This window comes from Lysinibacillus sp. 54212, from assembly GCF_036662795.1.
Classification (GTDB): Bacteria; Bacillota; Bacilli; order Bacillales_A; family Planococcaceae; genus Lysinibacillus_B.
This window is the reverse complement of the sequence record NZ_JBAFWZ010000007.1, coordinates 115,343-156,011: the sequence shown is the minus strand read 5'-3', so window position 1 is coordinate 156,011 and position 40,669 is coordinate 115,343. Positions and strand designations below refer to the sequence as shown.

Here is a 40,669-nt window from a genome sequence, read left to right as displayed (position 1 = left end):
TCTTACTATAGGTGTTCCTTGATTTCTATAAAATCTTTACTTATGTCCCAGCCTCACACGTTTATTCTTCGTCCATTGTTTGTAATTCTTTTTCAATACCTTCTGCAAATAGACCATATACATAACGCTCAGCATCAAACGGCTGTAAATCATCCATTTTTTCACCAAGACCTACATATTTCACTGGAATGTGTAGCTTATTTCGAATCGCTAATACGATACCACCCTTTGCTGTACCGTCAAGCTTCGTTAATACAATACCTGTTACATTTGTAGCCTCTTTAAACATTTGCGCCTGAACAAGTGCATTTTGACCCGTCGTTGCATCTAATGCAAGCAGAACTTCGTGTGGTGCATCGGGTACTTCACGAGAAATCACACGATGAACCTTTTCAAGCTCGTTCATTAAATTAACTTTATTTTGAAGGCGTCCAGCTGTATCACAAATTAATACATCTACCCCACGGTTTTTAGCCGCTCGAATCGCATCATACATAACAGCTGCAGGATCTGAGCCTTCTGCCTGCTTAATAACCTCACAGCCTACACGATCTCCCCATACTTGAAGCTGATCAATGGCACCTGCTCGGAACGTATCTCCAGCAGCTAATAACACAGATTTCCCTTCCGTTTTAAGTCGATGAGCTAATTTACCGATTGTTGTTGTTTTCCCAACACCATTAACACCAACAAATAAAATAACCGTTAGATCACCCTTAGGTTGAATGTTTAAATCAGTTAAGTTTTCTTCGCCAGATTCATAAATTTCAACTAGCTTTTCTGAGATAATTGATTGAATACCATTTGTATCTTTAATATTTTTACGCTGTACTTCAAAGCGTAATTTATCCATTAATTCCATTACTGTTTCAAAGCCAACATCGGCCTGTAATAATACATCCTCTAGTTCCTCGAAGAAATCCTCATCCACTTTGCGATATCGAGCAACTAAATCATTTACTTTAGAAGTAAATGAATCACGAGTTTTCGCTAAGCCCATTTTAAACTTTTGTGTAATTGACCAAGCAGAAGGTTTTTGCTCCTCAGGCTGGCTTTCAATAACTTCCTCTACTGCGTCTACTCTCTCTTGTTCTACATTAGGAACCTCAACAACAGTCTCAGTGCTTTCTTCTTCAGTAACGTTTGTTTGAGTTTCTTCTACAGGGGAGATCATCTCGCTAGTAGCATCTAATGCAGACCCATCTTCCTTTTCGTCTTTGTCAATCTCTAACTCCTGCTCCTGTTGTAACTTTTCATCCTCATTACTACCTATTAATTTTTCTTTTAAGCGTTTAAAAAAGCTCATGTTTTACACTCCTTCGCCAACCATTTGGACATCCTCTTCTAGCTTTACAGACACAAGCTTGGAAACACCCGATTCCTGCATTGTAATACCATATAATACATCTGCACCTTCCATCGTTCCTTTACGATGTGTAATAACGATGAACTGCGTATGCTGACTAAATTTCTTTAAATATTGACTGTAGCGTACAACATTAGATTCATCTAAAGCAGCTTCTACTTCATCAAGTATACAGAACGGTACTGGACGCGTATTTAAGATTGCAAATAACAGTGCAATCGCTGTTAATGCACGTTCTCCACCCGAAAGAAGACTTAATGTTTGTAGCTTTTTACCTGGAGGCTGTGCAACAATTTCAATTCCTGTTTCAAGTAAATTTTGCGGATCAATCAATACTAAATCCGCCTGTCCTCCACCAAATAGTTCACGGAAAACCGCTTTAAATTGTGTACGTATACTTGAGAACGTTTCGCTAAAGCGAGCTGTCATTTCCTCGTCCATTTCTTTAATTGCCTCATGCAATGTTTCCTTTGCGGCAAGTAAATCACTGCGCTGCTCTGTTAAAAATTCATGGCGCTCTTGCACACGTTCAAACTCATCGATAGCAGTTAAATTTACAGGTCCTAGCTCTTCAATTGATTGCTTCAACAGCTTTACTTTACGGCGCACTTGCTCAACATCCGCAATGTCTGTTGCAATAGCTTGGGCTTCTTCAATTTCTAACTCGTACTGCTCTGCTAATTGTAAGGATAAATTATTTTGGTGGAATTCTAATCGACTCCGTTTAATATTTAATGCATTAATCGCTTCAACAAACCCTTTATGAATACGCTGCTTCTCATTCAGTTTTTCTTCAACAGTAGTCACTTGCTGCTGTAATGCTTCTTTATTCTCGCGTTGTTGTTGAATAGTGTCGGTTAAATTTTGACGTTTTGTTGACCATTCAATTTCTGCTCGTTGAATTTCCTCTAACGTATGACCATTTGATCCCTTATCAGACTGAAGCCACTCGATTTCCTGGGAAATTTTTTCGATTGTTTCATTTACTTTTGCTAAATTTATTGCAATATCAGCCGTTGCTACTTGGATTTGTGTTAACTGTTCCTGCACAACAGCTTGCTCAGAACGTTTCTGTGCCAATTGTTCACGTAGAACATCCTTTTGTGTGTCCCCTTGCGCCTTCGCCAACGTTAATTGTTCAACATGTTCATTTATTTTTTTAAGCTCATGAGTAAGCTCCTGCAAACGTCCCACTACCTGTTCTTTTTGCTCGGCTAGCGTAACACCACGAGTAGACATAGATGATTGTTCTGACGATGCGATTGTGACATTTGCTTGTAAACTTTTTTCTGTCATTTCAAGTTCTAACAGCGTAGCACGATGGTTTTGCTCTTGAACGCGCAATTCATCCCCTTGCAGCTTAATTTCGTCGAGCTCATTTCTTAAACTAGCAATTCGTTCTTTTTCCGATGCTACTGTTTTTTCAGCCTCTTCAATGGATTTTTCCATTTGTGCTATTTTTGCCGTTAATGTATCAAGCTCTGCTTTTCTAGTAAATAAGGATGACTGTTGCTTATTAGCTCCTCCAGTTAGTGAACCACCCGCATTTACAATATCTCCTTCAAGTGTGACAACTCTGTATTTAAAACCAACAAGACGAGCAATCTGGCTTGCCCCTTGTAGGTTAGATGCTACAAGGACATTCCCTAATAAATTTTCAATAATAGTACGATTGGATTCTTCATATGTAACGAGCTCATAGGCTACATTTACAAACGCTGGATGCTCCATAGCTTGGGACAGCTGAGCTGGCAATACCTTGCGCGATTTCATAACTGTTTTCGGTAAAAATGTAGCACGACCAGCGCGCTTTAATTTTAACCAACCTATTGCTTGCTGCGCATGCTGTTCATTTACCGTCACAATATGTTGAGAGGCTGCACCTAATGCTGTTTCAATCGCTTGAGAATACTCACCTTTCACTTGAATAAGCTCCGCGACCGCTCCTTCAATACCCGCTAATTCACCTTTATCTCGAGCAAGAAGTACCTCTTTAACCCCTTGAAAGAAACCTGAAAAATCCGACTCAAGCTCCGCTAATGTTTCTTTACGCGCTTTTAACTGTTGATGGTGCTGATAAGCTTTATATAACATAGCTTGCTTTTCATCAAATTTAGATGTCGCCTGCTTTAGCCCTAGCTCAATAATCTCAAATTGCGCAAGTTGATCTTGTATTTTCTGTTGAGCATTGTGTAATAGTTTTGCTGCATCATTCTTTTGCGCAACGATGCTAGCAAGCTCCTTTTGCATTTCAGACGAACGATCTGTTATTCGTTCTGCTGTTTCCTGCTGTTGCACGAGCTGCTGTTCGATATGCTTTAACTCATTTTTTACGGTTGCTTCTTCATTTAATAAATCAATATAACTATTTTTCGAAGCTTCGATTTCCTTTTCAATCTCTGAAGCTGAGCGAGTTAATGCCTGCTCTAGCCTCTTAATCGCCTGTTTTAATTGCCCAAGCTCCTGCTGTTTTTGTAAGAATAATTGATTTTTTTCTGCTTCATTTTCAGCAAGTTGCCCTGCCTCTTGCTTTGCTTCTTGCAATGCTTCACGCTGCTGATTTAAATGTTTTTCTGCATTTGAGCGTTTTTCATTGATCAACGCTCTGCGACCATCCCAACGCTCAACCTCAGCCGTCGCCTCAACTAAGTGAGCTTGTGAAGTATCTAGGCTGGCATCAAGCGCCTTTAAATCATCACGGACTTGACGCATACTATTTTCAAGTGTAGCGATTTCCGCTGCATGGAGCAGCTCCTTCGCTTCTAGGTCAGAGAATTCCGCTTTCATTGTTTGTAATGCTTGTTCACATTCATGGGAGTCGTGGACAATTAATGCTATATCGAAATCTTTCAGCTCAGTAGTCATGCGTAAATAATCTTTAGCTGAGGACGCCTGCATTTTTAATGGTTCAAGTCGGCTATCAAGCTCGTGTAAAATATCTAATACCCGATGTAAGTTTTCATCTGTTTCGACAAGCTTATGCTCAGCCTTTTTTTTACGTTGCTTATATTTTAATACGCCAGCCGCCTCTTCAAAAATAGAGCGACGGTCGTCAGGTCGACTATTTAGTATTTCATCTACTCGACCTTGCGAAATGATCGAGAATGCTTCTTTGCCGAGTCCAGAATCCATAAACAAGTCCGTAATATCCTTCAGGCGACATTGCTGATTATTTAGCAAGTATTCGCTATCACCTGAACGATACACACGTCTCGTCACACTAATTTCAGTGTAAGGGATGCCAACCTGTTCGTCCTCGTTATCTAATACAAGTGTTACTTCAGCGAAATTTAATGGCTTTCGTGAATCACTTCCTGCAAAGATGATATCTTCCATTTTGGCACCACGTAGTGATTTTGCAGATTGTTCGCCTAATACCCAGCGAATAGCGTCTGTAACATTACTCTTTCCACTTCCGTTGGGACCGACTACAGCCGTCACACCGGGGACAAAATCAATACCAATACGCTCTGCAAAAGATTTGAAGCCAATTACTTCAAGGCGCTTTAAGAACATATTAATCCCCTTCCTGTCCCTGTTTCTTTAATATGCTCATCGCACATTGTGCTGCTCGTTGCTCAGCCTCTTTCTTCGATTTCCCATGCCCAATTCCAAGTTCATTGTCATTTAATAAAACTCGCGATACAAATGTACGATTATGGGCTGGACCCTTCTCATCTACAATTTCATAATTCAATATTCCATTGTTGGACTGCTGAACCATTTCTTGTAGCTGACTTTTGAAGTCTATAACATGCGAAAAAGCACCGACTTCCACTTTCGGGAAAACAATTCGCTCTAGAAATGCAACAACAATATCGAGCCCTTGATCTAAGTATAGTGCTCCAACAAAAGATTCAAATACGTCTGCAAGTAAGGCTGGACGCTCTCTCCCACCGGTTAGCTCCTCTCCTTTACCTAAAAGGACATATTGTCCGAAGTTTAATTCATTGGCAAAAATAACTAGTGAGGGCTCACAAACGATCGATGCACGAAGCTTCGTTAGTTCACCCTCACTCATTTGCGGGAATTTTTCAAATAAATACTTCGAAACAGAAAGCTCAAGTACTGCATCTCCTAAAAATTCTAGTCGCTCGTTGTCCGTAAATTGTTTACGACGATGTTCATTCACATAGGATGAATGTGTGAATGCTTGATATAATAAATTTTTGTTGTCAAACTGAATGTTCAGCCCATCTTGTAGCATTTGAAATTGAACGCGTACTCTTTCTGGTAACACGCCAGATTTCTGATTAATTCCTTTTTTTCTTATCGTCATGGACTATCTGCCTTCCTACTAGTTTCTAACGTTTAGTTTACATTGTTCGTATCGTTTGCGCAAAGGGATTCTTACAAATTATCGCTCACAATCGCTTTATTTCATACACATTCCATAATCTATTTTAAAACAACTGAAAAAAGGCAACGTTATCAACGCTACTCGCGTTGAAACGTGCCTCTTTATATTTTAGCTTACTTTACTTTCAATGTATGAAATTGCGTCACCAACTGTCGCAATTTTTTCTGCGTCTTCATCAGAAATTTCCATGTCAAACTCATCTTCAAGTTCCATTACAAGCTCAACAACATCTAATGAATCTGCACCTAAATCGTCACGGAAAGAAGCTTCTACTTTCACTTCGCTTTCGTCAACACCTAAACGGTCAACGACTACTTTCGTTACGCGTTCTAATACTGTAGTCAAATCGGTCACCTCCCCTCAATATAGGAAAACGTAAGAGTCTTACTTAGTCCTTGTCAATCCTAACACTTACACTTATGCTTTTCCATCTTACATCACTAGACCGCCATCAATATGCAGCGTTTGTCCCGTAATATAGTTAGCATTGTCTGACGCTAAAAATACAACTGCTTTTGCAATATCTTCCGGTTGTCCTAGCTTTGCTAATGGAATTTGCTTTAACATTGTTTCTTTTATATCTTCTGGTAAGCCTTCTGTCATTTCTGTCGTAATAAAGCCAGGCGCAATAGCATTAACTAGAATGTTTCGACTCGCAAGCTCTTGCGCAGTTGTTTTCGTTAATCCAATTACCCCCGCCTTAGCTGCAACGTAATTTGCTTGTCCTGGGTTCCCCGCAACACCAACGATTGACGAAATATTGATAATACGCCCAGCGCGTTGCTTCATCATTTGACGAGTGACCGCTTTCGTGCAAAGGAACACACCTTTTAAATTAGTATTAATGACGTCATCCCATTCATTTTCCTTCATACGCATTAATAAATTATCACGAGTAATTCCCGCATTATTTACTAAAATGTCAATCGAACCAAAGACATCGAGTGCTGTTTGCATTAAAGCCTGTACCGAATCCGTATCTGCGACGTTCGCCTGTACAGCAACCGCTTTAGAGCCGAGTGCTTCAATTTCTGCCACTACGTCCTTTGCCTTTTGCTCACTACCACTATAATTCACTATAACATTTGCACCTTGTTGTGCTAGCTCTAAGCAAATTGCGCGACCAATCCCGCGCGAACCGCCAGTCACCACTGCTGTTTTACCTTTTAAACTCATTAAGCCCACTCCTTTGACGCCTCAATAACCGCCTCTAATGACGCCTCATCGTATACACAATAGGTTGCAGCTGAACGGTCAACCTTTTTCACTAGACCACTTAATACTTTACCCGGTCCACATTCGATAAAGACGTTTACACCTTGTGCAATCATTTCACGAACAGACCCTTCCCAATCAACAGGACTGTATACTTGCTCTACTAATTCATGCTCGATTGTCGAAACATCCTTTAACTCTTTCGCCCAAACATTTCCAATAACCGGGATTTGTGGAGCTGACAAGGAAATTTCAGCTATTGCTCCACGTAATTTTTCTGAAGCGGGACGCATTAATTCAGAATGGAATGGCCCACTCACTACTAACGGAATTGCCCGTTTAGCACCCGCTTCCTTTGCAGCAATACTTGCTAACTCTACGCCTTTCGCAGTACCAGAAATAACAATTTGTCCTGGACAGTTTATATTAGCAATTTGAACAACCTCATTATGAGAACTATCATTTGTAACCGCATCTGTTACTTGACGTAATGCCTCAGCCTCTAAACCTAATATAGCTGCCATAGCACCTACACCAGCAGGTACAGCCTCGTCCATAAATAAACCACGTTTGTGTACAATCTGGACAGCCTCGCTAAAAGACATTACTCCTGAAGCGACTAATGCACTATATTCCCCTAATGAATGACCCGCTGTATAGTCCGGTTTTATTCCTGCCTTCATTAGCTTTGAAGCAACCATTACCGCTGTTGTTAACAGGGCTGGTTGAGCATTGTACGTTAATGTTAGCTCCTCTTGCGGGCCTTCTAGCATTAGCTTCGATAATTCAAAGCCAAGCTGCTCATCTGCTTGATTATAAAATGCTTTACTTTCTTCACTATTTACAACAAGCTCTGCACCCATCCCTACTTGTTGTGAGCCTTGTCCCGGAAAAATAAAAGCTATTTTCGTCATCGTTCTGTTCCCCTTTGTTATCTATAATACATTATGCTTTTGAGATCGTTTCTTGAATCGTTGTGCATACATCATGCTCAACCATTGTACGAGCTTGCTTTATCGCACTGTAAATCGCTCTCGCATTTGAAGAACCATGCGCTTTGATTACAGGTGCTTTTAAGCCGAATAAGGCTGCACCACCGTATTCTGTATAGTCCATTTTTGTTTTTAATTCTTTCAAGTCATTTTTTACGAGAACTGCTGCAAGTTTAGACTTTGTTGAAGCCATAAAAGCTCCTTTTAACATTGAAAATAAGGCACCTGCTGTTCCTTCAATGGACTTTAATACCATATTCCCTGTAAAACCATCTGTTACAACAACATCTGCCACACCGTTTAAAAGCTCTCTTGCCTCTACATTCCCTTCAAAGTTTATATGGCCTTCTTGAAGAAGATCGAATGATGCTTTTGTTAACTCATTTCCCTTTTTTTCTTCCGTACCGATATTTAATAGACCGATGCGGGGCTCACTATAGCCGCGTACCTTCTTGGCGTAAATATCACCCATTATGGCATACTGTAAAATATGCTCCGGCTTAGCATCCGAATTCGCCCCTAAATCAAGCATTAAAAATCCATTACCATCTATTGTTGGAAGCGTTGTTGCAAGAGCTGGACGCGCTACACCATCAATACGACCAACTTTAAATAAACCACCCGCCATTAGCGCTCCTGTATTTCCAGCTGAAAGACAAGCATCTGCAGTACCATCTGCAACCGCTTCAAGCATACGTGTCATTGATGAGTCTTTTTTACGACGAACTGCACGCGCAGGGTCGTCTTCTCCTTCAATTACTTCTTCACAATGAATAATCTGTAGGCGTGGATGCTGCTTTAAATATGGATTCATTTCATCCTGCTTACCATAAAGTAAAATCTCAATATCAGAAAAATCTTCTAGTGCTAGAAGAACTCCTTCTACAATGGCTTGTGGTGCGTTGTCGCCACCCATTCCATCTACTGCTAATTTCATTATATATTTCCACCTTTCGTGCGATACATTTCGAATTCACCTTTAAACACTACTTCATTGTCTACTGTTGATATAACGTCAACGAATGTTCTATTTTTTTCTGAGTGTTGTGTGCGCACGACTGCTTTTGTTACAACTCGCTCCCCTGCTTTTACAGGCTTCACAAATGCAACGTTAGATTTTACCGTTAATGCAAGTTCGTCATTTATTACAGCTACCGCAAGCGAGTTAGCCTGTGCAAATAAGTGATGTCCCCTTGCAATACCGTTACGTTGGAATACGTGCTCCTCACCTACATCAAATATGGATAGGGCACGATTATCTAATTCAATATCAATAATTTCACCAATTACTTCATCGAGCGGTAACGACTTTACTTCATTTTCATAGTTTTTAGCCGCTACATCCTTTATACGTTCGCGCAATTCAGGAATAGATAACTCCATTCTGTCTAGTCGAATCGTTTGAACACTTACAGCAAACTTAGAGGCTAACTGTTCATCAGTGACGAATGGATTATCTGTTATTGTTTCTGTTAGCTTAAGTTGGCGATCTTTTTTTGTAAGTTTCATCGTCACTCGTCACCTTCTTATTTAGTATTAGCACTTGGTACTAATAGCAGTATACATGTATAAAAAAAGGAACGCAACAACTTTTCGTATTATTGTTGCGTTCTACTCGTTAATCTATTCGTTCTCCTTGCAGTGCTCCTGATTTTTCAAGCATCACGCGAAGAGGTTCATATTCTTCCAATTCCCAAAAGTGATTATCATTAATTAGTTTTACAGCATCTTGTCTAGCTACATCTAACGCACGGTAATCATGTACTAAATCAGCCATTTTGAATTCTGGTAAACCACTCTGCTTTTTACCAAAGAAATCCCCAGGTCCACGTAGCTCTAAATCCTTTTCAGCTAAACGAAAGCCGTCATTTGTCTCAGTCATAGACACCATTCGCTCTTTACCTTCATCTGTTTTCGGATCCGCTATAAGTACACAATAGGATTGGTGCTCTCCACGGCCAACACGTCCACGTAGTTGGTGAAGCTGTGCTAATCCAAATCGCTCCGCATCATAGATGGCCATAAATGTTGCATTCGGTACGTTTACCCCAACCTCAACAACGGTCGTAGATACAAGAACATGAATTTCTCCTTCACTAAACGCTCGCATAACGGAATCCTTTTCATCCGGATGGAGTCGACCATGCATTAACCCTACTTGGTATCTACCATTAAAATATGTTACTAACCCCTCATAAACTTCTACCACATTTTGTACATCCAATTTATCTGACTCTTCTATTAGAGGGCAAATAACATATGCTTGTCTGCCACTACGTAGCTCCGTTTCCATTTTCGTTAGCACAGACCCAAGCTGTTCATGCTTTAGCCAATGTGTTTCAATTTTCTTTCGTCCAGCAGGAAGTTCATCGATAATGGATACATCCATTTCCCCAAATGCCGTAATGGCTAAAGTACGTGGAATTGGTGTAGCCGTCATAAAGAGCACATCAGGATTTTCTCCTTTATCTCTCAATACACGGCGCTGTTCTACACCGAAACGATGCTGCTCATCCGTTATAACAAAGCCTAGTTTATTAAAACTAACATCTGGTTGAATTAAGGCATGCGTTCCAATTAATATATTAATATCACCAGTTGCTAATCCATCTAGTAACTCTCGTCTTACTTTTGTTTTTGTTGACCCTGAAAGTAATTCTACTCGAATACCTATCGGGGCAAACCATGCTCGTAGCGATTGGGCATGTTGCTCTGCTAAAATTTCAGTTGGTGCCATCAACGCCCCTTGATAACCAGCAGTAACCGCTGCATATAAACCAATTGCAGCTACCACTGTTTTCCCCGAGCCTACATCTCCCTGAAGCAATCGATTCATACGGTGGGGCTCCTTTAAATCCTTACAAATTTCATTTACAACACGCTTTTGTGCGCCAGTCAGTTCATAAGGGAGCGAAGCAATAAATTGCCGTAGCTTGGATAAATCATAGTGAATAGAAACACCTTGCTCATTATCCTTTCGCGCCTTTCGTAATGCTTGTATTCGGAGCTGGAATGATAACAATTCCTCATAAACAAAGCGACGTCTTGCTTGTTTTGCATGATTTGCATCTTTCGGAAAATGAACACCTTCTAGGGCTTCTACAATGGATACTAATTTATAGCTATCTCGTAACTGAGGTGGTAAGGTTTCAGAAATTATAGTACTAACCTCATCTAACGCCTGTCTCATATATTTACGAAAACGTTTTTGCCCAATATTCCCCCTTAGGCTATAAACCGGTTCAAAATCGACCCTCTCATGCTTAGGACCAAACGAAACAGACGAACCGACAATAACTTGTCGCCCCCTATCCCATTTACCTGTTACTGTAATAATAGTACCTGGTACTAATTTTTGTCGTAAGTAGTTTTGATTAAAGAAAACAACCTTCACTAAATGCCTTCCGGCTAATACATTAACTGTTAATCGTTGCTTATTCTTGCCCAAAAACACGGCCGCTGGCATACTCTCTACACGTGCTTCAATCGTTACTCGCTCATTATGTGGCGTTTCTACTAAATCCTTTAATCTAAAATCCTCATGACGATAAGGAAATGTCCAAACTAGATCTTCAATAGTATGAATTCCAAGTGTTGCAAGCTGCTCAGCGGTTTCCTTACCGATTCCTTTTAAGCTTGTAACAGGTTCATTTATGCTATCTAACAATGTTCTCGACAGCTCTTTTAAATATTTGTGATGTGTATGCTCCTAATGATGCATACTAGTTAAATAATTCAAAAGAGCCTCCCTCCTTTCTTAGCTTCGTACTTAATTAGGATTCTTCTTAACTTTAAGTCGATTTAAAGAGGTCTAGTTAAACTTCTTTCCTATCTACTGTATCATAGATTTATTTAGCAATACTAAGATAATCATTGTATGACTCTATTCAAAAAATAATTTCGACAAAGCTATGCAAAAAGTTTCTTCAGTTGGTATATTTAGGTATAATCAAAACATAAATAACTTAATCAATTTATATATAACTACTTGGGAGAGGAGGCATGAGACAGTGGATAAATTACGTTTAAACTCTTCAAAATAATTATTTTGAGGAGGGACAAAGTTGAAAATTATTTATAAAGAACAAAAGAGAATGAATCAGCAAGATTTAAAAGCACTTTATGAAGATGTAGAGTGGTATGCATATACAAAGGATATAAATCAATTACAGCAAGCATTAGCCAATTCTCTATATGTATTATCTGCATGGGAAGGCGAAAAACTAATTGCACTAATTAGGGTTGTCGGAGATGGTCTTACGATCCTGTATATACAAGATATATTGGTTTTAAAAAGCCGTCAAAATCAAGGGATTGCCACAGAATTAATGAAACGGGTTATCGAAAAATATAAAGATGTTCGTCAAAAAGTTTTGTTAACGGAAGAAGCGCCTGATGTACGACATTTTTATGAAAAAAACGGATTCATCTCGTGTGATCAAGGAACCCTTGTAGCATTTGCAAAATTGAATTAACAGAGGGACTCATGAATAAGATGCTTCATCCTATTTGTGAGTCCCCTTTATTAATTTATTATTAATTTGACTGAACGTTCTGTAGTCCACCATTTTCAAATATCGCTTTAGTTATCGCTTTCCCTGTTGGTGTAGCTGCAAGACCACCTCTTGCAGTTTCCTTTAAATTCGGACTCATTGCCTGACCAATTCGATACATAGCACCAATCACTTCGTCGCATGGAATACGGCTTGTAACCCCTGCCAACGCCATATCCGCAGCTACAAGGGCATTGGCTGCACCCATTGCATTTCGCTTTACACAAGGCACCTCAACCAGTCCGGCTACCGGATCACAAACAAGCCCTAGCATATTTTTTAGCGTAATGGCAAAGCCTTCTGCACACTGCTGCGGTGTTCCGCCTGCCATTTCAACAATTGCCGCTGCAGCCATTGCTGCTGCAGAACCTACCTCCGCCTGACAGCCACCAGCAGCACCCGAGATTGATGCATTATTCGCTACAATAAAACCAAATGCACCGGATGTAAATAGGAATCGAATCATTTCCTCACGAGATGGATTTAATTTATTTTTTACTGCAAAAAGTGTTCCTGGTACAACACCTGCTGAACCTGCTGTAGGCGTTGCACATATTGTTCCCATTGCAGCGTTTACTTCATTGGTTGCAACTGCTTTACTTACCGCATCGAGTAACAGCTCACCCGCTAACGATTTCCCTGAAGCAATATAGTTTTGTATTAATACTGCATCACCGCCTGTTAAGCCCGTTACAGATTGCACTCCTTTTAATCCACGCTCTACTGCTTCCTCCATTACTGTAAGGTTACGATCCATTTGTGTAAAGATTTCTTCACGCGTTCGACCGGTAATCGCCATTTCTTGTATGATCATAATTTCAGAGATCAGTTTATTTTCTTTTTCTGCAAGCGCCACAAGCTCTCTAACATTTTGAAATAATACGTCCACGTTCGCTCGCCCCTCAATTGTTTATTTTCGATACTTTTGTAATATGCGGAATATAGGATAACTGCTGTAAAATTCGTTCGTCAATATTTTGATCTACCTCAATGACCATAAGCGCTGTATGACCACGTTCAATTCTCGACACTTCCATATGACCAATGTTTACATCGTGCATCGCTAAACAGTTGGCAACGTTTGCAATACAACCAGCTCGGTCTTTATGAACAACAAGAATAGCTGGCATTCCACCTGTAAGACGAAGCTTAAAGCCGTTCACTTCACTAATCTCGATTTTCCCTCCACCGATAGAGATCCCCTCTACGCTCATTTCTCCTTCACTATCCCCCATCACAATACGCGCAGTATTTGGATGTTCACGATGTGCCTCTTCTGGTAGAAATTCAAAGGTTAAATGTGCTTTTTTCGCTTCGTCAAAAGCAGTTTTAATACGTTCATCAAAAGTATCATAGTTTAATAATCCACCAATAATCGCTACGTCTGTACCATGTCCGCGATATGTTTCCGCAAAAGAACCGTACAAATGGATTTTCACCCATTTTGGCTGACGTCCAAATAAATCTCTTGCAACCCGGCCAATACGTGCAGCCCCAGCAGTATGGGAAGATGAGGGACCAATCATAACCGGACCTATAATATCAAATACGGATGTAAATTTCATTTCGGCACCTTCCTACCTATCAATTTTCTTATAATTCAAGTGTATCAGAATGAATAATCCGACACAAAATATTCAAACTTTTAGTCGGTAAAACTAACAAAGGCAGCACACGTCATAAACGTGCACTGCCCTATTCGTAATTAACGATTATTCAACTGATAAAATAAAAGGATAGAGTGATTGCTTTCCTTCCACAATTTCTACTTCTGCGTCTGGATAGTTCTCTTCAATAAAGCTAGCAAGTTCATTCGCTTCATCTTCAGTTGCATCTTCCCCAAATATCACCGTAATGATCTCTGAATCTTCATCTACTAAAGACGTAATTACTTCCTTCGCGGCGTCCATCATACCTGGTGTTGATAAAATAATTTTACCTTCCGCTAAAGCCATATAATCATCTTTATGGATTTCTACACCATCAATGGATGTATCCCGAACAGCAAATGTAACTTGACCAGTTTTTACATGCTCAAAGCCCTTTGTCATATTCGCTCTATTATCTTCAACTGATATTTCAGGATTGAAGGCTAATATGGCAGCCATCCCTTGTGGAATCGTTTTTGTTGGTACAACAGCAGCTTCAATATCAAGTAATTCTGCTGCTTGTTCTGCTGCCATAATAATATTTTTGTTATTCGGTAAAATTAGTACACGTTCCGCACCGATTTCTTTCACCGCTTTAACAATATCCTCTGTTGAAGGGTTCATCGTCTGGCCACCTTCAATTACATAGGATGCCCCGATTGAACGAAGTAGGTTCGCTACTCCCTCACCCATCGCAATTGTCACAACCGCATACGGATGGTGCTCTTTTTTCACAACAGGCGCCGCTTGAGACGGCTCGCTCACAATCGCAGAATGTTGCTCACGCATATTATCTACTTTAATTTTAATTAAGCTTCCATATTTTTGACCTGCTGCTAGTACGGCACCTGGTGTTTCTGAGTGGATATGTACTTTTGCAATTTCATCGTCCGAAATTACAAGTAACGAATCACCCATCGGATCTAGCTCTAGTCGAAACTGTTCTTCATCAAACGGTGCTTTATCAGCCTCAAAGCGTACCATAATTTCAGTACAATAGCCGAACTCAATATCTTCTGTGTTCATGAAGTCTTGTACACGATGATGTTCTGCATTAATTAAATCATCTAATGTAGCATCATTTTTTGCTGGTAGCGGCTCCCCTTTAAGGGATGCTAGGAATCCTTCGTAGACAAATAGTAAGCCTTGTCCACCACTATCTACAACACCGACTTCTTTTAAAACAGGTAGGAGTTCAGGTGTACGATCTAATGATGCCTTCGCTTCTGCGACGAATGCATCCATTACAGCAATAAGATTATCCTCAGTTTGAGCAACTTCTACACCCTTTGCCGCTGCTTCACGTGCAACAGTTAAAATAGTCCCTTCAACTGGCTTCATTACTGCTTTATAAGCTGTATCCACACCTGCTTGGAACGCATTTGCTAAACCTTTTGCGTCGATACTTTCTTCTTTTTCAATGAACTTTCCAAAGCCTCGGAATAATTGCGATAAAATAACGCCAGAATTCCCTCGTGCCCCCATTAATAAACCCTTTGATAACGCCTGTGCAGTTTTACCAATATGCTCTTGTACATTCACTTCGGTTTCCTTTGCACCAGATGTCATGGATAAATTCATATTCGTACCCGTATCCCCGTCTGGAACAGGGAATACGTTTAATGAATCTACATAACTTGCATTTTGGTAAAGATGGTGTGCACCCATTTGTACCATCTCTGCAAATTTAATTCCGTCTAAAGACTTCATTCGATTCTTACCCTCCTATTACACATTCATTACACGAACGCCTTGAACAAATATATTGACCGATTTTACGCTCATACCTAGTGTTTTATTTACTGTATATTTTACTTTCGATTGAACTTGGTAAGCAATCTCAGAAATTTTCGTACCATAGCTTACGATGATGTACATATCAATGTGTAAATCTTCACCTTCTTGACGAATAATTACACCTTTTGCAAAATTTTCTTTTCGTAAAATATCTGTTAAACCATCACGAACTTGATGTTTTGATGCCATACCTACGATACCGTAGCATTCAATAGCAGCTCCACCAGCGATTTGTGCAATTACATCATTCGAAATATCAATTTGGCCGAATTCATTTTTTAATTCTACTGACATAAGTATGCCCCCTTGGCTCTTTTTGACTAATCTCTATTGTATCATTATTACACTACATAGTACAGAATTGAAAACATCAACCCTTATATTATCAATATTTCTTAGATTTTACCACAATATAAATTGTGTAAAACGATGTATATAAACACTTATTATTTGAGCTAAAAGTGAGGTTATTTTAAATGCTCTAGTAGGCATTTTTATAAGACGAAAATAGGCAGGCTTCTATAATTGTTGTCGTTGACCTGCCAAATGTTTATAGTAACTGTTAACCAAATAAATCCGTTACCTTCTGCAATCAACAGGCTAGTTTCAATTCAATTATTCCTCGTATACAAGGTTAATCACCAGGATACATTTTCTACAAATTTAATTGATTTCTTAACGTAACCAGACTGTTTTGTTATATTTTTTGATAGTACATTACCCATCCCAATGATTTGAAACTTCCAGGAAAAATCATTTTCCGTTTTTTTATTATGTGATTTTACTTATTTTACCAACAAAATAGAAGAGCAGGAGGTGAGACTTTAATGAAGAAAAAGGTACTTTTATTTATTTTAACTATAGTAACTGCTGTATACTCTTTAATCTGCTTTATGTCCATTTTTGTCATTTTAAAGGATTTAGAGAATATAGGAAATATTTATGGATTAATCGCTTTTTTATACATATTATTCTCTGGTATTTCTTACTTAAATACAGAAAAGCAAGGTAACAAAATAAGTACACAAATAGAAGCAATCGCCCCTTTACAGAGCACACGACATCCCTAGACGTAATTGATACTAACACAGAATACTAACATTATAGAATGATGATACGTTATTTTTCATCTCCTAGCACGGTAGAAATCTAATTTCAGTTTGCGGCACATTATATCCATTTGTGAAAATTTCTAGTGGTGACAGGCTATCTACTTATAATGCCCTATATGGTTTAAGGCACACGCTATAAGGTGTATGAGCACAAATTTAAGGAAAAGGAAACGGTTACGATATATAGTGTAACACTAAAAGTAAACGGGACTATTTTCGAGGTCATTTGGTAAATTGTACTACGAAAACGCTTGCTACATAATAATTTTCAGATTGGGTTAAAAAGCATCTAATATACTATTATAATTCTGTTTAAAAAAGAAAACGTTAGCTTTCGTCTACTCGTTCACATTAAAGTATTTAATTCTAACAATTTTACATGTTACATTCCTTATCTTAACAAGCCAAAATACTTTATGAATGAAATTTATACTGTAAAGGTTTTTTTCTTGAAAGTATGTGCGAAATGTCTTGCAACGACCGTACGTCTATGTTAAATTATTATGGTATGTGAAATATCGAACTGAAAAAAAGCTTTCAGATCAACTGTAAGGAGGGAATTTACATGCCAAAACAATGTGTTATCACTGGCCGTAAAGCTCGTACAGGCAACAACCGTTCACACGCTATGAACGCTTCTAAACGTACTTGGGGTGCTAACCTTCAAAAAGTTCGTATCTTAGTTGACGGTAAGCCAAAACGCGTATGGGTTTCTGCTCGTGCATTAAAATCAGGTAAAATTGAGCGCGTTTAATCGCGTCCGAAGCACTGACAATAGTCGGTGCTTTTTTCTTTTTCTAGTTCTTCACACTAAGTATTGGAATGCCATTATCATTCATAAAATCCCTGCATATAGCCAAATGATAACATCAACACAGTTACTCCTACATATTATTTCCCCTACATTTATTATGTACTGCCAGCTAACAAGCTATGAACCCAAAGATTCTAATGCCCTTTAATAATGTTAAATCTCTCTCCATAATTTGAATTATTTTAAACCTCTTACAATAAGATAGTAAAAAGAACTTTATGAGGGGGGATTTGTAGAATGATAAAAAATGAGATAGGTGCATGCATTTTAAGAATCGTGTTAGGTGGGATATTCATTATTCACGGATTAGCTAAGTTTCAAGGAGGCATAACTGAAACAATTAGCAGGTTTGAAAGCTATAATATTCCATACGCCGAAGTTGTTGGGTACAGTGTAGTCGGAGTAGAGGTAATCGGTGGTTTCTTCTTAATTATCGGGTTTTCCACGCGATTTATCTCTTTATTATTTATCGCTATTATGATTGGCGCAATTGTCACTGTCACATTTGAGCAAGGTTTTTTAAATGGCTATGAATATAATATTGCACTAATAGGGATAGCTCTATACCTTTTACTAGCAGGCAGTCGCTTTTTAGCGTTAGATGGACTATTTATCGATAAAAAAAAGACAAGCAATAAAAGAAAGAACAAATTTCGTAGCTAATATTATGACTAGTATAAAATCCTTGAATACTATCACCCTATAAAAAGGAGCGACAAACCGCTATAATAGCGCTCTGTCGCCCCTTCTTATTTCTTCTCACGTTTAAATAACTTGATGCACGCGCGCGTCATACTACTTAAAAATTTTGGTAGTTGAAATGTGTATACCTTCAATAACGCTCCCCCTTAGTCAATGCTTCTTATCATTAAACATATGCCTTTGGAGAATTCAATATACGCATTATTCGAAACGATTTCATTACTTGTAAAGCGTGACGAGGATTGTTCTATTGTTTCTAGGGTCGTCTCATATTTTACTCCACGCAGTGTAACGTCAAGAACCTGCTCCCCGTACGCAAAAAATGATAGATAGCGAAAATCCTTTTTTGATGTCAATTCATGGCGACCGGGCAAAAGAAATTGCAGCTCATTTTGCTTATTGACGACTATAAATTGAATCTTAGGATTGATACGTTGCATGCGATATACGGAACGCATTGCTGCCTCGTAGTGATCTAAGCGTCCTCCTGTCACTCCAGTTACAATGATCTGTGTCGGGTTGAACTCAAGCGCTTTAAGAAGTGCTAGATCTGTGTCGGTTTCATCCTTCTCAGCCTGAAAAGACTCTACATGTGTAACCGCCGTTGAAATTTCTTCCCATTCCGTATGACTAACAGAATCAAAATCACCTACAATTGCAGTTGGTGTGATATTCCTAGCAAGTAAATAAGACGCCCCACGATCAACACCAACATAAACGTCTGCTTCAAGCTTTTCTAATGGATAGACTTCTTCATTTGGACCACCCGAACAGATTGCTACAATCATTGAATCGCTGCAAGGCCAGCTTGTTTAATTTCCTGTAGAGCCGCTGCACGATCCTCTTTACCATAGATGGCGGAACCAGCTACAAAAATATTTGCGCCTGCCTTTGCACATGGAACAATTGTTTCGGCTGTAATACCACCATCAATTTCAATATCAATCTTCAGCCCACGCTCTTTAATTATGTTAGCTAATGCTTCAATCTTCGGTAACACGGATGCAATAAATTTCTGACCACCAAAACCTGGGTTCACGGTCATAAATAACACCATATCTATATCTTCTAAAATATGTTGAATCGATTCTATCGGCGTGTGAGGGTTTAGTACAACACCTGGCTTCACACCAAATGAACGAATTAATTGAATAGTACGGTGTAGATGACGACAAGCCTCTACATGTACAGTAATATAGTCTGCACCTGCCTTTGCAAACTGTTCAATATATTGATCAGGATTTTCAATCATTAAATGAACATCCATCGGTAACGTTGATAGAGGACGAATCGCTTCTAATGCAATTGCTCCAAATGAAATATTCGGTACAAAGTGCCCATCCATTACATCAATATGGATAAGCTCTGCTCCTGCAGCCTCTACCTCTTTTACTTCTTCTCCTAATTTCGCAAAATTTGCAGCTAAAATAGATGGTGCAATTTTAATCATTTTTAGTACCTCGGCTTTCGATCTAGTATTTCCTGTAAAAATTGTTGGTAATGCTCGTAACGATATGGGCGAATTCCACCTGTTTCGAGCGCTTCTTTTACAGCACATTTCGGCTCCTTAATATGTAAACAGCCGCGAAACTTACAATGTTCACTTATTCGTGCAAACTCCGGGAAGCAAGCTGTTAACTCTTCCTTTTCGATGGTATCAAAATCAAAAGAACTAAAACCTGGTGTATCAGCCAGAAGCCCACCACACACTTCAATAAGTTCAACATGTCTTGTCGTATGCTTACCTCGCCCTAAGCTTTGTGAGATTACACCCGTTTTTAAATTCAATGCTGGAATTAATGTATTAAGCATTGTTGATTTTCCTACGCCTGATTGTCCAGCAAGTACAGTTGTTTTTCCTTTTAAAAAGGGCTCTAGAGTTGTTAGTAAAGTAGGGTCATCTTTATATGTTGATAATACTGTATAGCCAATCGCTTCATAGTCAGCAATATATTGTTGAAGACCCAATAATTCTTCATCCGTTACTAAATCCATCTTCGTTAAGCAAATAATCGGTTCAACATGAAACGACTCTAAAACAACAAGAAATCGGTCTAATAAAATTGTATTGAAATCAGGCTCTTTAGCAGAAAATACTAGTATTGCCTGATCTACATTAGCAATCGGTGGGCGCACAAGATCATTTTTGCGAGGATGAATTTTCATTACATATCCATCTGACTCGCCCTCTTTTGTATAATCTACTATATCTCCTACAAGTGGAGATTCGCCGCGGTTTCGGAATACTCCTCTACCCCGGCACTGAATTAATTCCCCGTCCTGTTCAACATAATAATAGCCACTTAATGCTTTTCTAATTTGGCCTTGCGCCATGAAATGCCTCCCTTAACTCTTCAAATCGTCGTAATGAATTTCTTTTTGTTCAATAATAACTCCGTCACGTTCGATTCTATAGCTCGCCTTCTTGCCTTCTTCAACCTCTAATTGAATACCATATCTTGTATTTTCCATAATTGAAAATACTTCAATTGGTTTTTCCATTGTATTCGTTTTATCACTAATATAAATTCGAACCTCTTGTTCTTCTTCAGGTTCTTCAGGCTCATATGGAATGACAACGGTATTTTTATAGAATTTTACAAGCTTTTGCTTAGGACCTTTTGAGATGACAACTTGAATTGTGCTTCCCTCTTCTAATTTCGTCCCTGCAGATGGCTTTTGAGAGATTACACTACCAGCTGGCACTGTATCAGAATATTCGGTTGAAACTTCCTTAATTATAAAGCCTGAACTACGTTCGTATTCATTTAATGCAGATTCATTATAGCCCTTTAAATTCGCTACTGAAACAGTATTTTTTCCTTTACTAACAGTGAAGGTGATGGTTGTATTTTTCACGATAATCTCTTCACCTGCAGCTGGATATTGGGCAATAATCGTACCAACCTCATCATCCGAATACTCATACTCGATATCAATATCTTCATATTCATCATTCTCTAATATTGTCATGACTTGATCAATATCACGACCTTCATAATTTTCCATTTCGACAGGCTCGTGACCAATACTAACAATTAAATTGATTTCCGAACCTTCTACTCGGGTTTTCCCGGCTTCTGGATCTGTTCCGATAACGTTTCCTTCTTCAATTTCTTCAGAATGCCGCTCTTCTTCCTTACCGACAACAAACCCAGCTTCTTCAAGCATCTTTGTTGCCTCTTCAATCGTGTGATTGGTCACATCAGGAATCTCTATTTTTGATGGAGTAAGGGCAAAGATTGCAATCACTATAATCACAGCAAGCCCAATTATGGTTCCTACAATAATTGGCCATTTTTTCTTTTTCGGCTTTTTCAAAGAGGGTGTAGCTTTTGGTGTTTCTGGCTTTGACCCTTCCTGCACTTTATTAATCATTTTCGTTTGCATCATATCATTAATAGGAAGATTTTCCTTAATAATCGGAATTGCCTTCGTTGCTTCATCGTCTAAAGGAGGCATATATTTCAACTCATTTGCACGCCCTGGTGATAAGACTGAAGCTAAGTCTTCTTCTAAATCTTCTACACTTTCATAACGATGATTTGCATCTTTAGCAGTTGCCTTTAATACGATGTTTTCTATACTTTGTGGAATCGTTGCATCAAACGCTCGCACTGATGGCGTTTCTGATTGCAAATGCTTTAAGGCAATAGAAACCGCACTTTCTCCTGAAAATGGTAGTTCTCCTGTTAACAGTTCATAAAGCACAATTCCTAACGAATAAATATCTGATTTATTTGTAGCAATTCCTCCACGGGCTTGCTCTGGCGATAAGTAATGCACTGTGCCCATGACCGAATTAGTTTGTGTATAGCTCGTTGCATTTAACGTCGTCGCAATGCCAAAATCAGTAATTTTTACATTTCCATCATCATCAACTAATATATTCTGTGGTTTAATATCACGGTGAATAATTCCATTTTCATGTGCATGTGCAATAGCAGACGTAAGCTGCTTCATAATATGGACACTGCGTGCTGGTGATAAAGGAGAAAACTCTTGTATGTATTGCTTTAATGTTTTCCCTTTAATGTATTCCATAACGATATAATGCATATCACCGTCTTCACCGACATCATATACACTTACAATATTAGGATGAGAAAGACTCGTTGCAGATAAGGCTTCTCGTTGAAAACGTCGATGCAACTCAGCCTCATTTGTAAAATCATAACGTAGTATTTTTATCGCTACATCTCGATTTAAAATCATGTCATGAGCTAAATATACATGCGACATACCGCCGCCACCGATAAGCTCTAAAATTTTGTATCGGTCACTTACACGTTTACCTACAAACATCCTTACACCTCCTTATCTTTCATCGTTACTAGCACTAGGGAAATATTATCCTCGCCGCCGCTATCATTCGCTAATTGTACTAGCTTCTTCCCTTTTTCCTGCAAGGACATTGGTAGGGTGATAATGGCTGCCATTTCACTAGTTGATAGCTTATTACTTAAACCATCAGAGCAAATTAATAAAGCAGAATCCTCTTCAAGTGTCACTTCATAAAAATCAGGCTGAATAGTGCTTTCCGTACCTAATGCCTTAAGTATAAAGTTTTTTTGCGGATGATTTTGTGCCTCTTCTTCACTAATTTCTCCACTTTCCAATAAAATATTGACATACGAATGGTCTCTCGTAATAAGTTCAACTGTTTCATTTGTAAAATGATATACACGGCTGTCGCCAACATGACTGATAGTGCAATGTGCACCATCAATCAGTACAGCGATTAACGTAGTCCCCATCCCTTTACAGCCTTCATGTGATAAAGAATAATTGTAAATCTTTTGATTGATATGAGAAACTGCATCTCTTAACCACTCTGCTTTACTCATTTGGCTTCCAAGTTGGTCATCACTTGCCTGTAAAAATAACTGTTGCAACTGCTCAATTGTCATCTCACTTGCAACATCTCCAGCATTATGTCCGCCCATTCCGTCCGCCAAAATCGCCAGCTTATAATGATCAGGTCGTTCAACAAATGTTACTCGATCTTCATTGACTGTACGTCTTAATCCAACATCACTTTCGACTGTGAAGTTCATTTTGGTCACCTACTTTATTTCTTCAGATCGTTCCGCTGCTCGTAATTGTCCACATGCAGCAGCAATATCTGCGCCTTGTTCACGACGAATCGTGACATTAATACCATTTTTCTTTAATGTTTTTTCAAATGCAAATATTTTACTACGAGACGTGCGAATATAATCACGCTCCGGCACATAATTAATCGGAATTAAATTCACATGACATTTAATATCTTTAATCAATGCAGATAATTCTTCTGCTATTTCAACAGAATCATTTTCCCCTGACATTAGACCATACTCAAATGTTACACGACGACCGGTCTTTTTCGTATAGTAGCGAACAGCTTCTAACAACTCATCAATTTTATACGCTCTTGCAATCGGCATAAGCTTTTGACGCGCCTCCTGATTTGGGGCATGCAGTGATACAGCAAAATTAATTTGCATTTGTTCATCTGCAAACTGATAAATTTTAGGTACGATACCAGAAGTCGAAACGGTAATATGACGAGCACCAATGTTCAAGCCCTTATCATCGTTTACAATTTTTAGGAAATTCATCATAGCCTCATAATTATCGAAAGGTTCTCCGATTCCCATAATGACAATCGAACTAACACGTTCACCTGTTTCATCTAACTTTTGCTGAACTTTTACAACTTGCTCGACAATTTCTCCTGCCATTAAGTGACGCTTCAAACCGCCAAGTGTCGAGGCACAAAATGTACAGCCAATTCGGCATCCAACCTGTGTTGTTACACAAATCGAATTACCATATTCATGTCTCATTAATACTGTCTCAATAGAGTAGCCGTCCTGTAATTGAAATAGAAATTTTATCGTTCCATCTTTTGATTCTTGCTTAACGAGTGTTGATAGGGTCGTTAGAGCAAAGTTCTCTTCTAATTTGTCACGTAGACCCTTTGATAGATTTGACATTTCATCAAAAGTTTTCACACGTTTACTATATAGCCATTCAAAAATTTGAGCGGCACGGAACGGTTTTTCTCCGTTAGCCTTTAGCCATTCCTGCAGCTCATCTGGACGAAGCGAATAAATCGATTCCTTCAGTTTCGGCTTTTCTTTTTTTACAGGGTGGGCAGGCTTTTCTTCCGCCTCCTGGACTAAATCTTGAATACGTTCATCAAATTTATTTTGATCTTCCACTTAATTTGCTTCTCCTTTTTTACGAAAGGCGGCAACGAAAAATCCGTCACTACCAAAATCTTGTGGGAATACTTGAAGCATTCCATGTTGTTGTTTCGCTAATAGTGTCTCTGGTAAATTCGTCAATGGCTCAGCTTCCATTTCAGGATGACTCGCTAAAAACGCTTCAACCGTTCCTTCATTTTCTTTTTTATCTACGGTACAAGTGCTATAGACAAGACGACCACCCGGCTTTAATACGCTAACAGCATTATCCAAAATTGCGAGCTGAACCGTTTGTAGACTTTCTAAATCTTCCTCGCGCTTCGTATATTTTATATCCGGCTTTCGACGCATCACACCTAAACCTGAGCATGGGGCATCCACGAGCACCGCATCAAAGCTTTCTTTTCCAAGGAAGTTCGCCGCCTTACGTCCATCAATCGGTGCTGTCTGAACAATATCAAGTCCTAGGCGAGCTGTATTTTCATCGATTAAGTCCAATTTATGTGGATGTAAGTCCATCGCTAGTATTTGTCCATCATTTTGCATTTTTTCAGCGATATGCGTTGTTTTTCCACCAGGAGCTGCACACATATCGAGTACCTTCATTCCCGGCTGTGGATTTAATACGTTCGCAGGAAGCATTGAGCTTTCATCTTGGATCGTAATGAGTCCATTTCTAAATGCACCGGTACGTGCCGCCTGGCCATTTCTTAAATAAATACATTCAGGTATAACGGCACTTCGTTCAGCTTTCACACCTTCACGCTCTAGGGTCGTTAGAACTTGCTCAACGGATGCCTTCGTTACATTTACTCGAACGGTTTGTATTGGAGGCACATTATTTTCTTGGAGCATGGCGGCCGTTTGGTCAAAACCATAGCTTTCCACCCATCGATCAACTAGCCACTGGGGATGACTCGTTGCAATTGCAAGACGTTCATTCGGATTTACGATCTCATCTGTTGAACGTACACCTTCACGTAATATTGAACGAAGAATACCATTCACCATGCTGGCAATCCCTTTATGCCCTCGATGTTTCGCTATTTCTACAGCCTCATTTACAGCTGCATGCGCAGGGATACGTGATAGGTATTCCATTTGATATAAGGATAGACGCAATAGCCAGCGGACCCAGATATCTACTTTACCTCGAATAAACGGCTCTAAATAATAATCAAGCGTATATTTATGCTGAAGTGTACCGTACGTTAGCTCAGTTAGCAGTGCACGATCTTTTTCCTCAATTTTATATTTTTCAATCGTTTTGTGTAACAATAGATTACTGTACGCTTGATTTTTATCTATTGAAAGAAGAATTGTAAGCGCCGCATCACGCACATTACCATTCCAAATTTGTACTTTCTTTTTACTCATTCAAAACGGTCCCCAATCTGTAATTTCGCTCCTGTACCGCGCAAATATTCTTCCGCCTGCATACGTTTTTTACCTGCGGGCTGACAGTCGTATATCGCTAAGCTGCCACCATCACCAGCAGCAATTTCAAAATAATCTTTTGCAATATGGATTACTTCTCCTGGTGTAGCACTGTTTGTAGTATGCCCAACTTGTGCCCACCAAATTTTAAAGTTTGCACCTTCAAATGTTGTATACGCAACCGGCCAAGGATGAAGGCCACGAACTTGATTATATAAAGTTCGCGCATCCTTGTTCCAATCGATTCGCTCCTGCTCACGTGAAATATTACTTGCATACGTTACTTGCGATTCATCTTGTGGAATTCGCTCATTGCTACCGTCAGTAATTGAAGGCAACGTATCCTTTAATAATTCACGACCTACATCACTTAATTTTTCAAACATACTACCTGTATTATCTGACTCTTCAATATTGATCGCACGCTGACTAATAATATCGCCTGCATCTAATTTTTCAGCCATATACATAATTGTTACACCGGTTGTTTTCTGACCATCCATAATTGCTTGATGAATTGGCGCTCCACCACGATACTTCGGAAGTAACGATGCATGCACATTTATACAACCTAAACGTGGTGCTTCTAATAAATCTTTAGGCAATATTTGACCAAATGCAGCTGTAACGACTAGGTCTGGATGTAGATCTAAAATTTGCTGCAATTCCGCAGAACCTCTTAGTTTTTCAGGTTGAATAACTGGCAATCCTAGACGCACTGCCTCTTCTTTTACAGGAGGAGGTGTTAACACTTTTTTACGCCCTACTGGACGATCAGGTTGCGTAACAACAGCAAGAATATTATAGCCCTCTTCATGTAGCATCCGTAAAATCGGTGCCGAAAAGGCAGGAGTTCCCATAAAAACAATATTTGTCATTTTACTCCTCCTCTACATCAGCATACATTTCTTCAAGTTCTGCTTCTGTTAAAATACGGACGATTTTTGAGTCAAATAAGATGCCATCTAAATGATCAATTTCATGTAAGATGACACGTGCTTCGAAATCTTCTGCCTCTAGCTCATAAATGCGACCTTCACGATCAGACGCTTCAATTTTTACATAGGTAGGGCGCTTTACTAGGCCAAATAAATTAGGGAAGCTTAAGCACCCTTCCACGTCTTCTTCCTCTCCGCGCGTTTCTAAAACAATTGGATTAATCATTTCTAAAATATCCTCGCCTAGCTCGACAATAGCAACTCGTAAGGGGACATTTATTTGTGGTGCAGCAATACCTACACCGTCATGCTCAACCATTGTGTCATATAAATCATCTAAGAGTGTAAGGATATCTTCATTGATTTCCTCCACTTCCTTTGTTGTTTCTGATAATACTTTTGCAGGTGCCTGAACTACCTCTTTAATCGCCATACTATACCTCTTTCTAAAGCTCACTAAATCATTGATGGATCTAAGTCAATTGTGAGCATAATTCCTTTTTTTATCCAATCCGAACGGTACAGTTTAATCAGCTGTAACAGGACTGGAATTAAATTTGGTTCTATTTTATATTTTATCAAACATTGGTAGCGATATCTATTTTGGAGACGACTAATACTAGCTGTTGTCGGACCGATAATGGAGACACTAAATGGTAAGTTTGATCGTAAATATTCTGCTGCCTTTGCAGCATATTCTGCCGCCATCATAACATCTTCATGAGAAACTTGAACAAGAGCTAGATAAAAATAAGGAGGATAACCTGCTCCATGACGTGTAAGCATTTCACGCTCGTAAAATGGTTCGTACAGTTGCTCCTTCGACAGCTCAATTGCGTAATGCTCTGGTGTATATGTTTGCACAACGACCTCGCCTGGTTTTTCATGACGCCCTGCTCGACCACTAACCTGCGTGAGCAGCTGGAATGTACGCTCAGCGGCACGATAGTCTGGCAAATGTAGTGATGTATCTGCGCTTAACACCCCGACAAGTGTAATATTAGGGAAGTCCAGTCCCTTTGCAATCATTTGTGTTCCTAGTAAAATATCCGCTTCCCCGTTACCAAAGGCGTCTAAAATCAATTCATGTGCCCCTTTTTGTTTCGTCGTATCAACATCCATTCGTAGCACACGCACCTCAGGAAATAGCTTATTAAGCTCCTCTTCTACCTTTTGTGTTCCTGTGCCAAAAAATCGAATATGCTCACTTTGACATTGTGGGCAAGTTTGTGGGACGAACTCTTCATAGCCGCAGTAATGACATTTTATTTTTTCAGTGGAGCGGTGATACGTTAAAGAAATATCGCAGTTTGGACATTCCACAACCGTTCCACAATCACGACACAACACGAAGGATGAATAGCCACGTCGATTTAAAAACAATACAATTTGTTCCTGTTTCTCAAGTCGGATTCGAATGCTTTCAATTAGCGCCTCTGAAAACATCGACCGATTTCCACCCTTTAGCTCAGCCCGCATATCAACGATTCTAACTTCGGGTAATGCTTGATTTTTCGCTCTTTGATTTAATGTTAGAAGCGTATATCGTTTTTTCTTCGCCCGCGCAAACGACTCAAGCGATGGCGTAGCACTACCTAAAATTACTGGACAATGGTGAAACTTACTTCGCCATATTGCCACATCTCGAGCATGATAGCGCGGTGAATCCTCCTGCTTATATGTCGATTCATGCTCCTCATCTAAAATAACAAGTCCGACATTTTCAAAAGGAGCAAAAATAGCAGACCTTGCACCAACAACAACCTTGACTTTTCCTTGTTGAATTTTACGCCATTCATCGTACTTCTCACCTACAGAAAGACCACTATGCATAACTGCTACAAGCTCACCAAATCGTGAACGAAAGCGCTCTGTCATTTGTGGGGTTAACGAAATTTCAGGAACAAGCACAATAGACTCTTTTCCTTCCTGAAGCGTGTGTTGAATCGCCTGTAGGTACACCTCTGTTTTTCCACTACCCGTAATTCCATGCAATAAGAATGTTTCGGGGTGCTTGTTATCCATAGCCCTTTTAATTTTCGATAAGGCATGCGCTTGCTCATCTGTTAGTTGGAGAAAATCCGTTTTTTGAACTGCCTTAGTGAATGGATCTCGATACACTTCTTCTTTAATAAAATGTGCAGCGCCTCGTTCAATAACAGCGTGTAGAACTGCCATTGTAACACCTACAGCCGAGCATATATCAGAGGGGGTAAGAACTTCACCCGCATGCTGTCTCATCCAAGCTATCAGCTGCTTTTGCTTCGCTGCTCGATTTGACAGGGTCTCTTCCAGCTCTATAAGAAGCGCTTCATCTGATGCTATACAAACTTTTCGAACTTCCTTTACCTTCCCCTGTTGCTTTACGCTATTTTCAATCATCACATGACCTTGTTTAATGGCTTCCTTTAGTTCGTGTAATGCATTTTCTCGTTGGAACTGCATGAAGTTGACCTTTTCTGATTTCCGAAAAATGGACTGCAATTTCGAATCTAACGCTTGTATATCTGTATTCAAATGAACAATTTTTTCATATTTAGCACGTAAGGCTGACGGTAACATTGCTTGCAATGCATCGATTTCATAGCAAATCGTCTGGTCCTTTAGCCATTGCGCTAACGCGAGCATTTCATTATTCAAAACTGGCTCTATGTCTAAAATTTGAGAAATTGGCTTTAATTTATTTAGCGGAACTTCTGTATGATCTTTCAGTGCCACGACAAAAGCAAGGACATTTCTTGGTCCGAATGGTACTTTTACACGGCTTCCACATTCTATTAAGTTGTGCCACTCCTCTGGTACAGCATAATCAAATGGTCGGTCTACGGGATAAGCCGCCACATCCACAATGACCTGTGCTACTAGAAGCGACATTAGAGCTGCTCTCTTTCAGCAATGGATTCAAGAAGAAGTAGTGCAAGCTCCTTTTTCGGTTGCTGCCCAAATTTTTGCAAAAAGTTTTTGCCGATCAACGTGACACTATTCGTATCCGTTCCAAAGCCAGACCCTGCTTCAGTCACATCATTCGCAATAATATAATCAGCATTTTTCTTAACAAGCTTTTGCCTTGCATACTCTTCGACATCATTTGTTTCAGCTGCGAAGCCTATTAATAATTGATGCTGTTTCTCCTCGCCAAGCTTTGCCAAAATATCGACGGTTCTCTCCAGCTCGATGACTGCATCACCTGGCTGCTTTTTCATCTTTTGACCATGAACAATTTTAGGTCGATAATCGGCAACTGCCGCCGTTTTAATTACAATATCCGCGCTGCTATACTCCCCCTGAATAACCTCTAGCATATCTGCGGCACTTTCCACATTTATCACTTTCATACCAGACGGTTTTGTGAGCTGTACCGGACCAGAAACTAATACAACCTCTGCTCCTAAATCACGAGCTGCCTCTGCCATAGCATAGCCCATTTTTCCAGTTGAAAAGTTCGTTACAAAACGTACTGGATCAATTCTTTCTCGAGTTGGTCCAGCTGAAACGACAACCTTCCTTCCTTTTAACGGAAGATTCTTTGGTTGGAAATATTGGATTACTAGGTCTGTTATTTTTTCTGGCTCCTCTAAGCGACCTTTTCCAATATAGCCACATGCTAAAAAACCTTCCGAAGGCTCGATAAACTTATAGCCATCCTCTGCAAGCCTTGCAATATTTCGCTTAACTGCTGGATGATCATACATATGTACATTCATTGCAGGTGCCAGCCATACTGGAGCGGTAGAAGCAAGTAAAGTGGTTGTCATCATCTCATCGGCAATTCCATTCGCTAGCTTTCCAATCACATTCGCTGTCGCTGGGGCAACTAAGATTAAATCCGCCCAATCAGCTAAATCAATATGTGCAATCACGCCTGAATCTTTTTCATCGAATGTATCAAAAAATACATCGTTTTTAGACATCACTTGAAAACTTAATGGATTGACAAATTTTTGAGCAGAGGCTGTCATAATCACTTTCACATTGAAGCCTGCCTGCGTCAATTTACTACAAAGTGCAACTGCCTTATAAACAGCAATGCCACCGGATACACAAAGTAAAATATTGTTATTTCGCATTATTTCCACCCTTTCAAATGATAAGCTCCCAAAGAAAAATTCTCCGGGAGCTATTTCACACGTATATAGTATTACACTTCGTCCTCATAGATAGTTGACTCATCTTGCTGTTCTTTCTTTAATACGCCAGCTGCCACTTCCTCTAGTGCTTTTCCTACAGGCTTATAAGATACATACTTATAAAGACGTTCGCCGCCCTCTTCCTGCATTTGACGTGCACGCTTAGAAGCTAAGCTCACTAGTGAATATTTTGAATCGATTTCCTTTTTTAAGGCATCTACTGATGGGTATAACATAAGTTTATTCTCCTTTCAACATTGACAAATATATTTTTTCTACACGTTCACGACGGCAATGCTCGGCTTTAATAATCGCATTAATTTTATCACAAGCATTAAGCACTTCATCATTTTCAACAACATAATCGTATAAGCTCATCATTTCAAGCTCTTCCTCCGCTGTTGCAATACGCTTAGCAATGACATCCTCAGTTTCTGTCCCACGTCCTACTAAACGATCCTTTAGCTCAGATAGGCTTGGTGGTGCTAAGAAAATAAATAGGGCATCCGGTGCTTTTTTTCGAATTTGCGCTGCACCCTGCACCTCAATTTCTAAAAATACGTCACGACCAGCATCTAATGTTTCGTTTACGTATGTAAGCGGTGTACCGTAATAATTCCCTACGAATTCTGCATGTTCAAGTAATCCACCCTGCTCGATTAACGCCTCGAACTCCTCACGTGTCTTAAAGAAATAGTCTACACCATCTACTTCTCCTTCGCGAGGATTACGTGTTGTCATTGAAATCGAATATTCATAGTTTGTGTTAGGTTGAGAAAATAATTCCTTACGAACTGTACCTTTTCCAACACCTGATGGACCTGATAAGACGATTAATAAACCACGTTGTTTTTTCATTTTATATTGATTACTCCCTCTAGCTATTCAATGTTTTGAACTTGCTCTCGCATTTTTTCTAGGATTGTTTTAGCCTGTACGACAGCTATTGAGCTTTCTGATGATTGATTTTTGGAGCCAATTGTATTAATTTCACGATGCATTTCCTGCATTAAAAAATCAAGCTTACGACCAATAGCGATATTTTCTTGGAGCGTTTCCTCTAGCTGACTAAAATGACTTTCTAGACGATCTAGCTCCTCCGTAATATCTGCACGTTCTGCAAAGAAGGCGACCTCAACAAGTAATCGATCTTCTAATAGTTGCCCACTCGTAAACTCCTCTATTCGCGTTTTTAGGCGATCACGATATTTACTAACCGCCTCAGAGGAAGTTTCTCTTATGCGTTGAATTTGCTCTTGCAGCTGCCTTTTATTTTGTAGCATCACTGCTTTTAGCTCTTTTCCTTCACGCTCACGCATTTGAAGTAGGTGACCGATTGCCTCATTTAATGCTTGCTCTATAGCAGCTAATAATTCGTCATGAACAAGCTCTTCCTTGTCAACGACTAACACTTGCTCTAACATGGCAATTTCCTGCATGCTCCACTTTTCTTCCATTGGCATATTAAAAGAAAGCTCTTCTTTTGCCTTCCGATACGCTTCTAGTAATGGCCAATTGATTTGAATTCTTTGCTCAGCCTCTTGGAGCTCTTTTATAAATATAATGACATCAAGCTTCCCACGAGATACAGACTTCGATAGCATTTTTTTAGCAAGTACCTCAGACTCCATCCATTCTTTCGGAAACTTCGTATTAATTTCTAAAAAACGATGATTCACAGCACGAACTTCAACCGTAAGCTGGTAAGATTTCGTCGTTGTGACACCCCTGCCAAAGCCCGTCATACTACGTACCAAGGTTCGTCACATCCTTCTATACATACTGTCCCAATTATAGCATATGATTTGAGGATTATGACGATTGATTTATAGAAATATGTAAACATCCTCAACCATAATAAAAAATGCTATCATAAGAGAGATTAAACTGACAACAACTTATAGAATGGTGTAGAAAAAAAAGCTAAGAATGAAAGAGGAATGAACAATGGCATTTGACGGATTATTCACAAGCGCGATGACGAATGAACTATCGCAGCTTTTATCAGGACGTATTACAAAAATTCACCAGCCGAATGCACTCGAGGTAATATTACATATACGTACAAAGGGAGAAAATCATAAATTATTAATTTCTATACACCCTTCTTATGCGCGTGTACATCTTACCCAGCATTCTGTTGAAAACCCTGCAGAACCCCCTATGTTTTGCATGCTTTTACGTAAACATATTGAGGGAGGATTTATTTCAGCGATACAGAATACAAGCGGAGAACGAATTATTACACTAGGAATTGATAGCAAAAATGAAATCGGAGACAGTGTCCATCGAAAGCTAATCATTGAAATTATGGGGCGTCATAGTAACCTTATACTAATTGATGCTGAAAACGATAAAATTATCGATAGTTTAAAGCATTTACCTCCTTCGATAAATAGTTATCGTACCGTACTGCCTGGTCAAACGTATATAGAGCCACCAGCTCAAAACAAACAGCATATTAATAATACAACCGATGAGAATTTACGTGCGTTTTTTGCAGGTGATGTCACAGCAAAGGATATTATGAATCATTTTATTGGTTTTTCTCCACTGCATGCCAACGAATTAACGCATCGTTTACGGCAAGGCGATATTGTCGAACTAACCCGTACATTTATGGATGAAGTTATTACTGCGAAACAACCAACGTATATAGAAAAAGAAGGAAAAACTTATTTTTCTCCAACAAGCTTAACCCATTTAGCTGGAAACGAAACACAGTATCCAAATTTAAGCACATTGCTAGACCGCGTCTTTTTTGCTCGCGCTGAACGTGACCGCGTTAAACAGCAAGCTGGAGATTTAGAACGTTGGCTTTCAAACGAGCTTGATAAATTAAAGTTAAAATTGAAGAAGCTCCATGGGGATTACGAAAGAGCAAGCAAGCTAGACCAATTTCAATTATACGGTGAGCTGTTAATGGCGAACCTTTACCAATTCGAAAAAGGCGTGGAGAAGGTCACTGTCGAAAACTACTACACAGGTGAAAAAGTAACGATTCCCGTAAGCCCTCGAAAAACACCAATTGAAAATGCACAGGGCTATTACACAAAATATAATAAAGCGAAAAATGCACTTGTGATGATTAGAGAGCAAAAACTAAAAACAGAGGATGAAATTTCTTATTTCGAAATGCTCGCTCAGCAAGTTCAACAAGCAGCACCGTCAGATATTGAAGAGATTCGTGAGGAATTAGCAGAACAGGGCTATCTTCGCCTACGCGCTTCAAGGAAAAAGAAAAAGCCAACAAAGCCAGAGCCAGAGAAATTTATATCTTCAACCGGCATTACTATCTCTGTCGGAAAAAATAATAAGCAAAATGACTATTTAACATTCAAGCTTGCAAAAAAGAACGATATTTGGTTACACACGAAGGATATTCCCGGCTCACATGTTGTGATTCATGACGCTAATCCTGATGAAACAACATTACGGGAAGCGGCTATACTTAGCGCCTATTTTAGTAAAGCACGCGAGTCCTCTTCTGTCCCGGTTGATTATACAGAAATTCGACAGGTAAAGAAGCCAAATGGTTCTAAACCGGGCTTTGTCATTTATTTTGAACAAAAAACACTATTTGTCACACCTGACGAAAACATCATATTACAATTAAAAAAGAAGTAAAATCGTCTGCATCCTAATAAAAGTAAAATTTTCCACTAGCAAAGTTGTATAATAACAATAACAACATGAATCTTCATTTACATGAATAAATAACATGGGAGATGAGCGAATGGAATTATTATTAGATCGGGTCAAAAACACAAGAGAAGTACTTAGAAAGCATATTATCGAAACAATTTTAAATGAGTTTGATGACCAATGTATGAAATTGGACATAGATAAGAGAAAAAGTAAGTATGCCAAGATGATGGAAAGTCCGTTCCGTTTTTTTAGAGGCAGTGCCTACTTATTTTATTACGACATAACGAAAATCCCTTTTTCATTTCATACAGATGAGGATAAGCCTACATGGATTCAAGGGGATCTGCATATGGATAATTTCGGTGCATTTCAAAATGAATTAGGCGAAATTGTTTATGATGTGAATGATTTTGATGAAGGATATGTTGGCTCGTATTTATATGATGTACTTCGTATGTCGGTTAGTATTGCCCTGTATTGCGAGGCACAAGGACTTACCGTTGAGGATCAAAAGCAACGAATAGACAATTACATCCATGCATACTATAGCCAGCTTAAAAGATTCAAAAAAGAAAAAGATAATCCTGTAACACTGACTTTTACTAAAGAAAATACAAAAGGTCCTGTTAAAAAAATATTAAAGAAGCTAGCCAAAAGACAAAGGGATCATTTATTAAAAGATATCACCTATATCAATGAAGCTAATCAGCGTGTTTTTTGCTGGTCCGACGAAATCCAACCTGTAAGTGAACGAGAACAAAATACACTTGAATCCTTAACCGAAGCATATTTTAATTCACTGGATACGGAAGATAAAAAGGATATCTCTTTTTATACAATTAAAGATATAGCCAGAAAACACGGTACTGGCACTGCATCTATAGGATTGGATCGATACTATATTTTAATCGAAGGTGCGAAGGATGCACATGGATTAGATGATTTAGTCTTAGAGGTTAAAGAAGTTCGCTCCCCGATTCCTGCATATTTTTTACCTTATCATGATCAATTTTGGGAGAAGTATGAGCATCAAGGTAAACGCGTAGTAGAAACACAAAAGGCAATGCACCATTTAGAGGATCCATATTTAGGCTATTTCTCAATAGACGGCAGGGATTTCTATGTGCGTGAACGCTCTCCTTTTAAAAAGAAAGTAAAAGCAGAGCAATTAATAACGCCAGAAAACTTTGATGAAACGCTAGAAATTATGGGAAAAGTTACAGCAAAAATACATGCCCGCGCCGATGTCGACACTGAAAATGAATTATTTTCTCATGAATGCGAGAAGGAAATATTATCCTCTATAGGGGATAATTTCGACATGTTCTGTGCACAAGTTGTTTTTGTTGCGAGCTCCTATAAAGAACAAGTAAACCATGACTACAAGCTATTTTGCCAATGGGTTAATGAGGATTTTAAATAATTATATGAGAGGGCATTTCTTGAATTCGTATCAAGAAATGCCCTCATTTTTTTCAAATAATAGATATTAGTACAGACGCTAAGTATCTTTACACTTTAAAGCGATTAACAGCCCTGTTTAATTGTTCACTCAAATCTGTTAAAGTTTCTGCCGCTGTCGAAACGGAAACGATAGCACGAAGCTGTTCATCTGTTGAGGCGCTTACCTCTTCACAAGCGGCGGCTGTTTCTTGAGATGTGGCTGCCATCGTTTGAATCGTCTCAGCAACATTATCCTTGTGTACCGCAACTTTTTGAATTTCATTATAGACTGAATCAATTGAATCCTGCATATCTGCCATTAATTTCGAAATTTCGCCAAAAGTAAGTTCAGTATTGTTAACAACTGTAACTTGACGTTGGAAGTTTTCACGCGTTTCATTCATTTGCTGCGTCACTAGTCTAGATTCTGCTTGTAGTTCATGAACCGTTACTTTGACTTCTTCAGTAGAACGAGCGGATTGTTCAGCGAGTTTACGTACCTCTTCGGCAACGACTGCAAATCCTTTACCATGATCACCTGCACGTGCGGCTTCAATACTAGCATTCAATGCTAGTAGATTTGTTTGCGTTGAGATTTCGGTAATCGTTTCCATGACGCCTCCGATTGCCTTTACTTTCGTTTCAAGCATACTTACTACTTCAGACATACCATGCAAATTAGTTTCCCAATCACTAAATGATAGCTTCAGCTGTTGCATCTGCCCTTGTCCATTCGCATTCATGTCGCCTGCTTTCGTTGCAATATCTGACATGATACTTGCTTTAGTTGTAATTTCATTAATTTGCTGACCAAGAAGATGGGCACGTTCTGTTACGACTTCAGCATCCTCTGCTGATTTTGATGCACCTTCTGCTATTTCCGTAACAGCAAGCGCAACTTCATTACTTGATGCACTTGTTTCTTCAGCAACTGCACTCAAGCTTTCAGAGCTCGCACGAACATTTGAGGCTGAATTGTTAACAACAGTAATAATAGCATGCATATTTTCAATCATCGTGTTGAAATTAGCCCCTAGCTCTCCAATCTCATCCTTAGTCTTAATATCCGAATGAACCGTTAAATCGCCCTGGGATACGGCATTCATAAGTGATTTCAACCTACCAATAGGTTGTATCGTTCGACTAATTGTAAAATACAATGCAATAAAAATAATAAACATTGTAATGAGGGCTACAATTAACATTGAATTCATTAGGTGATCTGCTGTCTCATTAATATTCTTTTCCTGATAAATAGCAGCTATTTTCCAGCCAAGATCGGGTAGTGTCGTATAAACATTTACATAGTCTACCCCTTCGAAATTGTATCGAGAAACCTTTTGTTCATTACCTTCTTTATACATATCTGCGATGAAGGACATTTCCATGAAATTTTCTCCATTGCTGTAAGGATGGGCTACTACTGTACCTTCAGTATCCAATACCATAGGAAAACCGCGATAGCCTACATCTTTATCCTCAATCCGGCTTGCTAATGCGGAAAGCTGGATATCAAGTGCAAGGACACCTAGAACTTCATTATTCTGTTTAATCGCTTTAGAAAGTGTCACTATCAGTTCATCCGTTACCGCGTCAGTGTATGGGTTAGACCATTGAATCCTATCCGGGTGAGCAACTGCATTTTGATACCATTCACGCTTTGTTGGGTCATAATCATCTGCAAAATTAGCTTCAGGGAAAATATGGATTTCTTTTGTAGGAAGCGCCATATAAATTGATGAAGCATCGTTGTATAAGCTTAAAAAGCTTCTAAATTCTTGTTCAATGTCAATGGATGTTGTTCCGGTATTTCCTTTCGAACTAACAAATTCCATTATCGAGGAGGATGCAGAATACTGCTCAATCCCCTTGCCATATTGACCAAGAAAATTATGTATAGAGAAACTCATTTCTTTCACTAACGTTTCGCTAGCAGAAATAGCACTTTTTTCCGTAGTAGTTTTGACTTGAGTGCTACTAATTGCAGTCATTATGGACGTCCCAATTAAAAACAGCAACATAACTGTGATGATAATTTTCGTTTTCACAGATTTAAACATGTAAATATAACACCTTCTCTTTCATTACTTTAAAACATAATCACTTTAACAATTATCGGTAATAGGAATTATTTATTTAGGTATTAAATAATAAACTAATTATTTAGAATAGAAAAAATATAATATTTCAGCACACAAAAGTATCAATCAATCTAACAAAGACAAAATACTCAACTATTATTATTTGTCGATATATCAAGGATTAGGATTAGTCGACACGTATCACAAAATCGTAATTTCTACCCCCATAAATTCTATATTTCGATATTCTATAATGAACCTTTTTACAGATTTACTTTTTAAATCATATGATTATTTTCCTTTTATATAGTTTCCCTTCACGAAATAAGCATGAAAGCCTACTAACTATGCATACGAATAAATAAATAGAATAAATGTAGACTTCATATCAATAAATACTTCTTCAAATATAGCAACATACTCTATTCTTTACGTTTACTCTATTTAGACTTTCATAGTTTTAGAAGATGAGGAGGGAATGTTTTGGCGAAATTTAGAAAAGCGATGCTATTGATAATGATTTTAATGTTGTCATTTAGCTCAGCAGCATTTGGTATGCAAAGCGCCGGTCTAAGTATAGACAAGCCACCTATTGAGGTATCCAAACCAAATACGACGATTCCGGAAACGCTTGAAAATCCAGAAAACCCGGAAGAAAAGGTCCGAATTATTGTTGAGCTTGAAGGTGCACCTACAATTGAACAAGCAACTGAGAAAGGTGTACTTTACAAAGATTTACGAGTTTCAGAGCGTAAAATGCTAGAAAGTAAGATTACAACTGAACAAGCTAATGTTCAAAATTCAGTTGAATCAGTTGCTCCTTCTATTGAAATTTTAGAAAACTTTACAACTGTATTTAATGGGTTTTCAGCAGAGGTTGAGGCTAAATATGTTGAAAAAATTGCCGCTACTAACGGGGTAAAGGCAGTTTATGAATCGACAGAGTACGAAAGACCCACTGAAAAACCAGAAATGATCCATTCTAAGGAACTTGTTCAAGCACAACGAGCATGGAATGAATATGGGTTCCGTGGAGAAGGAATGGTTGTCGGGGTAATCGATTCAGGGATTGATCCGAGCCATAAAGATATGGTGTTAACAGATAATTCTACTGCTGAAATTACAAAGGAAGAAGTTGACGGGCTATTAGCAAACGGCTCTATCAAAAATGGTGGGTACTATACTGCAAAAGTCCCGTTCGGCTATAACTATATGGATGGCAATAATCAAATATTAGATTTAGGTCCTGATGCGACAATGCACGGGATGCATGTCGGTGGTACTGTTGCAGCAAATGGATCCGAGGAAGATGGCGGTATTAAAGGCGTAGCCCCAGAAGCGCAAATTTTAGCGTTAAAGGTATTCGGTAACGACCCCGGCTTCCCTTCTACTTACGGCGATATTTATATTAAAGCGATAGATGACTCTATTAAACTTGGCGTTGATGTAATTAATATGTCACTAGGTGCAACTGCAGGCTTTGTGGATGACAATAACCCAGAACAGCAAGCCGTACAACGAGCGACAGAAAACGGTATACTTGTAGCGATTTCTGCTGGAAACTCCGCATTTTATGGCAATGGCTATTTTTATCCTTACGCTGAAAATCAGGATTACGGTTTAACAGGTTCACCAAGTGTATCGCATCATTCTTTAGGCGTTGCTTCTTTTGAAAATAAGACAATTACAGCATATAGCTTCTCGTATCAAATCGATGGTACAGACGCGGGAGATGCACTTTATTTATTAGCGAATGATCAAGATCCAATCAAAACTTACACTGGACCAATGGAGCTTGTTGATGCTGGGCTAGGTGGTGCTGATGATTTTGCAGGAAAAGATGTTAATGGAAAAATTGCATTGGTTAAACGCGGCACATACACTTTCGTAGATAAAGCACTTAACGCCCAAGCCGCTGGCGCAGCTGGGATTATTATTTATAACAATGCCGCTGGTACAATAAATATGGCTTCAGATCCTGCGATAAAAATTCCATATATGTTTGCCCTTCAAACAAATGGCGAGGCATTAAAGACAGCCTTAACGAATGGAAGCACTGTCACAGTATCATTCGAAGGAAACTTTGTAGAAACACCCAATGCAAATGCTGGCAAAATGAGTGATTTCTCATCTTGGGGTCCTACTCCAAACCTAGACTTTAAACCAGAAATTACAGCACCAGGTGGTAATATTTTCTCGACTTTAAACGATAATCAATACGGCTTAATGAGTGGTACTTCA

General features: G+C 39.0%; 37 protein-coding genes (1 of these 37 only partly in view). 8 read left to right on the top strand and 29 right to left on the bottom strand.

What is annotated here, in order from left to right; translation table 11 throughout:
- Positions 1-61: 61 nt before the first annotated feature.
- From ftsY to recG, 9 genes are all read right to left on the bottom strand, one after another.
- A complete protein-coding gene (gene ftsY / locus V4T18_RS07145) occupies positions 62-1,306 on the bottom strand; it encodes a signal recognition particle-docking protein FtsY (protein WP_332648123.1) in 1,245 nt (414 codons plus the stop codon).
- Positions 1,307-1,309: 3 nt separating this feature from the next.
- A complete protein-coding gene (gene smc, locus V4T18_RS07140) occupies positions 1,310-4,882 on the bottom strand; it encodes a chromosome segregation protein SMC (protein ID WP_332648121.1) in 3,573 nt (1,190 codons plus the stop codon).
- 1 nt (position 4,883) lies between these two features.
- Complete coding sequence (gene rnc / locus V4T18_RS07135; RefSeq protein ID WP_332648118.1) at positions 4,884-5,645, bottom strand: ribonuclease III; 762 nt, start codon at positions 5,643-5,645, stop codon at positions 4,884-4,886.
- Positions 5,646-5,834: 189 nt separating this feature from the next.
- Positions 5,835-6,071: an acyl carrier protein gene (gene acpP, locus V4T18_RS07130; RefSeq protein WP_332648116.1), complete on the bottom strand. Its 237-nt coding sequence runs from the start codon at positions 6,069-6,071 to the stop codon at positions 5,835-5,837.
- Between the two features lie 87 nt (positions 6,072-6,158).
- Positions 6,159-6,902, bottom strand: a complete 744-nt coding sequence (gene fabG, locus V4T18_RS07125; RefSeq protein ID WP_332648113.1) for a 3-oxoacyl-[acyl-carrier-protein] reductase — start codon at positions 6,900-6,902, stop codon at positions 6,159-6,161.
- Positions 6,902-7,855, bottom strand: a complete 954-nt coding sequence (gene fabD / locus V4T18_RS07120) for an ACP S-malonyltransferase (protein WP_332648111.1) — start codon at positions 7,853-7,855, stop codon at positions 6,902-6,904. The genes fabG and fabD overlap by 1 nt, the downstream gene beginning before the upstream one ends.
- 31 nt (positions 7,856-7,886) lie before the next feature.
- Positions 7,887-8,870 (bottom strand): phosphate acyltransferase PlsX, encoded by a 984-nt coding sequence (plsX, locus tag V4T18_RS07115; protein WP_332648108.1) that lies wholly within the window; start codon positions 8,868-8,870, stop codon positions 7,887-7,889.
- Positions 8,870-9,442, bottom strand: coding sequence for a transcription factor FapR (fapR, locus tag V4T18_RS07110; RefSeq protein WP_332648106.1), 573 nt, complete (start codon positions 9,440-9,442; stop codon positions 8,870-8,872). Before fapR ends, plsX begins: the two co-directional genes overlap by 1 nt.
- Positions 9,443-9,551: 109 nt before the next feature.
- On the bottom strand, positions 9,552-11,600 hold the full coding sequence (gene recG, locus V4T18_RS07105) for an ATP-dependent DNA helicase RecG (protein ID WP_332648103.1): 2,049 nt from the start codon (positions 11,598-11,600) through the stop codon (positions 9,552-9,554).
- Positions 11,601-11,997: 397 nt separating this feature from the next.
- On the opposite strand from recG, the gene V4T18_RS07100 reads away from it, so the two are divergent.
- Positions 11,998-12,408, top strand: coding sequence for a GNAT family N-acetyltransferase (locus V4T18_RS07100; protein WP_332648101.1), 411 nt, complete (start codon positions 11,998-12,000; stop codon positions 12,406-12,408).
- Between the two features lie 61 nt (positions 12,409-12,469).
- Here the strand turns inward: V4T18_RS07100 and sdaAA are convergent, their stop codons facing one another.
- The 4 genes from sdaAA to V4T18_RS07080 all read right to left on the bottom strand — a co-directional run bounded on the left by sdaAA (position 12,470) and on the right by V4T18_RS07080 (position 16,226).
- Entirely contained in the window at positions 12,470-13,375 is a 906-nt protein-coding gene (sdaAA, locus tag V4T18_RS07095; RefSeq protein WP_332648099.1) for an L-serine ammonia-lyase, iron-sulfur-dependent, subunit alpha, read from the bottom strand.
- Between the two features lie 13 nt (positions 13,376-13,388).
- The gene (sdaAB, locus tag V4T18_RS07090) at positions 13,389-14,051 is read right to left on the bottom strand and encodes an L-serine ammonia-lyase, iron-sulfur-dependent subunit beta (RefSeq protein ID WP_332648096.1); all 663 of its coding nucleotides are present in this window, start codon (positions 14,049-14,051) and stop codon (positions 13,389-13,391) included.
- Positions 14,052-14,198: 147 nt separating this feature from the next.
- Positions 14,199-15,845, bottom strand: coding sequence for a DAK2 domain-containing protein (locus V4T18_RS07085; RefSeq protein WP_332648093.1), 1,647 nt, complete (start codon positions 15,843-15,845; stop codon positions 14,199-14,201).
- Positions 15,846-15,863: 18 nt separating this feature from the next.
- Positions 15,864-16,226 carry an Asp23/Gls24 family envelope stress response protein gene (locus V4T18_RS07080; RefSeq protein WP_332648091.1) on the bottom strand — a complete coding sequence of 121 codons (363 nt, stop codon included), beginning with the start codon at positions 16,224-16,226 and terminating at the stop codon, positions 15,864-15,866.
- Positions 16,227-16,478: 252 nt separating this feature from the next.
- Between V4T18_RS07080 and V4T18_RS07075 the strand changes: the two genes are divergently transcribed.
- The 4 genes from V4T18_RS07075 to V4T18_RS07060 all read left to right on the top strand — a co-directional run bounded on the left by V4T18_RS07075 (position 16,479) and on the right by V4T18_RS07060 (position 18,521).
- On the top strand, positions 16,479-16,616 hold the full coding sequence (locus V4T18_RS07075; protein ID WP_332648089.1) for a hypothetical protein: 138 nt from the start codon (positions 16,479-16,481) through the stop codon (positions 16,614-16,616).
- A 143-nt stretch (positions 16,617-16,759) separates the two neighbouring features.
- Positions 16,760-17,002: a hypothetical protein gene (locus V4T18_RS07070; RefSeq protein WP_332648087.1), complete on the top strand. Its 243-nt coding sequence runs from the start codon at positions 16,760-16,762 to the stop codon at positions 17,000-17,002.
- Between the two features lie 607 nt (positions 17,003-17,609).
- The gene (gene rpmB / locus V4T18_RS07065) at positions 17,610-17,798 is read left to right on the top strand and encodes a 50S ribosomal protein L28 (RefSeq protein WP_049668398.1); all 189 of its coding nucleotides are present in this window, start codon (positions 17,610-17,612) and stop codon (positions 17,796-17,798) included.
- A gap of 297 nt (positions 17,799-18,095) precedes the next feature.
- Positions 18,096-18,521 (top strand): DoxX family protein, encoded by a 426-nt coding sequence (locus V4T18_RS07060; RefSeq protein ID WP_332648080.1) that lies wholly within the window; start codon positions 18,096-18,098, stop codon positions 18,519-18,521.
- A gap of 86 nt (positions 18,522-18,607) precedes the next feature.
- Here V4T18_RS07060 and spoVM read toward each other — a convergent pair whose 3' ends face one another.
- The 15 genes from spoVM to V4T18_RS06985 form a co-directional block, all read right to left on the bottom strand.
- Positions 18,608-18,694 (bottom strand): stage V sporulation protein SpoVM, encoded by an 87-nt coding sequence (spoVM, locus tag V4T18_RS07055; protein WP_332648142.1) that lies wholly within the window; start codon positions 18,692-18,694, stop codon positions 18,608-18,610.
- A 12-nt stretch (positions 18,695-18,706) separates the two neighbouring features.
- Complete coding sequence (locus V4T18_RS07050) at positions 18,707-19,348, bottom strand: thiamine diphosphokinase (RefSeq protein ID WP_332648077.1); 642 nt, start codon at positions 19,346-19,348, stop codon at positions 18,707-18,709.
- Positions 19,345-20,010 carry a ribulose-phosphate 3-epimerase gene (gene rpe / locus V4T18_RS07045; RefSeq protein ID WP_332648074.1) on the bottom strand — a complete coding sequence of 222 codons (666 nt, stop codon included), beginning with the start codon at positions 20,008-20,010 and terminating at the stop codon, positions 19,345-19,347. Before rpe ends, V4T18_RS07050 begins: the two co-directional genes overlap by 4 nt.
- A 2-nt stretch (positions 20,011-20,012) precedes the next feature.
- Entirely contained in the window at positions 20,013-20,894 is an 882-nt protein-coding gene (gene rsgA, locus V4T18_RS07040; protein ID WP_332648072.1) for a ribosome small subunit-dependent GTPase A, read from the bottom strand.
- Positions 20,895-20,906: 12 nt separating this feature from the next.
- The gene (pknB, locus tag V4T18_RS07035) at positions 20,907-22,865 is read right to left on the bottom strand and encodes a Stk1 family PASTA domain-containing Ser/Thr kinase (protein WP_332648070.1); all 1,959 of its coding nucleotides are present in this window, start codon (positions 22,863-22,865) and stop codon (positions 20,907-20,909) included.
- Positions 22,866-22,867: 2 nt separating this feature from the next.
- A complete protein-coding gene (locus tag V4T18_RS07030) occupies positions 22,868-23,617 on the bottom strand; it encodes a Stp1/IreP family PP2C-type Ser/Thr phosphatase (protein ID WP_332648067.1) in 750 nt (249 codons plus the stop codon).
- A gap of 9 nt (positions 23,618-23,626) precedes the next feature.
- On the bottom strand, positions 23,627-24,769 hold the full coding sequence (gene rlmN, locus V4T18_RS07025) for a 23S rRNA (adenine(2503)-C(2))-methyltransferase RlmN (RefSeq protein WP_332648064.1): 1,143 nt from the start codon (positions 24,767-24,769) through the stop codon (positions 23,627-23,629).
- Positions 24,770-26,131 (bottom strand): 16S rRNA (cytosine(967)-C(5))-methyltransferase RsmB, encoded by a 1,362-nt coding sequence (gene rsmB / locus V4T18_RS07020; RefSeq protein WP_332648062.1) that lies wholly within the window; start codon positions 26,129-26,131, stop codon positions 24,770-24,772. It lies immediately after the preceding gene.
- Positions 26,128-27,069, bottom strand: a complete 942-nt coding sequence (gene fmt, locus V4T18_RS07015; RefSeq protein WP_332648060.1) for a methionyl-tRNA formyltransferase — start codon at positions 27,067-27,069, stop codon at positions 26,128-26,130. The genes rsmB and fmt overlap by 4 nt, the downstream gene beginning before the upstream one ends.
- A gap of 1 nt (position 27,070) precedes the next feature.
- Positions 27,071-27,562 (bottom strand): peptide deformylase, encoded by a 492-nt coding sequence (def, locus tag V4T18_RS07010; protein ID WP_332648058.1) that lies wholly within the window; start codon positions 27,560-27,562, stop codon positions 27,071-27,073.
- Between the two features lie 23 nt (positions 27,563-27,585).
- On the bottom strand, positions 27,586-30,003 hold the full coding sequence (gene priA / locus V4T18_RS07005; protein ID WP_332648055.1) for a primosomal protein N': 2,418 nt from the start codon (positions 30,001-30,003) through the stop codon (positions 27,586-27,588).
- Positions 30,003-31,199, bottom strand: a complete 1,197-nt coding sequence (coaBC, locus tag V4T18_RS07000) for a bifunctional phosphopantothenoylcysteine decarboxylase/phosphopantothenate--cysteine ligase CoaBC (RefSeq protein ID WP_332648140.1) — start codon at positions 31,197-31,199, stop codon at positions 30,003-30,005. The genes priA and coaBC overlap by 1 nt, the downstream gene beginning before the upstream one ends.
- Before the next feature lie 68 nt (positions 31,200-31,267).
- A complete protein-coding gene (gene rpoZ, locus V4T18_RS06995) occupies positions 31,268-31,492 on the bottom strand; it encodes a DNA-directed RNA polymerase subunit omega (RefSeq protein WP_332648053.1) in 225 nt (74 codons plus the stop codon).
- Between the two features lie 4 nt (positions 31,493-31,496).
- Positions 31,497-32,114, bottom strand: a complete 618-nt coding sequence (gmk, locus tag V4T18_RS06990) for a guanylate kinase (protein ID WP_332648050.1) — start codon at positions 32,112-32,114, stop codon at positions 31,497-31,499.
- Between the two features lie 23 nt (positions 32,115-32,137).
- A complete protein-coding gene (locus V4T18_RS06985; RefSeq protein WP_332648048.1) occupies positions 32,138-33,013 on the bottom strand; it encodes a YicC/YloC family endoribonuclease in 876 nt (291 codons plus the stop codon).
- Between the two features lie 190 nt (positions 33,014-33,203).
- Between V4T18_RS06985 and V4T18_RS06980 the strand changes: the two genes are divergently transcribed.
- Positions 33,204-34,883 (top strand): Rqc2 family fibronectin-binding protein, encoded by a 1,680-nt coding sequence (locus V4T18_RS06980; RefSeq protein WP_332648046.1) that lies wholly within the window; start codon positions 33,204-33,206, stop codon positions 34,881-34,883.
- 109 nt (positions 34,884-34,992) lie between these two features.
- Positions 34,993-36,327 carry a DUF2252 domain-containing protein gene (locus tag V4T18_RS06975; RefSeq protein WP_332648043.1) on the top strand — a complete coding sequence of 445 codons (1,335 nt, stop codon included), beginning with the start codon at positions 34,993-34,995 and terminating at the stop codon, positions 36,325-36,327.
- A gap of 88 nt (positions 36,328-36,415) precedes the next feature.
- Here V4T18_RS06975 and V4T18_RS06970 read toward each other — a convergent pair whose 3' ends face one another.
- Positions 36,416-38,395 carry a methyl-accepting chemotaxis protein gene (locus tag V4T18_RS06970; RefSeq protein WP_332648041.1) on the bottom strand — a complete coding sequence of 660 codons (1,980 nt, stop codon included), beginning with the start codon at positions 38,393-38,395 and terminating at the stop codon, positions 36,416-36,418.
- A 516-nt stretch (positions 38,396-38,911) separates the two neighbouring features.
- Between V4T18_RS06970 and V4T18_RS06965 the strand changes: the two genes are divergently transcribed.
- Positions 38,912-40,669, top strand: the beginning of a protein-coding gene (locus tag V4T18_RS06965) for a S8 family serine peptidase (protein ID WP_332648038.1). It continues 1,992 nt past the right edge of the window; only the first 1,758 of its 3,750 coding nucleotides appear in the window; the start codon lies at positions 38,912-38,914; the stop codon falls past the right edge of the window.

Coding starts and splice junctions, on each gene's coding strand:
- ftsY (WP_332648123.1), bottom strand. CDS start 1,306: ATGAGCTTTTTTAAACGCTTAAAAGAAAAATTAATAGGTAGTAATGAG.
- smc (WP_332648121.1), bottom strand. CDS start 4,882: ATGTTCTTAAAGCGCCTTGAAGTAATTGGCTTCAAATCTTTTGCAGAG.
- rnc (WP_332648118.1), bottom strand. CDS start 5,645: ATGACGATAAGAAAAAAAGGAATTAATCAGAAATCTGGCGTGTTACCA.
- fabG (WP_332648113.1), bottom strand. CDS start 6,902: ATGAGTTTAAAAGGTAAAACAGCAGTGGTGACTGGCGGTTCGCGCGGG.
- fabD (WP_332648111.1), bottom strand. CDS start 7,855: ATGACGAAAATAGCTTTTATTTTTCCGGGACAAGGCTCACAACAAGTA.
- plsX (WP_332648108.1), bottom strand. CDS start 8,870: ATGAAATTAGCAGTAGATGGAATGGGTGGCGACAACGCACCACAAGCC.
- fapR (WP_332648106.1), bottom strand. CDS start 9,442: ATGAAACTTACAAAAAAAGATCGCCAACTTAAGCTAACAGAAACAATA.
- sdaAB (WP_332648096.1), bottom strand. CDS start 14,051: ATGAAATTTACATCCGTATTTGATATTATAGGTCCGGTTATGATTGGT.
- V4T18_RS07085 (WP_332648093.1), bottom strand. CDS start 15,845: ATGAAGTCTTTAGACGGAATTAAATTTGCAGAGATGGTACAAATGGGT.
- V4T18_RS07080 (WP_332648091.1), bottom strand. CDS start 16,226: ATGTCAGTAGAATTAAAAAATGAATTCGGCCAAATTGATATTTCGAAT.
- V4T18_RS07075 (WP_332648089.1), top strand. CDS start 16,479: ATGTTTATAGTAACTGTTAACCAAATAAATCCGTTACCTTCTGCAATC.
- V4T18_RS07070 (WP_332648087.1), top strand. CDS start 16,760: ATGAAGAAAAAGGTACTTTTATTTATTTTAACTATAGTAACTGCTGTA.
- rpmB (WP_049668398.1), top strand. CDS start 17,610: ATGCCAAAACAATGTGTTATCACTGGCCGTAAAGCTCGTACAGGCAAC.
- V4T18_RS07060 (WP_332648080.1), top strand. CDS start 18,096: ATGATAAAAAATGAGATAGGTGCATGCATTTTAAGAATCGTGTTAGGT.
- V4T18_RS07050 (WP_332648077.1), bottom strand. CDS start 19,348: ATGATTGTAGCAATCTGTTCGGGTGGTCCAAATGAAGAAGTCTATCCA.
- rpe (WP_332648074.1), bottom strand. CDS start 20,010: ATGATTAAAATTGCACCATCTATTTTAGCTGCAAATTTTGCGAAATTA.
- rsgA (WP_332648072.1), bottom strand. CDS start 20,894: ATGGCGCAAGGCCAAATTAGAAAAGCATTAAGTGGCTATTATTATGTT.
- pknB (WP_332648070.1), bottom strand. CDS start 22,865: ATGTTTGTAGGTAAACGTGTAAGTGACCGATACAAAATTTTAGAGCTT.
- V4T18_RS07030 (WP_332648067.1), bottom strand. CDS start 23,617: ATGAACTTCACAGTCGAAAGTGATGTTGGATTAAGACGTACAGTCAAT.
- rsmB (WP_332648062.1), bottom strand. CDS start 26,131: ATGAGTAAAAAGAAAGTACAAATTTGGAATGGTAATGTGCGTGATGCG.
- fmt (WP_332648060.1), bottom strand. CDS start 27,069: ATGACAAATATTGTTTTTATGGGAACTCCTGCCTTTTCGGCACCGATT.
- def (WP_332648058.1), bottom strand. CDS start 27,562: ATGGCGATTAAAGAGGTAGTTCAGGCACCTGCAAAAGTATTATCAGAA.
- priA (WP_332648055.1), bottom strand. CDS start 30,003: ATGTCGCTTCTAGTAGCACAGGTCATTGTGGATGTGGCGGCTTATCCC.
- rpoZ (WP_332648053.1), bottom strand. CDS start 31,492: ATGTTATACCCATCAGTAGATGCCTTAAAAAAGGAAATCGATTCAAAA.
- gmk (WP_332648050.1), bottom strand. CDS start 32,114: ATGAAAAAACAACGTGGTTTATTAATCGTCTTATCAGGTCCATCAGGT.
- V4T18_RS06980 (WP_332648046.1), top strand. CDS start 33,204: ATGGCATTTGACGGATTATTCACAAGCGCGATGACGAATGAACTATCG.
- V4T18_RS06975 (WP_332648043.1), top strand. CDS start 34,993: ATGGAATTATTATTAGATCGGGTCAAAAACACAAGAGAAGTACTTAGA.